Origin of the sequence: Salinimicrobium xinjiangense DSM 19287, from assembly GCF_000423585.1 — a bacterium.
In the GTDB taxonomy this organism is placed as follows: Bacteria; Bacteroidota; Bacteroidia; order Flavobacteriales; family Flavobacteriaceae; genus Salinimicrobium; species Salinimicrobium xinjiangense.
In genome coordinates, this window is the sequence record NZ_KE384056.1 from 161,187 (window position 1) to 212,039 (window position 50,853).

The 50,853-nt window shown below is 42.1% G+C and carries 43 protein-coding genes; 25 read left to right on the forward strand and 18 right to left on the reverse strand.

The window, feature by feature from the left end:
• Positions 1–25: 25 nt before the first annotated feature.
• The 10 genes from ftsY to G564_RS0116275 all read left to right on the forward strand — a co-directional run bounded on the left by ftsY (position 26) and on the right by G564_RS0116275 (position 11,215).
• On the forward strand, positions 26–982 hold the full coding sequence (gene ftsY / locus G564_RS0116230) for a signal recognition particle-docking protein FtsY (RefSeq protein WP_029038581.1): 957 nt from the start codon (positions 26–28) through the stop codon (positions 980–982).
• A gap of 12 nt (positions 983–994) precedes the next feature.
• Positions 995–2,665, forward strand: a complete 1,671-nt coding sequence (locus tag G564_RS0116235; RefSeq protein ID WP_029038582.1) for an amidase family protein — start codon at positions 995–997, stop codon at positions 2,663–2,665.
• A gap of 3 nt (positions 2,666–2,668) precedes the next feature.
• Positions 2,669–2,947 (forward strand): hypothetical protein, encoded by a 279-nt coding sequence (locus G564_RS19510; RefSeq protein WP_051205556.1) that lies wholly within the window; start codon positions 2,669–2,671, stop codon positions 2,945–2,947.
• Positions 2,948–3,202: 255 nt separating this feature from the next.
• A complete protein-coding gene (locus G564_RS0116245) occupies positions 3,203–3,673 on the forward strand; it encodes a hypothetical protein (protein WP_029038583.1) in 471 nt (156 codons plus the stop codon).
• Between the two features lie 76 nt (positions 3,674–3,749).
• Positions 3,750–4,478, forward strand: a complete 729-nt coding sequence (locus G564_RS0116250; protein ID WP_029038584.1) for an ankyrin repeat domain-containing protein — start codon at positions 3,750–3,752, stop codon at positions 4,476–4,478.
• A gap of 80 nt (positions 4,479–4,558) precedes the next feature.
• Positions 4,559–4,981 (forward strand): membrane lipoprotein lipid attachment site-containing protein, encoded by a 423-nt coding sequence (locus G564_RS0116255; protein WP_156879277.1) that lies wholly within the window; start codon positions 4,559–4,561, stop codon positions 4,979–4,981.
• 153 nt (positions 4,982–5,134) lie between these two features.
• A complete protein-coding gene (locus G564_RS0116260) occupies positions 5,135–6,049 on the forward strand; it encodes a DUF6263 family protein (RefSeq protein ID WP_029038586.1) in 915 nt (304 codons plus the stop codon).
• 48 nt (positions 6,050–6,097) lie between these two features.
• Positions 6,098–6,370 (forward strand): hypothetical protein, encoded by a 273-nt coding sequence (locus tag G564_RS0116265; RefSeq protein ID WP_029038587.1) that lies wholly within the window; start codon positions 6,098–6,100, stop codon positions 6,368–6,370.
• A 93-nt stretch (positions 6,371–6,463) separates the two neighbouring features.
• On the forward strand, positions 6,464–9,712 hold the full coding sequence (locus G564_RS0116270) for a S41 family peptidase (protein WP_029038588.1): 3,249 nt from the start codon (positions 6,464–6,466) through the stop codon (positions 9,710–9,712).
• Between the two features lie 636 nt (positions 9,713–10,348).
• A complete protein-coding gene (locus tag G564_RS0116275; RefSeq protein WP_029038589.1) occupies positions 10,349–11,215 on the forward strand; it encodes an aminotransferase class IV in 867 nt (288 codons plus the stop codon).
• A 378-nt stretch (positions 11,216–11,593) separates the two neighbouring features.
• On the opposite strand, the gene G564_RS0116285 is transcribed toward G564_RS0116275, so the two are convergent.
• A complete protein-coding gene (locus G564_RS0116285; protein ID WP_029038590.1) occupies positions 11,594–12,706 on the reverse strand; it encodes a DmpA family aminopeptidase in 1,113 nt (370 codons plus the stop codon).
• A 182-nt stretch (positions 12,707–12,888) separates the two neighbouring features.
• Between G564_RS0116285 and rimO the strand changes: the two genes are divergently transcribed.
• Entirely contained in the window at positions 12,889–14,241 is a 1,353-nt protein-coding gene (gene rimO, locus G564_RS0116290; RefSeq protein ID WP_029038591.1) for a 30S ribosomal protein S12 methylthiotransferase RimO, read from the forward strand.
• A gap of 735 nt (positions 14,242–14,976) precedes the next feature.
• Here the strand turns inward: rimO and G564_RS0116300 are convergent.
• From G564_RS0116300 to G564_RS19515, 4 genes are all read right to left on the reverse strand, one after another.
• Positions 14,977–16,035 (reverse strand): class I fructose-bisphosphate aldolase, encoded by a 1,059-nt coding sequence (locus tag G564_RS0116300; RefSeq protein WP_029038593.1) that lies wholly within the window; start codon positions 16,033–16,035, stop codon positions 14,977–14,979.
• Between the two features lie 89 nt (positions 16,036–16,124).
• Positions 16,125–16,805, reverse strand: a complete 681-nt coding sequence (locus G564_RS0116305; RefSeq protein WP_037374168.1) for a TIGR02117 family protein — start codon at positions 16,803–16,805, stop codon at positions 16,125–16,127.
• Positions 16,802–18,046, reverse strand: coding sequence for a cysteine desulfurase-like protein (locus G564_RS0116310; protein ID WP_037374170.1), 1,245 nt, complete (start codon positions 18,044–18,046; stop codon positions 16,802–16,804). Before G564_RS0116310 ends, G564_RS0116305 begins: the two co-directional genes overlap by 4 nt.
• On the reverse strand, positions 18,033–18,725 hold the full coding sequence (locus G564_RS19515; RefSeq protein WP_037374173.1) for a TVP38/TMEM64 family protein: 693 nt from the start codon (positions 18,723–18,725) through the stop codon (positions 18,033–18,035). The genes G564_RS0116310 and G564_RS19515 overlap by 14 nt, the downstream gene beginning before the upstream one ends.
• 297 nt (positions 18,726–19,022) lie before the next feature.
• On the opposite strand from G564_RS19515, the gene G564_RS0116320 reads away from it, so the two are divergent.
• From G564_RS0116320 to phoU, 6 genes are read left to right on the forward strand one after another with little or no spacing between them, the layout of a single operon-like run.
• Positions 19,023–20,225, forward strand: coding sequence for a porin (locus G564_RS0116320; RefSeq protein WP_394330249.1), 1,203 nt, complete (start codon positions 19,023–19,025; stop codon positions 20,223–20,225).
• Between the two features lie 10 nt (positions 20,226–20,235).
• Positions 20,236–21,171 carry a PstS family phosphate ABC transporter substrate-binding protein gene (locus tag G564_RS0116325; protein ID WP_029038597.1) on the forward strand — a complete coding sequence of 312 codons (936 nt, stop codon included), beginning with the start codon at positions 20,236–20,238 and terminating at the stop codon, positions 21,169–21,171.
• Between the two features lie 48 nt (positions 21,172–21,219).
• Complete coding sequence (pstC, locus tag G564_RS0116330) at positions 21,220–22,098, forward strand: phosphate ABC transporter permease subunit PstC (protein WP_029038598.1); 879 nt, start codon at positions 21,220–21,222, stop codon at positions 22,096–22,098.
• A complete protein-coding gene (gene pstA / locus G564_RS0116335; protein ID WP_029038599.1) occupies positions 22,091–22,945 on the forward strand; it encodes a phosphate ABC transporter permease PstA in 855 nt (284 codons plus the stop codon). Before pstC ends, pstA begins: the two co-directional genes overlap by 8 nt.
• A gap of 1 nt (position 22,946) precedes the next feature.
• Positions 22,947–23,741, forward strand: coding sequence for a phosphate ABC transporter ATP-binding protein PstB (pstB, locus tag G564_RS0116340; RefSeq protein ID WP_051205564.1), 795 nt, complete (start codon positions 22,947–22,949; stop codon positions 23,739–23,741).
• A gap of 12 nt (positions 23,742–23,753) precedes the next feature.
• Complete coding sequence (gene phoU / locus G564_RS0116345) at positions 23,754–24,437, forward strand: phosphate signaling complex protein PhoU (RefSeq protein ID WP_029038601.1); 684 nt, start codon at positions 23,754–23,756, stop codon at positions 24,435–24,437.
• A gap of 95 nt (positions 24,438–24,532) precedes the next feature.
• On the opposite strand, the gene G564_RS0116350 is transcribed toward phoU, so the two are convergent.
• The 3 genes from G564_RS0116350 to G564_RS0116360 are packed head-to-tail and all read right to left on the reverse strand — an operon-like array spanning position 24,533 to position 30,831.
• Entirely contained in the window at positions 24,533–27,367 is a 2,835-nt protein-coding gene (locus G564_RS0116350; RefSeq protein ID WP_029038602.1) for a M16 family metallopeptidase, read from the reverse strand.
• Positions 27,368–27,384: 17 nt separating this feature from the next.
• The gene (locus G564_RS0116355) at positions 27,385–28,338 is read right to left on the reverse strand and encodes a calcium/sodium antiporter (RefSeq protein ID WP_029038603.1); all 954 of its coding nucleotides are present in this window, start codon (positions 28,336–28,338) and stop codon (positions 27,385–27,387) included.
• A 3-nt stretch (positions 28,339–28,341) separates the two neighbouring features.
• Positions 28,342–30,831: a M14 metallopeptidase family protein gene (locus tag G564_RS0116360; RefSeq protein ID WP_029038604.1), complete on the reverse strand. Its 2,490-nt coding sequence runs from the start codon at positions 30,829–30,831 to the stop codon at positions 28,342–28,344.
• 115 nt (positions 30,832–30,946) lie between these two features.
• Here G564_RS0116360 and bshC point away from each other — a divergent pair, with 115 nt between their 5' ends.
• Entirely contained in the window at positions 30,947–32,566 is a 1,620-nt protein-coding gene (gene bshC, locus G564_RS0116365) for a bacillithiol biosynthesis cysteine-adding enzyme BshC (protein WP_029038605.1), read from the forward strand.
• Positions 32,567–32,571: 5 nt separating this feature from the next.
• Entirely contained in the window at positions 32,572–33,948 is a 1,377-nt protein-coding gene (locus G564_RS0116370; RefSeq protein ID WP_029038606.1) for a pyridoxal phosphate-dependent decarboxylase family protein, read from the forward strand.
• A gap of 184 nt (positions 33,949–34,132) precedes the next feature.
• Here G564_RS0116370 and G564_RS0116375 read toward each other — a convergent pair whose 3' ends face one another.
• A complete protein-coding gene (locus tag G564_RS0116375) occupies positions 34,133–34,846 on the reverse strand; it encodes a DUF2071 domain-containing protein (RefSeq protein WP_029038607.1) in 714 nt (237 codons plus the stop codon).
• 77 nt (positions 34,847–34,923) lie between these two features.
• Positions 34,924–35,259 (reverse strand): hypothetical protein, encoded by a 336-nt coding sequence (locus G564_RS0116380; protein ID WP_029038608.1) that lies wholly within the window; start codon positions 35,257–35,259, stop codon positions 34,924–34,926.
• Between the two features lie 364 nt (positions 35,260–35,623).
• Between G564_RS0116380 and guaA the strand changes: the two genes are divergently transcribed.
• The 4 genes from guaA to G564_RS0116400 are packed head-to-tail and all read left to right on the forward strand — an operon-like array spanning position 35,624 to position 40,061.
• A complete protein-coding gene (guaA, locus tag G564_RS0116385; protein WP_029038609.1) occupies positions 35,624–37,153 on the forward strand; it encodes a glutamine-hydrolyzing GMP synthase in 1,530 nt (509 codons plus the stop codon).
• A 10-nt stretch (positions 37,154–37,163) separates the two neighbouring features.
• Positions 37,164–39,089 (forward strand): amino acid ABC transporter substrate-binding protein, encoded by a 1,926-nt coding sequence (locus G564_RS0116390; RefSeq protein WP_029038610.1) that lies wholly within the window; start codon positions 37,164–37,166, stop codon positions 39,087–39,089.
• A complete protein-coding gene (locus G564_RS0116395; protein ID WP_029038611.1) occupies positions 39,089–39,508 on the forward strand; it encodes an OsmC family protein in 420 nt (139 codons plus the stop codon). Before G564_RS0116390 ends, G564_RS0116395 begins: the two co-directional genes overlap by 1 nt.
• Positions 39,489–40,061, forward strand: coding sequence for a DUF922 domain-containing protein (locus tag G564_RS0116400; protein ID WP_029038612.1), 573 nt, complete (start codon positions 39,489–39,491; stop codon positions 40,059–40,061). The genes G564_RS0116395 and G564_RS0116400 overlap by 20 nt, the downstream gene beginning before the upstream one ends.
• Here the strand turns inward: G564_RS0116400 and G564_RS0116405 are convergent.
• The 4 genes from G564_RS0116405 to G564_RS0116420 form a co-directional block, all read right to left on the reverse strand.
• Positions 40,036–40,980 carry an NAD(P)H-dependent flavin oxidoreductase gene (locus G564_RS0116405; RefSeq protein ID WP_029038613.1) on the reverse strand — a complete coding sequence of 315 codons (945 nt, stop codon included), beginning with the start codon at positions 40,978–40,980 and terminating at the stop codon, positions 40,036–40,038. The two genes, G564_RS0116400 and G564_RS0116405, sit on opposite strands and share 26 nt — an antisense overlap.
• 62 nt (positions 40,981–41,042) lie before the next feature.
• The gene (gene mnmA, locus G564_RS0116410) at positions 41,043–42,230 is read right to left on the reverse strand and encodes a tRNA 2-thiouridine(34) synthase MnmA (protein ID WP_029038614.1); all 1,188 of its coding nucleotides are present in this window, start codon (positions 42,228–42,230) and stop codon (positions 41,043–41,045) included.
• A gap of 163 nt (positions 42,231–42,393) precedes the next feature.
• Positions 42,394–42,780: a hypothetical protein gene (locus G564_RS0116415; protein ID WP_029038615.1), complete on the reverse strand. Its 387-nt coding sequence runs from the start codon at positions 42,778–42,780 to the stop codon at positions 42,394–42,396.
• Positions 42,781–42,838: 58 nt separating this feature from the next.
• Positions 42,839–43,522, reverse strand: coding sequence for a toxin-antitoxin system YwqK family antitoxin (locus G564_RS0116420; RefSeq protein WP_029038616.1), 684 nt, complete (start codon positions 43,520–43,522; stop codon positions 42,839–42,841).
• 90 nt (positions 43,523–43,612) lie between these two features.
• On the opposite strand from G564_RS0116420, the gene G564_RS0116425 reads away from it, so the two are divergent.
• Complete coding sequence (locus tag G564_RS0116425; protein ID WP_029038617.1) at positions 43,613–44,590, forward strand: fasciclin domain-containing protein; 978 nt, start codon at positions 43,613–43,615, stop codon at positions 44,588–44,590.
• A gap of 77 nt (positions 44,591–44,667) precedes the next feature.
• On the opposite strand, the gene yidC is transcribed toward G564_RS0116425, so the two are convergent.
• From yidC to G564_RS0116440, 3 genes are all read right to left on the reverse strand, one after another.
• On the reverse strand, positions 44,668–46,509 hold the full coding sequence (gene yidC, locus G564_RS0116430) for a membrane protein insertase YidC (protein ID WP_029038618.1): 1,842 nt from the start codon (positions 46,507–46,509) through the stop codon (positions 44,668–44,670).
• A gap of 71 nt (positions 46,510–46,580) precedes the next feature.
• On the reverse strand, positions 46,581–48,218 hold the full coding sequence (locus G564_RS0116435; protein WP_029038619.1) for a CTP synthase: 1,638 nt from the start codon (positions 48,216–48,218) through the stop codon (positions 46,581–46,583).
• A 134-nt stretch (positions 48,219–48,352) separates the two neighbouring features.
• The gene (locus G564_RS0116440) at positions 48,353–48,586 is read right to left on the reverse strand and encodes a DUF3820 family protein (protein WP_029038620.1); all 234 of its coding nucleotides are present in this window, start codon (positions 48,584–48,586) and stop codon (positions 48,353–48,355) included.
• A gap of 158 nt (positions 48,587–48,744) precedes the next feature.
• Here G564_RS0116440 and G564_RS0116445 point away from each other — a divergent pair, with 158 nt between their 5' ends.
• Positions 48,745–50,283, forward strand: a complete 1,539-nt coding sequence (locus G564_RS0116445) for a GH3 family domain-containing protein (protein WP_029038621.1) — start codon at positions 48,745–48,747, stop codon at positions 50,281–50,283.
• Between the two features lie 248 nt (positions 50,284–50,531).
• Here G564_RS0116445 and G564_RS20530 read toward each other — a convergent pair.
• The coding region (locus G564_RS20530; protein WP_029038274.1) for a hypothetical protein at positions 50,532–50,853 on the reverse strand (322 nt) is incomplete at its 5' end.

Below are 50,853 nucleotides of genomic sequence, written 5' to 3' on the forward strand. Positions count from 1 at the left end.
GTTTAAATAAAGACCTAATCAAATAATGAGTTTATTTAAAAAAATGTTCTCCCGGGAGAAAAAGGAGAATCTTGATAAAGGCCTCGAAAAATCAAAAAATGATTTCTTTTCCAAACTTGGTAAAGCCGTTGCCGGAAAATCCAAAGTTGATGATGAGGTACTTGATGACCTTGAAGATATACTGGTAAGTAGTGATGTGGGTGTGGGTACCACCGTAAAGATCATTAACCGTATTGAGGAACGCGTGGCCCGGGACAGATTTTTGGGTACAGATGAACTTAACAAGATCCTGCGGGAGGAAATTGCAGCCCTGATGGCCGAAACCAATTCGGGCGAAGCTACTGATTTTTATGTACCTACAGATGTTAAGCCGTATGTGATCATGGTAGTGGGAGTCAACGGAGTGGGTAAAACCACGACAATTGGAAAGCTTGCATATCAGTTTAAGAAAGAGGGTAAAAAGGTAGTTCTCGGTGCAGCCGATACCTTTAGAGCTGCCGCCATTGACCAGTTACAGGTATGGGCAGACAGGGTTGACGTGCCTATCGTGAAACAGAAAATGGGAAGCGATCCTGCTTCCGTGGCTTTTGACTCGGTTCAGAGCGCAGTAAAGCAGAATGCAGATGTGGTGATCATCGATACCGCCGGCCGACTCCACAATAAGGTGAATCTTATGAATGAGCTTACCAAAGTGAAGAGAGTGATGCAAAAGGTAGTGGATAATGCTCCTCATGAAGTCCTTCTGGTGCTCGATGGTTCTACAGGGCAGAATGCTTTTGAGCAGGCCAAACAATTTACCGCCGCCACTGAAGTTACATCCCTTGCCGTTACAAAACTCGACGGTACAGCAAAAGGTGGTGTAGTAATAGGTATAAGCGACCAATTCCAGATCCCTGTGAAATACATAGGAGTTGGAGAAGGAGTGGAAGATCTCCAGGTTTTCAATAAATACGAATTTGTAGACTCTTTCTTTAAAAAATAAACTCCCTTCTCCATGAAAAAAATTTACCTGCTATTCGTTTTTAGTGCCATAATCTTTTCCTGCAAAGTAGATCCCAAACAGGGAGAAACCGAAGTAGCTCCCCAGGTTCGCTGGGAGGCAGAAGATGAAACGGCCGAGCTTGAAGAACAAGAGACTCATGAGGTCGAAAGAATGCGCTTTAAATTGATCAATTCAAAATATCTCGACAAGAACAACATTTGGGCTCCTTTTGAAGCAGATCTCGCAAACTTTTCTTCGGAAAAATATGAAAGGTTGAAGCCAATTGTCCTTGAAAGAACAATTCCTGAATTACAGCGGTCCATAAAGGCAGGAGAACTTACCTATGAAGATCTTACGCTCTTTTACATTTACCGTATCAGGCAGATTGAAAGCGACAACAACAAATCATTAAATGCAGTTATCGCCCTTAATCCCAATGTAGTGGAGGAGGCCAGACAGCTGGATCAAAGGGGCGCACCGGCGGTGAATGAAAATTCCATTTATGGAATGCCAATTCTGCTAAAGGATAATATTAATACGGCAAACATGAAGACCACTGCGGGAGCTTTAGCCCTGGCCGAAAATCAGCCTGTAAAAGATGCATTTATAGTGGATCGCCTGGAAAGACATAAGGCTCTTGTTCTTGGCAAGGTGAATCTAAGTGAATGGGCATATTACTTCTGTGACGGCTGTCCGTTAGGCTATAGTGCCATTGGCGGCCAAACTTTGAACCCCTACGGAAGAAAACAGTTCGAAACCGGTGGTTCCAGTGCCGGTAGCGGAGTTGCCGTTGCTGCCAATTATGCCGTAGCTGCGATAGGTACTGAAACAGCGGGGTCGATACTTTCTCCTGCCTCCAAGAATTCAGTAGTAGGTTTAAAACCCACCATCGGATTATTAAGCCGCACCGGGATTGTTCCTATTTCCAGTACCCTTGACACACCCGGACCCATGACTAAATCGGTAATTGATAATGCAATTTTACTGAATGCTTTAACCGGAAAAGACGTGGAAGATTTCGCTTCTGTAGAAGGAGGAAAGGATTACGTAAAAGGTCTTTCTTCTGGAGCACTTAAAGGAAAAAGAATTGGAGTAATGAAATCTCTCCTTACAGATTCCTTATACAATTCCGCCGTAGAGCAAATGAGAAATGAAGGCGCGGTAATCATTGAATTTGAGGCACCCCGGGTGCCACTTGATAATTTTCTGACCCTTTTAAATGCGGATATGAAGAAGGATATGCAGGAATATCTTTCTAAACAGGCGGGTGAGGAAGTTACCTTCAAGAACGTCGAAGCTATAGTGAAGTACAATGAGAAGGATACTCTGTTGAGAGCTCCTTACGGACAGCAGCTATTTCATAATGTAGTAGCCGATACCACGAGTGCAGAAGAGCTGGAGCGGATCTCTGCTGAACTTGAGAAAAACGGAAGAAGGTTCTTTGACGAACCCATGCAGCAGCATAATCTGGATGCAGTAGCTTCCATGAATAATTACCATGCAGCCTATGCCGCTGTGGCTAAATATCCAGCGCTTGCGGTTCCTGCGGGTCTTGAGAAAACAGGTGAGCCAAAAAGTATCACCTTTATAGTCAAACCTTTTGAAGAAGAAAAACTGTTGCAGATAGGCTATGGCTTCGAACAGCAGACGAATCTAAGGCAGGCACCAAAAAATTACAGGTAATTTATGTCACACAGAAACCTGGTGATCATTACCAAGATCATTCTTTTTTACAGTCTGTTCTATATAGTAATGAAGGCGATTGTGATCTTTGGTGAAGCCTGGCTTATTCCAAATTTACTATTGATGATCCCTTACTTTATTCTGGCCGGCATTGGCTGGATGCATTTAAAGCGGGATGATTACTCCTGGTGGTACGTGGGGATAGGGTCGGCAGTGATCATCCTCACCAGAATCTATGAGAGTCAGTTTTCACTATGGGTGCAGCAGCAGGTGGTTTCCTGAGAATTCATTTTGTGCAAAATATAAAGGCGGTTGGAATTTTTTCCAGCCGCTTTTTTGTTACACAACAATCACCTCCCAAAAATGGCATTTTAGAAGCGCATTTACAACAGCTAATTTTCTGAAGTTTCACCACTTATTTACGGATTTCCGTAATCTTCTTTAACAAAATTTTAATAGATTTACTTTAAGGATAATATTCTTCTCTGTTCTTCCAGAAGAAGAGAAAATAAATGTATTTAACCAAAACTAAACCCAATGAAAAAATCTTTTGTAATCATTGCTCTGGCCTTCGTACAATATTTGTCATTTAGTCAAAACTTCAACCAATTAGCTAATTATGAATTTAAAACCATAGAAAGCTATGAAACAGAAAAGAACAATGTATTAATGGCGGCAAATTTTCTCTTTGAAAATCCTGCGGATCAGGCAGAGCTAAATAGATTAACCTCCATTCAATACATACTGAAATGGATGCAGGGAACACCTGAATATACTTTTGATATTGGGGAGCAGGCTATGGAACTAACAAAAGGGAATCCCGATTTGCTGGGATTATATTTGGCAGCAATGTCAAAAGTTGTTCTGGAAAATCGAGATACGGCATTGAATAAAGAAGAAATCTATACCAGGGCAGAAGAAATATTAGTTGATTATTGTGCTGTTTCCAGTAATAACATGAAGCCGTCAAAAAAAATAAAGAAATTGATCAAAAGCAGGAAGATTTAAATTTATCTGGTTCATTTCAAATGAAATTCCCCGCTAATATATCAAATGCCTCAGTCCAATTTATAACCACCCAAAAATGAAAAATAATTTACTCCTGCTTATTATCCTGATGACCACTTTTTCAGGTTTTTCCCAGAAACTGTACAAAGCAGTAGAAAAGGAAAACCTCTCAAAAGTTGAAAAACTTCTGGCTAAAGGAGAAGATCCAAATGAATTCAGTGAAAATGGTCTTTTCCCTTTATGGAGAGCAACAGCCGATAACAGTTATGAAATAGCAGCATTACTCATTAAAAATGGAGCAGATGTCAATCTCGAAAATAAAGTTCCTCCTGGAAATTCCACTCCCATTATTCTCCCATGTCAGGAAGGGTATACCGAAATTGTCAGGCTTTTGGTGGAGAGTGGAGCAGATGTGAATTATGAAGGCTTCAGAGGATTTACTCCAATAAGAATAGCAGCAAGAAACGGCCATATCGAAATAGTAAAGTATTTGGCCGAAAAAGGTGCTGATATTGACAAAAAAGCCATGGACGGAGCAACCCCTTTAGAACATGCGGCATCTGTAGGTCATTATGAAATTGTAAAGTTTTTGATTGAACAGGGTGCCGATGTTAATAATGTTGATGAAGAAGGTGACTTCCCGGTTGGAGAAGCAGCGAGATATGGGCATACTGCTATAGTAAAGTTGTTGATCGAAAATGGAGCAAATCTAACGCTAAAAAACAAAGAAAATAAGTCCGCGTATGATCTGGCCCTGGAAACAGGTCAAACAGAAGCAGCCGATTTAATTAAGGTTCATTTGTAAAATATGTTGGAAGCATTTTTTAATAGCAGTGAGTGAATCAAAGCGAATTTCAGGAAACCCTGTTTACTAAACCGTTCGAAATGAAAAAGATCCTGTTTTTTCTTCTATTGATGCTTTCTGGTTGCGCAATGAAGAAAACCTTTGACAAGACCGATATTCATACCTATTATCCAATAGGTTCAGAAAATTCTACTTTCAATTATACTGATTCCAATGCTTTTGTGAACCACAAGGACATTTCACGTACAAAGCAAATCAATGGAAAAAGCTATAGTACCCGAATTATAGAATATTCCTGGGGTAAAAAAGTAGAAACTTTTTATAGAATTGAAAACGGTAGTGTTCTTTACTATGATACAAAATCAGAAACCGAAAATTTAATTATGCCAAAAAATCCGACGGTCGGTTATACATGGGTAAATTCGGACCAATCGTGGGAATATGAAATAGTTGAGCTTAACGGTGAATTGGAAACACCGGAAAGAAATATTCAGGTTTGTTAGTTATGAAAGCTCGTCAATTAAAAAACAGAGATGAGACAAAGTTGACCGAATACCTTAATTATTACCAGCGAAACGTGGGTAAAGTTGCAAGTTTCGGGAATGGTGAATTAATGACTTATAGAGCATATTAGAAAGCAGTCAAAAATTTAAATATTGAGAAAAATTTTGCTTTTAGTTTTCCTGGCACTAATCGGTGCAAAACTATCCAATGCACAGGAATTAAAATTAAATCTGTTAATCAATGAGTCGTACTATCACAACAACACGACACATGTAAAGATGACTCAGGATATTCAGGGAGAATTATCTGTGACAGATGCTATCTACGGCGGGAAAATGCGTTTTAAGGTAAAAGAAAAAACAGATTCATTATATCGCCTTGAAATATACTTTCAGACTGTGCACTTTTCAGCAAGTATGGGTGATACTACATTTTCGGCAGATACTGAAAAAACAGATTCCCTGAGTGTCTTCGACCTGATCATGAAAGAAATGACCAAATCACCCTTTGAGGCATCTATTTCCGAATATGGTATAGTTAAAGATGTTGAAATGGAAAATCTTTTTGACAACTTGCTAGGTCTGGATTTGGATATTCCCAAACTTGATCAGGCTCATGCTGTATATACTTTGAAACAGACCTTTGGAGAAAAAGCTATGAAAGGTTCACTTGAAATGTTTACAGCAATATATCCAAAAGGGCCGGTCACAGTCGGTGATGTCTGGAATAATACAATCAGGCTTGAAACCATCTCCGGCGTAACCTTAAACAACCAGTTTGAGCTTCTGGAGAGGGATCAAAACCAAACAATAATTAAAATAAATTCTGAAACTGTATCTGATAAAAATGAGTCATTTACAGAAATGAATGGAGAGTTTTTCAGGATTAGTTCAAACGGAAATATGGTAGCAACCTATATTCTGGATTCTGAAACCGGCTGGATCATAGAATCTGAAATTGTCCAGGAAATAACAGGATTAAATGAAAAAAAATGGAGAGAGGATTCAGCTATTATAATTAAGATCCCTTTTACATATGAGGGCTTAATTAAACTGGAATCTGATTAAACAGCTCAAAAGTTTAGCTACTTAAGAACCTAAAAAAATTAAAGATATATGGGCGGCGAAGGAAGTATGTCTCAGGCGAACCAGAGCCTTAAATACAACAGGGGACAACTGGGCAAGAGAAAATTCAGAGATATAAAAGACCTGATAAGATCTCAATCGGGTAAGACTAAAATCGAATTTGATAAGATTGATCCTCAGGAGTTAAAAAGAATTAAAGAAGAGATCAGGCTTAAAGCTAAGAAAGAAAAAAGGAAGTTAATATTGGCTTTCATCCTATCGGTTATTCTCACAGCCGCATTTTTCACCTTAATTTTACTTTAAAATCAGAATAAACAGACTTCTTCCTTAGCTACTCTTCACCTGTTTTTTCTTCTCCCAATTACTTATATTTAAACCTTCCAAAATTCAGATTTCATGAAAAGATTTTTCCTGGCAATTTTTATTGCCATTTTTTCAACTTCAGTGACTGCGCAGGAGGCGGCGCACTGGCTGCGTTTTCCAAGTATTTCCCCTGACGGGAATACCATTATTTTCAGCTACATGGGTAACCTGTATCGGGTGGCTCAAAATGGCGGTACAGCCGTGCCCATTACTACCGGAGATGCCTATGATGGCTGGCCGGTATGGAGCAACGATGGGAAAACCATTGCCTTTGCCAGCGACCGTTACGGGAATTTTGACGTCTTCACCATGCCCGCCACGGGTGGTGCACCGGTAAGACTGACATTTAACAGCACAGATGACCTGCCATACGATTTCACTGCAGAGGATGCAAAAGTGCTCTTTGGCAGTGGTCGTAATGCACCGGCAGAAAGTGTAAGATTTCCGAGCCCGGGACTATTTAAAAACCTTTATACCATTCCTGTAAAAGGAGGAAGACCACTACTACTTACCGCAGCCGGGGCCGATGATGCGAACTTCAGCAAAGACGGTTCTCAACTGGTTTTTGAAGACCGCAAAGGCTATGAAGACGACCTGAGAAAGCACCATACTTCTTCGGTCACCAGGGACATCTGGTTGTTCGATATTAATAATAACACCTATAAACAACTCAGCAGTTTTGAAGGTGAAAACAGGGAGCCTGTTTTTAGTGCAGATGCTTCCGCAGTATTTTATCTAAACGAAAAGAGCGGCACACAAAACCTTTATAAAATGTCACTTTCGGGAGGTAATGAAGAGCAGCTAACACAATTCGAGGATTTTCCGGTTAGGCATTTGACAATCTCAGATGATAATAAACTCGCGTTTTCCTGGAAGGGAGACATCTACACCTTGAGTCCGGGCGCAAAGGCTCAGAAGGTGGAGGTAAAGGTGATGAGTGATTCGGGTTATGAGCCTGTGAAGAATATGGATATCAATTCTGTTACAGAATTTGCGGTGTCTCCAAATAATAAAGAGATCGCCTTCGTGAACCGCGGAGAAGTGTTCGTAACCGGTGTGGATGATTCCCGTACTAAAAGGGTCACTAATACTCCGGAGCAGGAAAGGATGATCAGCTGGTCTGAAGACGGAAAGACCTTGTTGTTTTCCGGTGAAAGAGAGGGCAGCTGGAATGTGTATAAAGTTACTCTGTCACGTCCCGAAGAGCAATATTTCTATGCCTCTACAGTGCTTAAATCTGAACCTGTAATTGCTACGGAAGCAGAAGAATTTCAGCCGAAATATTCGCCCGATGGGAAGAAAATCGCTTTTATAGAAGAAAGGAACATCCTGAAAGTGCTTGACCTTGATTCCGGGAAGAAATCCACTGTTCATCCTGAAGGCAGAAACTACTCCTACAGTGATGGGGACTGGTCGTACAGTTGGAGCCCAGACAGCCGCTGGTTGCTTATTGATGATCAAAAAGGCTACTTTTTCAACAACAATGTGGCTTTAATTAAAGCAGACGGATCTGGTGAGATCTTCCATCCAATAAACAGCGGGTTTGGTGAGTCCAACGCTAAATGGGCAATGGACGGAAAAATGATGACCTACGAGAGCAGCAAGGAAGGAAGAAAATCTCTGGCACTTCAAGGCAGCAGGGAAGTGGATATCTACGGGGTTTTCTTTGATCAGGAAGCTTACGATAAGTTCAAACTGAGCAAGGAAGAATTTGAGCTACTAACTACCAAAGAGAAAAAGGAGAAAGAAGAGGAGGAGAAGAAAGCAAAGGAAGAGGAAGAAAAAAAACCCAAAAAGAAAAAAGAGAAGCCTGAAGATAAAAAGCCGCTCGTACTGAATCTCGACAATCTGGAGTACCGTAGAGAGAAGTTGACCATCAACAGTGCCAGTATCAGCGATTATGTGCTCAACAAGGACGCCAGCAAAGTCTATTATCTGGCATCTTTTGAAAAGGGCTATGACCTTTGGGTGACAGAGCCGCGTACGAGAGACACAAAGATCCTTGCGAAATTGGGTGGCTCTCCTAGTGGTATTGAGATCAGTGAAGATGACAAGACTATATTTTTGAGCAACAACGGAAAGCTTGTTAAGGTTGATGCAGAAAGTGGTGAAGTGAAGAATATTACCATTGCCGGAGATATGCTGGTGGATGCCGAAGCCGAAAGAAAATATATGTTCGACCATATATGGCGGCAGGTCAAGAAGAAATTCTATGACCCTGAATTGCACGGTGTGGATTGGGAGATGTATAAGGAAGAGTATTCGAAGTTCCTGCCTTACATCAATAACAACTATGACTATCAGCAGCTGCTGAGTGAGATGTTGGGCGAACTCAATGCCTCTCATACCGGTGGCAGATACCGTCCCGAGAATAACGGACTCAAATCTGCTGCTCTTGGTTTGCTTTTCGACGAAAAGTACTCCGGCGAGGGAATAAAGATTTCTGAAGTACTTGCGGGAGGACCCTTAGATAAGGCCACTTCCAAAGTAAAGGCAGGCGATGTAATTGTGAAGATCAATGGAGAGGAAATTGCTGCCAATGACAACTGGAACAAATACCTCCTGGGTCTCAATGACAAGAATACACTACTTACAATTAAGAGAGGAAATAGCACTTTCGATGAGAAAGTGCAGCCGTTTTCTACCGGAGAGGAGAGCCAGTTAATGTACAGAAGATGGGTTAATATGATGGAGGAGATGGTAGACTCTTTGAGTAACGGGCAACTGGGTTACCTTCACATCCGCGGAATGAACGACAGCAGCTTCAGGGATGTGTATGAAAATGCCCTCGGAAGAAATATTGACAAAAAAGCCCTGGTAGTAGATACCAGATTCAACGGCGGCGGATGGTTGCATGATGATCTCAACACCTTCCTTAGCGGAAAAGAATATCTGAAGTTCGCCCCACAGGGCAATGTGGTGAAAGGCGGAGAGCCGATGGCCAGGTGGACCAAACCGAGTATTGTGGTGATGGGAGAAGGGAATTACAGTGATGCTTTTATTTTTCCTTATGTCTACAAACAAAATGACCTGGGGAAACTTGTCGGAATGCCCGTTCCCGGCACCGGAACCGCAGTTTGGTGGGAAAGACAAATTGATCCTACCATCGTCTTCGGAATTCCCATGGTAGCCACAATTGGCGCTGAAGGAAGACCTACAGAAAACCTGCAGCTGGAACCGGATATCATGGTACCATTGCCTTACAATGATTTTCTTAATGGAAAGGATCCACAGATTGAAACCGCAGTGCGGGAGTTGGAAAAGGAATTAGCACAGGAATAGTTTTCAAATAATTTCTAAACTGGAAAATAGCCTTTCGTTAATTCGAAGGGCTTTTTTTAAAGTCTAAGGTCTGAGGTCTAAGGTTTAAAATTGAAGGTTTCCGGGTTCCAGGTTCCAGGTTTCCAGCTTCAATTTTGAATAATCTCTTTGCGCTAAAGCTTTGCGGCCTTTGCGAGAAACCTTTTTAATTGTATAATGTATATTGAATATTGTATAATTTATTAGTAAAAAAGGGGTTGGTGAGTTCTTTTGAAATAATAGAAGTTGCAGCAAATTGAGTAGTCCTTTCTTTGTGCTCTTAATTTTTAACTTTTTTTGCTTTGTGTGAAACCTTTTTTAATTGTATAATGTATATTGAATATGGTATAAGTTATCAGTAAAAAAGGGGATTGGAGAGTTCTTTTGAAATTTTAGGTTGCAGCAATGGAGTAACCATTTCTTCGTGCTCTTAAGTTTTTGCTTTGTTTGCTTCATGTGAAACCTTGAGTACTCCGATCGAAAAACACCAAATTTTTAGTGAGACAAAATTCTTTTCACAGCTTACAAAAAACGGCCGCATATATCAAGAACAAATCCGGGAATATTAGAATTTATTTAAATGCCCTTCCGTAAATTCGGAAAGTGTTTTTAAACCAGATGAAGAACAAAAAAAACTACCCCTCCGAAGTCTACCTAAACGGCAATTGGATGCCTCCTCAGGAAGCAACAGTTTCTGTATTCGACCGAGCCTTCATGTTTGGCGACGGGATCTATGAGGTAACACCTTTTTACCGCGGAAAACCTTTCAGATTGCAGGATCATTTGGATCGGCTGAAGTACTGCCTGGGAGAAATAAAAATTCCTTTCGATTTTAGCATTTTAGAGACCTTAATGTTCGAAGTCCTTTCCCGCGCCGGACTGTCAGATTCTGATGCTGCGGTCTATATCCAGGTTTCACGTGGTGCCGCGCCGCGGACTCATTATTTTCCTGATGACCCCAAACCTACATTTCTCATGTATGCTTTTCCTGCCCAGCTGGAGAAATTTCAGGAGAAACGTTGGAAGGTTTTGGTTTCTGAAGATTTCCGGTGGCAGAGGTGTGACATAAAATCTACTGCCTTGCTGGCGAACACGATGTCCAATGAAGAAGCTATCGCCGGTGGATTTGATGAAAACCTGCTCGTGCGCGACGGATATTTCACTGAGGGTTCTCATTCCACAGCTTTTTTCGTCAGCGACGGAACAGTTTACACTCATCCTGAAGGTCCGCACATCCTGTCCGGCATTACCCGAAAGCTTGTGCTGGAGATGTGCCGGGATCTGGGAGTTGCATATAAAGAAGAAGCTTTTCTGTTAAATAATATATCTGAAGTTCAGGAGATCTTCCTCACCGGTACCACCACTCAAATCACTGTGGTGGAATCCTTACATACCGAAGGTAAAGAGATCTATACCTCCCAAAACGGGGAAATTACAGCAAGGCTTCAGGAGGAGTTTGCTCGCTTAACGCGAGCATCTCAATGATCAATTAACAATAACCAATGATCAGAAATTATTTCAATATTCTACCTTTAAATCTCATTTTTCCACGTTGGTCAATAATTCCAGAACGGAGGAGAGTGCCCGGCACGGATTGAAAATCCGCGCCAACTCAGTTTAATTCTGCGGAAATCTGCGAAATCTGCGGGAAACTGGTTTGTAACCAGCAACCGGTATTCCTTTGCTTCGAAAAAGCTTCAATAAACCTGGAAGGCGTAACTCGTAACCCGCAACATGTAACTTCTGCACCCCTCGACTCCGCTCGGGGAGACATTGGTGAACAGGCAACATTTTACTTTGAACTTTGAACATTAAACCTTGAATCTATTGGCAACTCGTAACCCGCAACGCGCAACAAAAAAATTAACCCTTCATCATCTCCAAAACCTTCTCCACCGGCAACTGCTCAATCGTCCTTCCATCCTGCCCTGTCATGGTCTCTGCCATAAAAAGAGAATTTATGATTGCTTCTTCTGTGGCTTCAATTGCAGCCATGAACAGCGGACTTATCCGGTCATTAGGTACGATTTCCTGCTTGAGGTTATTTGTTTTTATTCGGTAGGGAATTCGCAGGTTTTCGGCAGTGGAGAAGGCGATGATGTAGTCGCCACTGCCATTAGAAGCTATGCCTCCGGTTTTAGCGATTCCCAAAAATGCCCTTTTTGCCAGCCTTTCCAGGTTGCGGCTGTCCAGCGGAGCATCGGTCGCCACCACGATCATGCAGGAGCCGTCGACATTATTCAACAGCTCATCGTTAAAGCTAAATTTCCCCAGCGCTTCCCCAACCTGCACGCCGTCGATTTGTAGCACTCCGCCAAAATTGGATTGGACCAGCACGCCAACGGTATATCCACCGAGGGATTCCGGAAGTTTTCGTGATGAGGTGCCAATTCCGCCTTTGTAACCAAAAGCAATAGTTCCGGTGCCGGCACCAATATTTCCTTCTTCAATATTATTTTCCGAAGCACTTTCAATGGCCAGAAGCACATCCTGTTCAGTAACATGTCTTCCGCGGATGTCATTCAAATATCCGTCGTTGGTTTCTCCTACCACGGCATTTACAGACCGAACAGCTTCGTTCTTCTTTTGATTCAGGACATAGCTTATCACCGCATTCATGGCAGTGGGAACACTAAGCGTATTGGTGAGGATGATTGGCGTCTCGAGATTTCCCAGTTCCTTTATCTGAGTGCTTCCGGCAAGCTTTCCGAAGCCATTGCCCACATAAACCGCCGCCGGAACTTTTTGCTGAAAAATGTTTCCGCCATGCGGAAGAATAGCAGTCACTCCCGTTCTTACAGAGTCTCCTTTGATCAAAGTGGTGTGGCCGACTTTCACTCCGGAAACATCTGTGATAGCATTTAGTTTTCCCGGTGCCATGACACCGATTTCTATTCCCAGGTCGCGTGGCCGTTGTTGCGCTGCAGCAGAAAGACCAAAAATAAAAAGAAGACTAAACAGGAAAGTATTTTTCATGTGGTGGTGGTTAAGAGGTTCAATTTAAATGTTTTCTGGCAAATAATAATTTTTAAAGCCCAATCTGCTGAATGTCAGATTTGTCATTTTAGATTGTATCTTTGCAGCCCTTTTTAAACCTGAAATTTGAAAACCTCAAAGGTTTTCAAAACCTGTGAGGTTTATAGGGACAAAATTAAAGTATGAGAACAAAGTCATTAAAAAAGAACAGGATCAATGTGGTCACCCTTGGCTGCAGCAAGAACGTATACGACAGTGAGATCCTCATGGGTCAGCTTAAGGCGAATAATAAGGATGTTGTGCATGAGCAGGAGGGGAATATTGTAGTGATCAACACCTGTGGCTTTATTGATAACGCGAAAGAGCAGTCTGTTAATACCATTTTAGAATATGTAGAGCTGAAGGAGCAGGGGGAAGTGGACAAGGTGTTCGTGACGGGATGCCTTAGCGAGCGCTACAAACCGGACCTAGTCAAAGAGATCCCGAATGTCGATCAATACTTCGGAACCACCGAACTTCCCGAATTACTCGCAGCCCTTGAAGCCGATTATAAGCATGAACTTATTGGAGAACGTCTTACCACTACTCCGAAGAATTATGCTTATTTAAAAATAGCCGAAGGTTGCGACCGCCCGTGTTCTTTTTGTGCAATTCCTCTTATGCGAGGAAAGCACAGATCAACTCCTATAGAAAATCTGGTGGAGGAAGCGCGAAAACTTGCTGCACAGGGAGTGAAGGAACTGATCCTAATCGCGCAGGATCTAACTTACTACGGACTTGACCTCTATAAAAAGCGTAATCTGGCTGAACTTCTTGAGAACCTGGCGAAGGTTGAAGGAATCGAGTGGATTCGATTACATTATGCATTTCCGACCGGATTTCCGATGGATGTGCTTGATTTGATGAAGCGGGAGCCGAAGATCTGTAACTATCTGGATATTCCGTTGCAGCATATTTCTGATGAGCTGCTGAAGTCCATGCGCCGCGGAACCACTCATGAAAAAACAACGAATCTACTGAAGGAATTCCGCAAGAGAGTTCCGGAAATGGCAATAAGAACCACTCTTATTGTGGGATATCCGGGAGAAACTGAAGCTCATTTTGAAGAATTGAAGCAGTGGATAAAAGATATGCGCTTTGAGCGTCTTGGCTGTTTTACCTATTCGCATGAGGAAAATACACATGCTTACAACCTTGAGGACGACGTGCCGCAGGAAGTAAAGCAGGAGCGAGCCAATGAGATCATGGAGATTCAGTCGCAGATCTCATGGGAATTGAATCAGCAGAAGATCGGAAAGATCTATAGAGTGGTCATTGACCGCAAAGAAGGAGAAAACTACGTGGGAAGAACAGAACACGATTCGCCCGACGTGGACAATGAAGTGCTTATCGATGCGACTAAAATTTATTTGAAGACAGGAGATTTTTACGAAGTAAAGATCACAGATGCCGCCGATTTTGATCTTTTTGGAGAGCCTGTGAATGCGAATGTGGAGAAACCCAAGCGGAAGGAACTATTTAAAGCAAAAAGTTAGTGATTGGTGATCAGTGATCAGTGTTCAGTGATTGGTGATTGGTGATTGGTGATTGGTGATCGGTGATCAGAAAAAATAAACCTGCAGGATCTTTTTTAGAACTCGCAGGTTTTCTTCTTTTTAGCCACGGATGCACGGATAATTTTCTTATTACAGCGAAAAACCTGCAAGCCAACCCTTTCAGGGTTTCAAACCCTGAAAGGGTTCTTGCGCAACAACCTTGTCAGCGGCTTTAAGCCCTGACAGCGTTTTCGAAACCCGGACTAACCTGCAGGGTCTTTTTTTGACCTTGTAGGTTTTGTTTTTTTAGCTACGGATGCACGGATATTTTTCTTGACTTATACTTGCTTATCTCTCGCTAAGGTCGCAGAGCTTTTGCCAAGGCCGCGAAAAAATTCCTGTTCATTGATAATTGTTCATTGAAAAAAGCCACGGATGCTCGGATATTTTTTTAATCAGAGCGGAAATTCGGTTTGATGCGATACAACCTGTCAGCGGCTTGTAGCCCTTACAGTGGTTTTTAATACCCGAACTAACCTTCAAGTCCTTTTTTTGACCTTGAAGTTTCTTCTTTTTAGCCACGGATGCACGGATATTTCTTTGTGGTCAAAATAGCAGTCCAACCCTTTCAGGGTTTCAAACCCTGAAAGGGTTCTTCCTTCAAAAAAATCTAACAGGTCTTCAAGACCTTTTAGGTTTGGAAACTTCTGAATACTCAATACCAACTTCTCAATACTATGCAACCGTAATCTCATCTGTCAAATAAACCTCCTGCACACTTTGCAAAATTTCGATTCCGTCTTTTAATGGTCTCTGGAAGGCCTTACGCCCCATGATGAGTCCGCTGCCGCCGGCACGTTTGTTGATAACAGCAGTTTTTACTGCGGATTTAAAATCTGAGTCACCCTCAGAGCCACCACCTGAATTGATCAGGCCGATTTTCCCCATGTAGCAGTTGGCTACCTGTAGCCGGCAAAGGTCAATGGGATGATCTGTTGCCAGGCTTTCGTACATCTCTTTGGAGTGTTTGGCGAAGTTGATATCCTGAAATCCGAAATTAGTAGTGGGTAATTTTTGTTTGATCACATCGGCTTTTATGGTTACACCGATATGATTTGCCTGGCCGGTTAGATCGGCGGCTGAATGGTAGTCTTTTCCATCTTTTTTAAACTCGGGGTTTCGGGTGTAGCACCAAAGGATAGTTGCCATTCCCAGCTGATGCGCTTCTTCAAAGGCTGCGGCTACTTCCTGAATTTGTCTTGTGCTTTCTTCACTTCCGAAGTAAATAGTAGCGCCAATTGCCGTCGCCCCCATATCCCATGCCTCCTTTACACTTCCGAAGGGGATCTGGTCATATTTATTTGGGTAAGTCATTAATTCATTATGATTGATCTTGACCACAAATGGTATTTTATGTGCGTACTTCCTCGCATGAAGCGCAAGACCTCCAAAAGTAGAAGCGACGCCGTTACATCCGGCTTCCATTGCCAGTTTGATGATGTTTTCGGGATCAAAATAATCCTGATTCTTGTAAAAAGAGGCGGCGGCGGAGTGTTCAATGCCCTGGTCTACAGGAAGAATATTCAGATATCCGGTTCCACCGAGAGCCCCGTGATTATACAATTGCGCAAGACTCTTAAGCACCTGCGGACTACGGTCACTTTCAGCAAAATTTTCCACTGTATCGGGTCCCGGAACAGTCAATCTCTCTTTTGGTATTTTTTTACTGGTGTGATCGAGCAAATTAGAAGCATCATCTCCCAGAATTTCTGTGATCTTGTCAAGGTAACTCATAACTATAGTTGATTTTAGCGGCTATGAGTCTGAAGTTAAGGTTTTTAGAGGTAAAGCTGTAGTTGAAGCTTCTTAAAATATCTATAAAATCAGCGGTATTGAAAAAATATCCCTTCATCAAAAGGAGTCCAGAGACAGGCCTTTAAATCTGCATTTTTGAGACCGTTGTTTACCCAGGTATTGCAGGTATAAAAAGAATGCAGGGATCGTTTGGCGTGGAAAAAAGCGTCATTCTGGTTGTAATGAAGGTCTTCTACAGGAAGGACATTGCCCCCGGAATCTTTTTCAAAGCTTTCAGATACATATTTTATCAGGTCTCGGTACTGTTCTTCGGTAATCTCAACAGCAATAACTGGCTGTGTAAATCTTGGAGGTCCCTCAAATTCCACGTGCATAGCCGAGGGAGTTGGCAAAAAGACCGCCTTCATTGCCGTGGGGAAAGTGAGGTCGCTCCATTGGGGAGTATTCTGATAGAATTCAAGATCTCCCCAGCCAAAAGAAATGTATTGATAATTCTCCCTTTTTGAAAGGGTATGTTGCGGAGAAAGTAACTCCTCCCAATCCATAATCTCATTTTGGATGGGAAAAATGAAGTCTGTATGTACTCCGTTTGTCCGAAGATAGATCGTGACTTCTCCATCTTCAGGCTGTTCGGTGTTTACCGGAATTACCGATCCTACTACTGCCGCTACAAAGTATAACAGCATAAGTAATAAAAAAGCGAGGAGACCTTTTGCGAAAAATTTTATGACCTGTTCAAGGATCTTCATGTTTTTCTTTGCAGTAGCTCCCTTAATGCCTTTTTAAATATTTCTATTTCATCCATGGTGTTGTAGGGAGCAAATCCAATCCTTATCCAGCCTCCGGTTTCCATCACGGGGAAGATTTCGGCCATGGTTGAGGCATAAAAATGCCCGTCGGCTATGCAAAGATTGAATTTTTCAGCAAAGAACTTTGTGGCTTGCCGGGAATGGATTCCGTCGATTCGGAAGGCAAAAGTCGGGGTTTTTGGCACTTCTTCAGCAGCGCGATAAAGCCTGACTTCGGGAACAGATTTCAGGAATTGCTGCAGGGAGGCCACAAGTTCCAGTTCGTGAGTTTCAATGGCCTCCATTCCTGATCTTAAACGCTCCCGTCGATTGGCACCAGATCCAAGGCTTTCTATAAAGCTAATACTTCCGCAGAGTCCGGCAATAGCTTCGTGATTCTGGGTTCCGGTTTCCAGCTTATACGGAATTTCATTGGGTGCCGGTTGTAGCTTCGGAATTTCTAACTGCTCAAAAAGGGCTTTTTTGATTGCTGCTATTCCAAGGTGCGGACCAAAGAATTTGTAGGCTGAACAGAAAAGGACATCACTTCCAAGTTCCTGCTTATTTATAAGGAAATGAGGGACTGCGTGTACAGCATCTGCTATAGTGATCGCATTTACTTTTTTTGCTGCTTTAAAAATACGCTTCGCGTCATTGACAGTTCCGGTGAGATTTGAGGAAAGTCCAACGGCTACAACTTTGGTTTTTGGGTTAATAAGGGAATCCAGGTTTGTAAGATCAAGTACAAGTTTTTCCTTATCGACAGGAATCCACCTGAGGCTTGCACCAGTTTCCGAAGCTAAATGGATCCATGGATCTACATTTGCGCGGTGATCGAGTTGGGTTACAAGGATCTCATCTCCCTCTTTCAGCAAAGGCCGCAGACTGTGAGAGACCTGAAAAGCGAGACTGGTCATGTTCTGGCCAAAAGCAATTTCTTCGGCAGGACAATTCAGTAGATCGCCAACGGCTTTCTTTGCTTCAGCTAAAAGATCATCGGTTTTAATACTTGTTGAGAAAGTACCATGGAGATTGGCCATTCCGGTTTCTATATATTCGAGAATCCTGTCAATGCAGCCCTGAACCATCTGGGTTCCGCCGGGCCCATCAAAATAAATTGGAAAAACCTGCTCATGATTCTTGAAATTCAGGGCCGGAAATTGAGCTCTTACATCATCAATTGGGAAATTATTGCTTTGCATTTTTCTTCTTTCTTTTATGATAGTCAATATAAATATAAATAGCGTAAAGAACGGCTCCTGCACCTCCTACCCAGTAGAGTCCGTCTTCCAGTTTGTCAATATCTGTCGAAAAATATCCCACGGCCAGAGTTAGCGGGATCATTCCGGCATAAGTGGCCAGCATGAATTTTTTATAATTCATTCTGAAAATTCCCGCAATGAAGCTAATGGCATCGGTGGAGAAAAAAGGAGAAACCCGAAAAAGTACTACAGTTCCAAAACTATAGTGTTCGATCCAAAATTTAACTTTCTCGTACTTTTTTTCGCTCACGAAAACTGTCTTAAATTTTTTACCTATAAAATATCCTATTGTTGAGGCAAGACCAATTCCAATAAGATTGATCAAAATTCCCAGCCAGAAACCATATGCTAAAACTCCTACAATGATGGGTAACCAGGAGGGGAAGATGATCAGGAACATTTGCAGGATAATAAATACTATTAGAGCAAGAGGTCCCCACACACCGAATTGTTCAACGTAATCTTTTATTCTCTCCCTGTCTTCGCTCAAAAGAACATCCCAGACTTCTTTCACAGACTCCCGAAATGGAGAATGTGTAAAATACAGTATCACCAGGAAAAGAATGATGCTTCCGCTCAGAATAAATGACAGATATTTCTGAAAAAAGCTTTTACTCACAGCACAGCTTGAATGAAACTACAAATTAGAAATTTTTAATGGAATTGATATCAGATATAATACCCTTTCTGAAAGGCCGAAAAATGCTAAAATTAAACTTTCCTTTAATTTTCGGTAACATTGGAGCAGTAGAAATATCACATCTTTGATCCCAATCATATACTCTTAGTTTTTGTCGATTTAGATGTATGAGGTAAGGTTGCTCCTTGTGGGGCAACCTTTTTACTTATTGGTAATCTGCTCATAACCTTAAGTTAACATTGGAGACGCAACTTTGTCACCGACAAAAACTAAGAAATGATGAAGATTACCACGGGCCTCATGCTTGCCTTAGGAATGTTAACCACAATGCATGTGCACGGACAGGACATAACAGAAAATAAATTCGGAAAAGGTCTGGTCAATGTAGTGGCTAAAGACAGCTCCTACAGCGCAAATTTTGCGATTAGAATGCAATCCCTGTTTACGTCCAACTGGGACATTTCTGAAGATGATGGCTTTAAGACCGGAGAAACCAATTTTTTGGTAAGACGAGCCCGACTGAAATTTCAGGGATTTGCCTACACTCCAAAACTTACCTATAAAGTTGAACTGGGTCTATCCAACCGCGATCTCTCGGGAGCTTCTGTTTATACGGGTAATACTAACCGACTCATATTGGACGCGGTTGTAAAATGGAACTTTTACGAGAATTTTGAGCTTTGGGCGGGTCAGACAAAACTTCCCGGAAACAGGGAACGTATTATCTCTTCTGCGAGTCTGGAAACCGTAGACCGTTCCCTTGTTAACAGCCGGTTTAATATTGACAGGGATATGGGAGTCCAGTTGCACCATGAAACAAATCTTGGCGGCAGCTTTCTAATGAGAGAGGCTGTTTCGATAGCCCAGGGAGAAGGTCGAAATGTGACGGCCGGGAACATTGGTGGTTTACAATACACCGGAAGGCTGGAATTTTTGCCCTTTGGAGATTTCGATGATTATTCCGGCGCCGATTTTGCCCGCGAAGCAACTCCAAAACTGGCAATTGGTTTCTCCTATGATTACAATGACAATGCAGTTAGAACCAGATCAAATTCCGGGGCATACATGCTCACCGACACCGGATTTTTCGAGACAGATGTCACTACTTCCTTCGTAGATGCAATGTTCAAGTACCGGGGATTTTCTGCAATGGCCGAATATGCTCATCGCAGCGCAGATAATGCTTTTGCGACCAATGCAGATGGTTCTCTTACCGGAGATGCAGTAAATATTGGAAAAGGATTTAATATTCAGGCGGGATATCTGTTTAAAAACAATCTGCAGTTGTTAGGCAGATATACCACCATTGATCTGGATGACAAAGTCACACAACTCGTGGAAGATCAATATACTGTTGGTCTTTCGAAATATATTGTGAAGCATAAATTAAAAGTGCAGACAGACATAAACTACACAGATCTCAACAGAGGATTTAATGACAACTTAAACTATAGATTACAATTTGAACTTCATTTATAACAAACAGATCATGAAAAAAATCATTTTATTAACTGCAATAACAATTTCTCTGGTTTCCTGCGGAAATCAAAAAAAAGAAAGTAGTTCAGCTATCAGCATTGATGGTTCCAGTACTGTATATCCTGTAACAGAAGCTATTGCTGAAGAATACCGATCTGAAGCTCCAGATGTGGATGTAACCATTGGAGTCTCCGGCACCGGGGGTGGTTTTCAGAAATTCGGAAGAGGAGAGGTAGCGATCACTAATGCTTCCAGGCCGATTAAGGAGGATGAGAGAGCCATAGCTGAATCAAACGGAATATCATTTGTGGAACTTGAAGTAGCTTATGACGGACTTGCTGTAGTTGTACATCCCGAAAATGACTGGGTAACTTGTTTTACTGTTGAGCAGTTAAAGAAGATTTGGGAGCCATCGGCCCAGGGAAATATTAAACGCTGGAATCAGATAGAACCTTCATGGCCAGATGCAGAAATACGGCTTTATGGTCCGGGGGTAGCTTCAGGTACATTCGATTATTTCACCGAGGTTATCGTTGGTAAAAGCGGAAGCAGCAGGGGGGATTACACGGCCAGTGAAGATGACAACGTCCTTGTGCAGGGAGTTTCCGGTGACAAATACGGACTTGGATTTTTTGGCCTGGCATATTTTGAGGAAAACTCTGATAAGCTTAAAATGGTTGCTGTAGACGGAGGGGAAGGTTGTGTTGAACCTTCAGGAGAGACTGTTAGTAACGGAAGTTATGCGCCACTTTCCCGTCCGCTTTACATTTATGTGAACAGCTCTTCTCTTGAGAATCCTGCAGTTATTGATTTCGTGAATTTTTATCTTACTGAGGCTTCAGAACTTTTAGATGATGTGGGATACATTCCATTGACTGATGAGGAATATAAGAGAGAGCAGGAGAAATTTGCTGCCTTTGTAAAAGGAAATACAACTCAACAATAAAAAAGATCTTCCGGAGTAGTTATGCTCCGGAAATTTTCCTTTTTTCAAATGCGAAAACTTAAAGAAACAGTAATAGAAAAAGGGCTTCAGGCCAGTGCTTTAGTTACTATTGCTGTTACTGTGGGGATCATACTGGTGCTGTCTATAGAAGCGATCCTCTTCTTTAAAGAGGTTTCTATAATAGATTTCTTTACAGATACCCAATGGACACCGTTATACACCGATAAGCATTTCGGGATCATAACCCTGCTATCGGGTACTTTATTGACCTCTTTCATAGCTATCATTTTTGCAGTACCTGTAGGATTATCAATCAGTATTTATATAAGCGAGTATGCTCCGCGAAGTTTCAGAAAAACGATAAAGCCTGCTTTGGAATTGCTTGCTGCAGTACCAACTGTAGTGTACGGATTCTTTGCCCTTACCGTAGTAACTCCTTTTTTGCAGACGTTCATCCCGGGGCTTGCGGGATTCAATTCCTTGTCGGCCGGTCTGGTTATGGGGATCATGATCATTCCCTTTGTATCTTCTTTAAGTGAAGATGCATTGCATGCGGTGCCAAATTCCCTGAGGGAAGCGGCCTACGGAATGGGATCCACAAAGTTGCAGAATGCATTCAGGGTACTGGTGCCGGCAGCCTCCTCAGGAATTATCGTTTCGATCATCCTGGCTATTTCCCGTGCGATTGGAGAAACCATGATCGTGGCTATAGCTGCCGGGCAGCAACCACGCTTAACCTTAGATCCTACAGTTCCTGTAGAAACCATTACCGCATATATCGTACAGGTGAGTCTGGGTGATGTACAGCATGGTTCTCTGGAATACCGAACAATTTTTGCCGCGGGAATTACGCTATTCATCTTTACTTTCCTGTTAAATACAATTAGCTACAGGATAAGAAAAAAATTCAGGGAGAAATATGAATAATATAAAGAAAAACCGGATCAAAGATAAGGCTTTTAAAGTGTGGGGGATTGCCTGCACCTTTTTAGGGCTCATCCTCCTCTGCATCTTTATAGGCTCCATACTTATTGACGGACTACAAAGGATAGACTGGGGTTTTATTACCAATCTACCTTCGAGAAAAGCGGAAAGAGCAGGAATTTATACTGCACTAATGGGTAGTGTATGGATCTTGATATTTACTACAATTATTGCATTGCCCCTGGGGATTGCCGCTGCTATTTATCTGGAGGAATATGCCAAAGAGAGCAAACTTTCTTCCCTGCTGGAAGTCAATATTTCAAATCTTGCGGGGGTGCCTTCCATAATTTATGGGCTATTAGGGCTGGAAGTTTTTGTTAGGGTCATGGAAATGGGGGCAAGTATTTTGGCCGGCAGCTTCACCCTTGCGCTTTTGATCCTGCCCATAGTGATCGTCTCTACGCGTGAAGCTATTAAAGCAGTGCCTAAATCCATAAGAGATGCGTCTTTTGCATTGGGAGCTTCAAAATGGCAAACCGTTTCACAACAGTTGCTACCTGCATCTTTTGGTGGAATTCTCACGGGAGTGATTCTGGCGCTTTCCCGGGCAGTTGGAGAGACTGCCCCTTTAATTGTTATTGGAGCCCTGGCGTATGTGCCCTTTGCACCTTCCTCGCCAATGGATGAATTTTCTGTACTCCCCATTCAAATATTTAACTGGATCTCACGTCCCCAGCACGGGTTCGAGATCAATGCCGCAGCAGCCATAATTGTTCTATTGTTGATTACATTTATAATGAATGGAATTGCAGTTTACTTTAGGAACAGGTGGCAGAGTAAATTCAAATAAGATGAAAAAAGATAAAGACACTATTGATAAAACTTTGAAGAGGAAACATAAGCTGCAGGCAAAGGAAGTGAAGGTTTTCTATGACGATTTCATGGCGATAAAAGGTATTGACATGAATATAAGAGCAAATAAAATTACGGCTTTTATAGGACCTTCGGGCTGTGGAAAATCTACTTTCCTCCGGCTATTCAACCGCATGAATGATTATGTCGATGGCTTTAGGCTGGAAGGAGAGATCCTTATTGACGGGGAGAATATTTATAAGAAAAAGGTGAATGTAGAGCAGCTTAGGAAGCAGGTGGGAATGGTTTTCCAAAAACCCAACCCTTTTCCTAAATCCATTTATGAAAATGTTGCGTATGGTCTTAAAATACAGGGAATAAAAGATAAGAATTTCCTGAGGCAAAAAGTCGAGGACTCCCTAAAGCAGGTAGGCCTGTGGAACGAGGTGAAGGAGGATATCAATAAATCTGCTTTAGCATTGTCAGGAGGGCAGCAACAGCGTTTGTGCATCGCCCGTACTCTGGCAGTAGAACCTTCCATCATTCTCATGGATGAACCAACCTCTGCCCTGGATCCCATTTCAACTGCCAAGATCGAGGAGCTTATTTACGAGCTTAAAGAAAAATATACCATAGTCATTGTTACCCATAACATGCAGCAGGCAGGAAGAATAAGTGATTATACCGCCTTCTTTTATATGGGCGAACTCATTGAATACGACAAGTCAAAAAAGTTATTTACCAATCCCGAAAAAAAGCAAACCGAGAATTATATCACCGGTAGATTCGGATAAACCACAGGTACTATGATAAGTTTAGATCAACATAGAGAAGCATTAAACCAGGCAGGACTTGAGATGCTGGAGCTTTGTACAAAACAATTCGAAAGTGCACAGGAAGCATTTTTTAATCACGACAGTGACCTTGCCGAAGAAGTTATGCACAAGGAAAACAGGGTTAATGCCCTCGACCTTAAAATAGACCGTGATTGTGAACGTTTCATAGCATTGCACAATCCTGTGGCCAGCGACCTTCGTTTTGTGCTGGCTTTAAGGAAGATCAATTTTGACCTGGAGCGGGTAGGGGATCACGCCTACGGGATCTCAAACTACATTGTAAAGATCGATACCCAGATCGAGCCCAGGCTTCTGGAAAGAATGCGCGTGGAAGAAATGTTTGCAACCGCTTTATCAATGCTTGACGATATAACCCATGCATATAATGAAGTGGATACAAAGGTGGCACGCAAGGTCTTTAAAAAGGATAAGATCCTCAATGAGATCAACATGAAGTCTTTTGCCATTATTTCTGAAGAAGTGAAGGCAGATCCACAGGTGATCGATCAGGTAATGTTGTTGTTTTCAGTGATAAAAAAGGTGGAAAGAATAGGGGATCTCATCACCAATATTGCTGAAGAGATTATCTTTTTTAGAGAAGCTGAAGTGCTTAAGCACCGAAAGAAAAAGGGAGGAAAGAAGAAAGACTCCTAGAAATTCAAGATTTAATGTCTGAATACTTTGCAAGGAATCAATAAAAATGCCCGGATTTTCCGGGCATCTGAGTTTATAAAGGTGTCTCAAAAATGCTATTTTTCAGTAGCATTTAGGAGTACAGGTTTACCAAAGCCAAGTTTCTCAAGCCGATCCAGCTGCGTGGCAGCATCTCCCACTATTAAATAATACATCCTGTTCGGATCGACGTACTTTTGGGCAAGAGTTTTTACTTCGGGCACTGTGATATTTCTCACTGTTTCTTCCTGTTTCAAAACGTAATCCTTTGGTCTGTTGTAATTACTTATTTCCCTAAGCATTTGCAGCTTAGAGCCCATGGTTTCGAATTTTCTTGCGTTACTCTTGATCATGAAGCCTTTGGTTACTTCCAGGTCCTGTTCGTTGTAGTTTTCAGGATATTCCGAAAGGATCTTTTTAATGAGATCAACAGCTTCATAGGTGATATTTGATCTTACACCACTAGAGATCAGGAATGGTCCTGTGATTGTACTGCCATCAAAACCAGATCTGATTCCGTAGGTATATCCTTTTCCTTCTCTTAGTTCCTGGGTGAGCTGGGAAGCAAAACTTCCGCCCCCAAGTCTGTAATTCATTACAGTAGCCGGGAAAAAATCTTCATCTGTTTCAGCAAGGGCAGGATAACCAATATGTAGAACCGACTGTTTAGCACCGGGTACATCATAAAAATAAACCTGAGACTCCTGAGGAGCTGTTACTTCGGGAAGGACCTTGAAAATGACATTTTTGACCTTCCATTTTTCCGTTACTTTTTTTACTTCGCTTACTGCCTCATTTTGTTCAATATCTCCTACCACCAGGAAAGATGCCAGTTGGGGGGAAAGGTTATTAGCATAATAGTTCTTTAGATCCTCCAGCTTGATAGCTTCAACAGACATTTCTGTTCCCTGGTTATTGTGCGACAGGATATGATTCTCCCCGTACATCAGTTTCCGGAATTCATTGGAAGCAATATTATTAGGAGAAGCTTTCTCCTGCTGTATGCGGTTAATTACCTGTTGTTTTGCGAGTGCAAATTCCTCTTCATCCCATCGTGGTTCCAAAAGGATTTCCTGCACAAGTGACATTGTCTCCTTATAGTTTTTAGCTAAAGTGCTTCCGCTTATGATCAGTTTTTCATCTGTAGCATTTACACGAATGTTTGCGCCCAAAAGTTCAATAGCTTCTTCAAGCTCCTGCGAAGTCCGGTTTTTTGTTCCTTTGGTCATAAGGTTGGCCAGTAAATTGGACACTCCGATTTTCGAAGGATCTTCCAGTAAGATACCGCCTTTAATTTCCAACATGAACTGTACAAGCGGAACTTCAGAATTTGTGATTCCGTATACTTTAAGACCGGATGTCAAGGTTTCTTCCCAGATTGCGGGAACTTTTACCTGTGGTGCATCTGCGTATGGCGGTTCAATTGTTCTGTCAAAAGCTGAAGGTGTTCTCTGGTAGGTAACCTCTTCCTCCAGATCAAATTCCTGTTCGGCTCCCATTACGATCTCCTCCTCTTCAACTTCAGCTTCTATGGATCCTTCCAAAGCTAACCCGGTCTGAGCCTTCGGAACAAAACCGGTAGCAATAAAAGGCTTGTTCTGAATGTATTTTTTATAAACTCTCATCACATCCTGCGGAGTTACAGCAAGAATATAATTGATCTCCTGATTGATCATGTCGGGATCACCGGCAAAGATTTCATATTGTGCGAGCTGAAAGCCTTTTCCTAGAACGCTTGAAAGGCTGTTGTAAAATGAGGTCTCCTGTCCGGCTTTGATTCGCTTCAGGTCTTTTTCTGATATTCCTTCTTTTTCAAATTTACTGAAGGTCTCCTGTACCGCCGTATATACATCATCCAGATCTGTGCCGTCATAGGCGCGTATCTGCATCATGACTTGTCCTGCCAGTTCTGAGTTATAGTTATACATCCGCACATTAGGAGTGAGCTTTTTGGAAGCCACGAGTTCCTTGTAGAACGGAGCGTTTTTTCCATCTGCGAGATAATTTGCCAGAACTTCCAGGGCATAAGAATCTTCGTGATACGAAGGTACTCCCGGCCATACCAGGGTTAATTCCGGCAGTCTTGCAAAATTATCTTCGTAATAGAGTTTCTTAGTTTGCTGAAGGTTGGCCGGACGTTTTTTCAGCTCCTGAACCTCCGGACCTCTCTTAATTTCTCCAAAATACTTTTCAACCCAGTCTTTTGCCTGGGCAGTATCGAAGTCTCCTGCCACGGTAAGAACTACATTATTTGGTACATACCAGCGATTAAAGAATCCCTTTACATCCTCAAGAGTAGCATTCTGCAGGTCCTCCAGAGAACCTATTACCTGCCAGCTATAAGGATGACCTTTCGGGTAAAGATTTCTGTCGATCACGTACTGTGTGTGCCCATAAGGCCTGTTATCGACACTCTGTCTCTTCTCATTTTTAACTACCTGCTTTTCTTTGGCAAGTACGGCTTCGGTAACGGTATTGATAAAGTAGCCTAACTTATCGGCTTCTGCCCAGATCATTTTTTCAAGGGCATCATTGGGTACGGTCTGGAAATAATTGGTGCGGTCGCGGCTGGTGGAACCGTTGGCCCCACTTCCTCCAATCCTGGCGCTTAGTTTATCCAGTCCGCCTTTCCCAAGATTTTCTGATTCCAGGAAGAGCAGGTGTTCAAAAAGGTGTGCAAAGCCGGTTCGTCCTTCTTTCTCTCTTGCAGAACCTACGTGACTGGTAAGGGCTACAGCAACAACAGGATCTGAACGGTCTACATGAAAAATCACTTTTAATCCGTTGTCAAGGGTGAAGGTTTCATAGTCGACATTGAAACCGGATGCTTCAGCAGGTTGCTGCGCGATGGCATTTCCGGCAAGAACACTCACCAGAAAAGCAAAGATGTAAACTTTTAAATTTGATTTCATTCAGGATATTTTCAACATTAGATGATTAAATAAGTGACATAGGCGACATAGCCAATAACAAATACCGCGCCTTCCCAACGTTCTACTTTTCGGCCGCGACCGGTGAAGACGAAAATGAAGAGCAGTAATCCTGTAAGGATGTTGATAATTATATCAAAAAAGGAATCGGGATTGACTCCCAGGGGTACGATGCTACCCGAAATACCCAGGATGAGGAAAATATTGAAGATATTGGATCCTACGACATTTCCAATCGCGATATCAACATTTTTCTTTCTCACAGCAATGATCGATGTAGCCAGTTCGGGAAGGGAGGTTCCAATAGAAACCACCGTAAGCCCGATAACCCTTTCTGAAAGTCCTATGACTTCGGCTATGCTAACGGCGCTGGTGACTATTAATCTACCACCAACTACCAGCCCGGCCAGTCCCAGTATTATAAAAAGCACGGCTTTCCCGGTGCTGTAATCTTTTGTAGTGATCTCTTCATCTGCACCTCCGCTTTTGGCCACCATAAGATTATACACAAGGAAGACCAGGAAAAACAACAGGAGAATGATCCCGTCACTTCTGGAAATAAAATTGGATGCCGTCCCGTCCAGCATAGTATCTGAGGCCACAACTAAAACACAGATCGCAGCAAGCAAACTCAAAGGGATCTCGATCCATGTGGTATTGCTTTTGACGGTGAGAGGGTATATAAGAGCAGAGATCCCCAGGATACCCAGTACGTTAAAGATGTTGCTACCCAACACATTTCCAAGCACCATATCTGTGCTTCCGGTAGTTGCGGCAAATACGTTTACCACCAACTCGGGAGCCGATGTTCCAAAAGCAACAATGGTTAGTCCAATAACGATGCTGGGAACACCATAACGTGCAGCCAGACTAGAGGCGGCATCAACCAGGGCGTTAGCACCATAAATCAGGGCGATAAAACCTCCCAGTAAAAGAAGAATATTTATTAGCATATGTTATTTAGTATAATCAGAGATCACGCTGTTGTCGACAAAAAAGACAGAGTTTACAAAAAGCAACTTTCCATTCTCCCAGAAGGCTCTGAACAGAGGATTATCAACAAGATATATAAAACTTCCACGACCCATAGGCTCTACACCAAAAGTGAGGGAATTCTTTAATTTTTCCTTTGCCTTCGCACCAACAAAACCTGCAACTATATTAGGAGAATTTTGCAGGTATCCTACATTATAACCATCACCTAACAAGCTGTAACTATCATTGGTTAGTTTGAGGCTGAGGTATTTATCATCATAGCCAAAAGCCAGGGGATGAGTTTTATCCATTTGGGTTTCAATGATGCTTCCGGTAATAAGATCTTTGATCTCTTCTCTTTCACTTTGAGCATAGGGAATAAGATTCGGTTTGGAGACGGTATCCTTTTCCTCCTGTTTATTGATTTTTAGATTGAAGCCGTCTTTTCCGGCAAAAGCTTTAATTGCCCCGGCAACTGCAATTACCTTACCACCTCCTTTTACCCAGGCAGTAAGCTTTGACAGACCTTCTTCATCAAAAAGACTATTATAATTCCCTGAAGGCAGCACAAGCACATCTAGTTTTGACAGATCCAGTTTATTAAAATAACCTTTGTCAACAGAAGTAACGGGATAGTTGAGTTCCTGCTCAAAGAAATACCATAGCTCACCGTAATTGAGGGAAGAAATGCCTTCTCCTCTTAAAAGGACAATTTTCGGGGTATTGATCACCTTTACCTGGGAGGAACCAAAATCAGGTCCTGCAGTGGAAAATCCTGTTGTAGCAGGAGTGAGTTCCCTGTCATACTCGTTTGCCAGACTTGCCAGCTGCTCATCAAATTTGTCAGGTTTTTGGTTGTCACTTCTCGTAATGATAAGGCTGCCCGGGTTGAATTCTTTACCGGAGGTTTTGAGGGACGTTTCAGTAAATCTCACTCTTATCCCGGCTTCGAGCAGTGCAGCCAAAAATCTCGCATCTTTCATGCTGTCCCACCTTGAAATATATGCCACAGCCTTAGAAGAAGGTTCATTTTTAACCTCAACTGCAGGAGAAGCAGGCCGTGTGGATACTTTGGCACCGGTAGATAAAGCTTCCAGTCCATAGGCGTAAGGAAGACTCCATGCAGTTATGTCATAGGTAAGAGAATCGGCAAGTTTAGTTTGCGGCTCCATTAAAACCTTCACCATTTTTCCTTTTGGTTGTGCTGTACTTACCACAAGAGTATTTTGTGAGGCCTCTATGGTGCTGTTCTTCTTACTGAGCGGATCATAGCCTTTAATTCTTCCCGGCTGTGCCATGGTATAGGTGATCTCGTGCCGATCCAAAAGTTCTTTCAACAGGTCAAGTTTATCCTTATGACCGGTTAGCACATAATTTTGTGTCTGCTTTTCCCGGCTGTAGAATTTAGCGAATTCTGCATTTAGCCTATCTACGTTTTGAGCAGCAATTTCTACTGTAGATAAGCCGGTAGTATGATGATGTAGTATCCGGTCCACAAGTGTGAGTTCATAACCATGATCTGTTTGTATGGCAAGTCCTGTGTGTCCTGCTTTTTCGTAAGTCATACCTATCGCTCCCATATAGGTTGGATAGGTGTCTCCATAACTGGGGTACAGAAGGTCAAATCTTTCTTTGGTAAAATATAACCATCCCTGCTCATCAAAATAGCGGGCATGATTTTTTCCTATTTCTGTTTGGAATTCTCTTTGAAAAGGAGTGATCACCTCGTGAAGAGGTTCTGCTGCAGGGGCGAAGTAATATGGACTGTTACGGCCCTGTTCATGGAAATCCACATGAATATGAGGCAGCCATTCATTGTAAATTTTTAGGCGCTGACGGGTTTCTGTCTGTGTAGCCCAGGCCCAGTCCCTGTTGAGGTCGAAAAGATAATGATTTGGTCTTCCTCCCGGCCATGGCTCATTGTGTTCAACAGCCATAGGTGAAGTATCATGAGGAGTAGCTTTTACCTGCTTATACCAGTTTACGTATCTTTCCCTTCCATCGGGATTTACCAGGGGATCCATGATCACCACCAGGTCTTTCAACCATTCCTGTTTTTGTGTAACAAGTTCATAAATGGTCTGCATGGCAGCCTCTGTGCTGGAAGTTTCATTTCCGTGCACATTATAACTAAGCCAAACAACAGCCTTTTTTGGAGATGAAGCAGGTGAACCTTCAGCAATTCCTGCATTTTGAAGATGAGCTGTCCTGATCTGTTCCAGGTTTCTCAGGTTCTCTTCAGTAGAAATTATAGCATAAGTGAGGGGGCGTCCTTCATAGGTTTCTCCGTACGTGTGGAATTCCACTAAGGCAGAATTTTCGGCCACATGTTGAAAATAAGCTATCACCTTATGATGAGGGGTAAAACTACTGCCAGGTTGGTAACCAAGGAATTCTTCCGGAGATTGTTGTGCAGCAGTAAATTGAAAACTGACTAAAAGTACAGTTAGAAAAATCTGAACTTTTCTCATATGTAAATATGGATAAATTATTAGCCGGTAAATATAAAACTTTATCTGTGGGAATATTCATTGCCAGATTTTAACTCCAAGACTCTTAATTGTATATTTGCCAAAATTCAATTCCATGCAGAAACATTCTCTATCCTACCGGGAGACAAATTACTTTACTGCTGTAATTACCGATTATCTGGACCAAAAAGAGAATGTCAAGCAGTTCTACGGATTGTTTCCCACGCTGGAGAATTTTGGAAAACAAATTAAATCCAAATCAGAAAATTACAATAACAACAAGGGCAGTGAAAAACGGAAGGCTCTGGTGAACGTGCTGAAGGAGCAATATAAATCCCTTGAAACCTCTACAGCTACGGCAAAGAATATTGATCTTTTAGATAAAGACACCACATTCACTGTTACCACCGGGCACCAGCTCAACCTTTTTACCGGTCCACTTTATTTCCTGTACAAGATCGTCACGGCTATCAATCTTGCTGCTGAACTGAAAAAAGAATATCCCGAAAATGAGTTTGTTCCGGTGTACTGGATGGCTACAGAAGATCATGATTTTGAGGAGATCAGTTTCTTTCATCTCCACGGAAAAAAATTCCAGTGGAATCCACCCCAATCGAAAAAAACAGGCGGACCCGTAGGTGAATTACCTACGGCCGGCCTTGAAGATGTTTTTGAACTTTTTTCTGCCGAAATAGGAAACAGTAAAAATGCGCAACAGCTGAAGCAGTGGTTTCGCAAGGCATATTTAGAACACGACAATCTTTCTAATGCCACCCGGTATCTCGCAAACGAACTTTTTGGGAAACAGGGGCTGGTAATTCTGGATGCACACGAGCCGGAACTTAAAAAGCACTACATTCCATATATCAAAGCGGAGCTTTTTAAACCGGAATACTGTGACGAGGTCATTAGTAAAAGTGAAGCTTTAGAAAGAGAAGGATACAAAGTACAGGTAAATCCCAGAGAGATCAACCTGTTCTACATCAATGAAGGGATACGGGAGCGAATTATAGAAAAGAACGGGAAATTTTTTGTACATAATAATGAGATCTCCTGGACACGTGAAGAAATGGAGGATCTAATAGATTCTTATCCTGAAAGGTTTAGTCCAAATGTATTGCTGCGTCCACTCTACGAAGAAGTGATCCTGCCAAATTTGTGTTATATAGGAGGCGGTGGAGAAATTGCTTACTGGTTTCAGCTAAAGCAGCTTTTTGAACAAGCAGGCGTGACCTTTCCCATCCTTTTGCTTAGAAATTCGGTCCTACTTCAAACAGAGAAACAGGAACAGAAAAGACAGAAACTGAATATTTCTTTACCGGAACTTTTTCTGAAACCACATGAATTGATCAACAGGAAGGTGCGGAAGATCTCTAACATTGACATCGACTTTTCTCCTCAAAAAGAGCATCTGGTGCAACAATTTGAGGAGATGTATGAACTTGCAGAACAAACAGATAAATCATTTCTCAATGCCGTAAAAGCCCAGGAGGTAAAACAATTGAAAGGACTTGACCACCTGGAAAAACGCCTGCTCAAGGCACAAAAGAGAAAACTGGAAGATGAGGTTTCAAGGATTTCGAGTCTACAGCAGGAGCTTTTCCCCGGAAAAGGATTGCAGGAACGGCACCATAATTTCTCTGAATTCTACCTGGAATATGGGGATAGGCTCATCCCAATGCTCCTCAAAAACCTCAGGCCTCTTGATTTAAAATTTGATATACTTTCGTTATGACGAAAATGCATAAAATAGACATCGACCTGGTTAATATGACCCTCGATGTAATGAAATATACAGTAGATCGCATCTCCAACGTAACTCCTGAACTTGGCACTCCCAAAAAGGAAGAGGAATTGTTCGAACTGATAGGGGAGACTGTCACCCCGAAAGGTATTGGCGGTGAAGTTGCCTTCAAAATGTTCAGGGATATCCTGGTAAAGGCTACAGTACCTATTGATCACCCGCGTCATCTTGCGTTTGTGCCGGCTGCACCTACCAGGGCATCTATAATGTTTGACCTGGTAACTTCGGCCTCCAGTATACACGGAGCCTACTGGATGGAAGGTGCCGGGGGAATTTTCTGTGAGAACCAGGCGATGAAGTGGCTGGTTTCTCTTACGGGATTGCCCAAAGATGCGTTTGGAGTATTTACCAGTGGCGGGACAGCTGCAAATCTTTCCGGTTTAGTGACGGCACGAGAAGCCTGGAGAAAGAAGAATATTAAAAATATTGGTGTCCGGGCTTTGCTGCTAACTTCAAACGGGGCACACTCTTCTATACAGGCAATGGCAAAAGTTATGGATGCCGATGTGGTCATGATTGACTGCCCAGATGAAAATCTGCAGGGTCATGCCCTGCAATCGGCCATTGATGAGCTTGAAGAGAAGGATAGGAAAAGACTTTTTGCCGTAGTGGCAACCGGCGGGACTACCAATGCCGGAATCATTGATGAGCTGGATTCAATTGCAGATGTGTGCGAAAAAGAAGATGTCTGGCTTCACGTTGACGCTGCCTACGGCGGCGGTGCTCTTGCAGCCCCTTCTGTACGCCATTTATTCAATGGCATTGAGAGAGCAGACAGCATTACGATCGACCCTCATAAATGGCTTTTTTCACCCTATGATTGCGGTGCTATTATATATAAGGATATGGAACTTGCAGCCGAGGCTCATTCTCAAAAAGGATCTTACCTGGAGATCTTTAAAGACGAGGGAGCCCAGGGATTTAATCCGGCCGATTACCAGATCCAGTTGACCAGACGAATCCGTGGAATGCCTTTATGGTTCTCCCTTGCCATGCATGGAACAGAGAAATATACCAATGCCATAGAAAAGGGAATTCAACTGGCGAAGATTGCTGCTCAGAAAATTGAAGAAGATGAAAATCTGGAGCTGGTGAGACCCGCCAGTCTGTCGGTAGTGCTTTTTCGAAGGAAAGGCTGGACTCCGGAGGATTACAGAGACTGGACCTACCGTAACCACAAATCCGGAATTGCCCTTGTTACTCCTACCAAATGGATGGGGAAGGATGGGTATGAAACAATTTCGCGTTTCTGTTTTATTAATCCCGAAACGACGGAAGAAGATATCGACATCATTCTGGAAACGATGAAGTAGTTCAAGATTCAGGGTTGAAAATTAAAGATTGATCTGTGGGAAAATAGGATTCGAAGATTTGGCGATTTGAGGATTTGGAAAATGCTTTAGAGGTTGTTGAAATTCCAATCTCAATTCTCAATTCTAAATACTCAATACTCATACTCAATACTCAATACTCATACTCAATACTCAATACTCAATACTAAGAACTAACCAACTGATTTCCGCCAATCTCAACAGTGGAACCCTCTGTTAGGATCACCGAGTGAGGGGTTTGAGCGTTCAGGATATTTAATGTGGGATCAAATTGCCGTGAAAAATCAATATCTACAGAGTATTCCTCCACGGTGTACAGATGCCAGGCTACATGTTTTATTTTATATTCATAGGTCTCTTCATCGGCCTTTATATAACCATAGGGACGGTCAAGAACAAAAGCCGCTTCTGTATCCTTATCGTAAGGAGCAGCAAGCCGATTACTTTTTACCCAAAATTTTTGTTCATTTGAGTCAGACTCCCAGGAATACTTAACCTCTACAGACTCTGCAGTTTCATTGACAGATGAGGTTGCCGGAAGAGATATATAATTAGTTTTAAAAATAGTATTGGCAAGAGGCGCCGCTCCGGGTTGGTCAAAGATACGTTTGATTACAGCCATCCCTTTCCTCCATTGAGCTCCGTCAAACCGCTTTACATAAATTTGAAGATCAATTTCATCAAAGTCCTTGAGAAGGTGGATTTTAACATCTGCAACCTTTAATTTTTTTACCTGAAATCCAACAAGGCTTATCATACATTCCCCGTTATAAAAATCAAATTTGGTATACTTTGGTAAATACTTTTCCACAACTTCTGTCGGGACCAGGTAATTGAAAAGCGCAACTTTTCTGAACTCGGTAGAAATAGAAAGTCTCATGTTTATTTTATAGAGGTTCTTTCAAATTTATTAAAGTCTCGTAAAGTCAGCCGAAGCTTTGGGAAAAGTTTAAAGTATTAAAAATCATTCAGAAAGGAGAAATTGGTGAATAAGGCGGCTAGAAATAACAGGAAAAACAGCACCGAGATCAGCAAAAGAATTCTCCCATTCTTTCGGTTTTTTTCAAGGGAAAAATTTAGAATTTCCTTTTCGATTTTACTGTACTTCAGGAATTCTTTAATCCCCATATCAGCTGCGAGAATTCCGTTATCTGTTAGCAGGATCTTATTTTTGTACACCTCGATAAGCTTTAAATCTTCAAGAATTTTTATTATTTCCGGGTCGTCTTCGGGAGAAAAATTTTGGCCTTTTCTAAGACGACCTAAGATCAGGTTGACATCTTTAAACTTCATCTAATTGATCAGGGGTGATTTTTTTTCGGGAATGAAAATAAGAAAAATTATCAAAGTGATACCATTTATCGATAAAATTTGATATTTGTCGTTATTTTGTAGTTCTTTACCTTTTGAACTTCCTACATAAAATGAAAGTTTTTATTCTGGCTTCTTTAGTGTTTATTATAGCAATAGCTACAATTTTGCTTATACATACTTATTTAAGTAATAAAGCTCATAAAAGATTTCTTCAACGGCATAAGGATAAAAATGGTATTACTTCCTGTAGGTCTAAATAAAAGAAAATTCCTACAAAGTATGCTTTTAGTTTAAAAAGAGAAATGAGAGCCGTAAAAATAGGTTCAAATTCCTATTTTTGCACATGCACAATAACGTCCTTATTTTAGATTTTGGTTCACAGTATACTCAGTTAATAGCCCGCAGGGTTAGAGAACTAAACATTTACTGCGAAATCCATCCTTTCAATAAGATCCCACAGGATCTTTCCTCATTTAAAGCAGTCATTCTTTCGGGAAGTCCGTTTTCTGTAAGAGGGGAACAGGCCCCTCATCCAGATCTTTCGGGAATAAGAAAAAAAGTTCCTCTTCTCGCAGTTTGTTACGGAGCTCAATATCTGGCTCATTTCAACGGCGGAAAAGTGGAAGCTTCAGAGATAAGAGAATATGGCCGCGCCAATCTTTCGGTTATAAAAGATGGAGAACCCCTCTTTAGAAATATCCCTGAGAATTCCCAGGTTTGGATGAGCCATAGTGATACTATTAAGGAATTGCCGACTAACGGAATCTGTCTTGCAAGTACTTCCGATGTATTAAATGCAGCTTACCGTATTGAAGGGGAGGAAACCTATGCAATCCAGTTTCATCCCGAAGTTTATCATTCTACAGACGGAAAACAACTACTGGAGAATTTCCTTATCAATATAGCGGGGGTGGAACAGGAGTGGACTCCTGAAGCTTTTGTAGATATGACCATTAATGATCTACAGCAACAAATTGGAGATGATAAGGTGGTATTAGGCTTAAGCGGAGGAGTAGACTCCACTGTAGCAGCGGTATTGTTGCACAAGGCAATTGGCAAAAATCTCTATTGCATCTTTGTGAACAACGGTTTGCTTCGGAAAAATGAATTTGAAAGTGTGCTGGATCAATACAAGCACATGGGACTTAATGTAAGGGGAGTAGATGCTTCGGCACGTTTTTTGGAATCCCTCGCCGGGATCTCAGATCCCGAAGGAAAGAGAAAAGCGATAGGGAAAACTTTTATTGACGTATTTGATGATGAAGCACACCGCATCCAGGATGTGACTTACCTGGCACAGGGAACTATTTATCCCGATGTTATTGAGTCTATTTCTGTAAACGGACCTTCGGCAACCATTAAATCCCATCACAATGTGGGAGGTTTGCCCGATTATATGAAACTTAAAGTGGTAGAACCATTGAGAATGCTCTTTAAGGATGAAGTTAGAAGAGTAGGGGCTGAACTTGGAATAGATAAGGAACTTCTTGGAAGACATCCTTTTCCTGGTCCCGGGCTTGCAATCAGGATCCTGGGAGACATAACAGCCGAGAAGGTTCGTGTACTTCAGGAAGTGGATGCCATCTTCATCAACGGATTAAAGGAATGGATGTTATATGATAAAGTCTGGCAGGCCGGCGCTATACTTCTTCCAGTGAACTCTGTAGGAGTAATGGGTGATGAGAGAACCTATGAAAAGGTTGTGGCCTTAAGGGCTGTAGAATCTACCGATGGTATGACGGCAGACTGGGTAAATTTACCGTATGATTTTCTTCAAAAAACTTCTAATACAATAATTAACAGGGTAAAAGGCGTTAACAGGGTAGTATATGATATAAGCTCCAAACCCCCGGCCACAATTGAGTGGGAATAAAAATTAACCTATGAGACAAATAGCAGTTCTTTTCCTTTTTTTCCAGATGTTTGCTGTGCAGGCATTTGCGCAGCAGTATAAATATCACATTGTTAAAAAGGGGGAAACTACTTCAGAAATCGCGAGGCAATACAATATTTCTGAAGAAACCATCTTCAAATATAATCCCGATGCACGTCGCGGAATAAAACCCGATTCCAAGCTGGTAGTGCCTATTAACAGCGGCCAACCGCAGGCGGCACAGCAATCCCGGGGAGAGCAGCATACGCAATTCGAAATGCACCGCGTAAAACGGCAGGAGACACTCTTCAGTCTTTCCCAACAGTACAACGTAAGCATTGAGGATATCAAACGATATAATAAGCATCTTTATTCTGAAGAGCTTAAAAAAGGAGAGAGAATAAGAATACCTAAAACCACTAGTGCCCCACGACCTGAAATTACTTCTACTCCTTCCAATCCTCTTGATCTTTCGGCAAAAGAACACGTGGTTCTTCCGAGGGAAGGCTGGTTTGGGATCTCAAGAAAGTACAATGTGACTATAGAAGATCTTAAACGCTTAAATCCGGACATCCAGGAATTACAACCCGGGATGGTTATAAAGATCCGTAATGGAGATGTAAAAAAAGTGGTGGATGTAGAAGGTATGCTTTTTAAATATTACCAGGTGCAACCACAGGAAACCTTATTTAGCCTTACCCGTAGGTTTGGAGTTAGCAGGGACTCTCTCGTAACTCTTAATCCGGCTCTGGCCGACGGTCTTAAGTCCGGGATGGTATTGAAGATTCCAAATGTTGATGTTTCTTTACCTATAGGAACCTATGAAGAGGCAGAGGTGGTAAACCTGGAGCGAAGAATTACAAATTTCGATACCAAGAATATTGTAGTAATGTTGCCTTTCAATAAGAACAAAATTGTGGCAACAGATTCCTCTTCCAATGTTGCCCAAAGAATAAGGAGAGATAAGGTGATGCAGCTTTCGCTGGATTTTTACAGCGGAGTACTTATGGCAGTTGATTCTGCCCAGGCACTTGGAATATCTTCAAAAATCACCTTTTTGGATACCCAGGGCAGTTCTGCGCAGGTCAATGTACTTCTTAATTCCACTAACTTTAATAATGTTGATGCCGTTATAGGCCCCCTGTTGCAATCTACAGTAGAAACCGCAGCAAGAGGTTTGGAGCGTCGCAATATTCCGGTGATCTCTCCGCTAACGAAAAAGGAAACCGGGCCTCTTGAAAACTTCCTGCAAACCGTACCTACAGATGAAATGTTGACAGACTCAATGATCTCCTTTATTTCAGATAATGCTCCAGGTAAGAACCTTGTGATCATTGCAGATGCAGGTGCGGCCGAAAAAAGGAGAAAACTTACTTCAGCTTTTCCTTCAGCAAAACTGATCACTCCCCGGGAAGGCGGAAATGTGAGTCAGGCAGAAGTAGCAGCTGCCCTGGATAAAACTCGACCTAATTGGGTGATCCTTGAATCCGATAAGATAGGCTTGCTAAGTAATGTTATTTCGTATCTCAATTCCATTGCAGATCCTTACAGGATCACCTTATTAACTACAGACAGGAATAATTCCTACGACAGTGACAACATTTCTAATCGTCACCTGGGAAAACTCAATTTCCATTATCCTTCTGTAGACCGTGCTTTTAATCCTGAAAAGAACCGGAAATTCATTAAGAAGTATGAGGAGAAATATGGAGTTGTGCCAAACCGTTTTGCTGTAAGAGGCTTTGATGTTACCTATGATGTATTGTTGAGATTGGCTTCAGCTAAGGACCTTTATACTTCCATTAATGAAGAAGGCACGACAGAATATGTAGAGAATAAATTTGATTTTGATCACAGATCCTCAGGCGGATACATCAACAAAGCCATATATATTCTCTCCTACGATCGAAATCTTAACTTAAACGTGGTTCGCTAATGACATCAAAAGTGACCTATCTCGGAGACCTGCGAACGTCCTGTGAGCATTTACAAAGTAAAAGTATTTTCATTACCGATGCACCAGGGGACAATCAGGGAAAAGGAGAAGCTTTTTCTCCTACAGATACTGTTGCTACAGCGCTTGCCAGCTGTATGTTCACCATCATGGGGATAAAAGCGCGGGATCTTGGTCTTGACATGGAAGGGGCTTATGCTGAGGTTACTAAAATAATGGCTGCCGATCCAAGAAGGATTTCGGGCATAGAAGTTGTAATTACTTTTCCGGCTTCCTACGAAGATAAAAACAGGAAGATCCTGGAACGTGCGGCAAAGACATGTCCCGTACTCTTCAGTTTACATCCCGACATTGTCCTGGATATCAGCTTCCATTATAAGCATGAAAAAGACGTTTCTTAACACCTTTTTACTTTTACTTCTCACTTTTACTATGCAGGCGCAATTGCCTGAAAATAGATTAGACTGGAGGGCAGAGCCGCTTTCCTGGGATGATTTTGTTGGTCCGCCAGATTTGTCCAGTCCATTTCATGCCAACACGAGTTCGGGAATTTCCTATTACTGGTCCATGAAGAGTTCTTCTGAAGGAGCCGAATTCCTATATGAAGTAGGTTCCTACTTTTTACCGGATCAATCATGGGTTAGGCCGGGTAAGAAAAGTGAGGATCTTTTGGCGCACGAACAGCTTCATTTCGATATCACCGAGCTACATGCCCGAAAGTTAAGAAAGGCCATGGAAGAATTCGACTTTGAAAAGACGAAGAATGTGAAACCAGCGCTGCAGGCAATCTATAAAAGCACAGAAGCAGAACGCGCAAACATGCAGAAGAGGTTCGATGCAGAGACCAGACATAGCATGAACAAAGCGGCACAGCTCAAGTGGCAAAAATATGTGCAGGAAGAGCTGTTAAAACTGAAAGAGTTTTCTTCTAAAGAGCAGCGACTTCGATCTTAGCCTCTTCAAATTCCCTGATCATATCACGCAGGATCTCTGCTGCCGGTTTTATGTCGTGAATAAGACCTGAGATCTGGCCAATTTCGAGTTCTCCTTCCTCAAGGTCTCCTTCAAACATTCCTTTTTTAGCCCTGGCCCTGCCTAATAGTTGTATTAGTTCTTCCTTTGTGGGATTCCGGGAATATAACTCGGTTACCTGCTCAAAAAAGCGATTTTTAAGTAGTCTTACAGGAGCGAGTTCTTTTAATGTGAGCACAGTATCTCCTTCCTTTGCTTTCACCACCATTTCCTTGAAGTTAGGGTGGGAGGAGGCTTCATGACTAGCAACAAAACGGCTTCCTACCTGCACGGCATCTGCTCCCAACACCATGGCGGCAAGCATTCCCCGCCCGGTAGCAATACCCCCCGCAGCTATTAATGGAATTTTTATCTGTTCCTTTACCATAGGAATAAGCGTAAAGGTTGTGGTTTCGTCTCTTCCATTGTGACCTCCTGCCTCAAAACCTTCAGCAACCACAGCATCCACTCCGGCGGCTTCAGCCTTAAGAGCGAATTTGACGCTGCTTACCACATGCACAACCTTAATTCCTTTGTCCTGCAGATGAGATGTCCAGGTTTTTGGATTACCGGCAGAGGTAAAGACAATCTGAACCCCTTCTTCAGTAATGATCTCCATTATCTCCTCCAGGTTGGGATAAAGCATGGGAACATTAACCGCAAAAGGGAAGGAGGTTGCTTTTTTGCATTTTTGGATATGCTCACGCAGTACCTCCGGATACATAGAACCGGCTCCGATTATTCCGAGTCCGCCTTCGTTACTTACGGCACTGGCAAGTCTCCAGCCGCTGGCCCAGATCATTCCTGCCTGGATAATTGGATATTTTATATTAATGAGTTGGGTAATTCTGTTGTTGGTCATAACCGGAGATTATAACCCTTTCAGGGTTTAGAACCCTGAAAGGGTTAAAGTTCTTTGCGAATTTAAGAAATAACTCCCGAACCTATCAGTTCATCTTCCAGATACCAGGCTACGAATTGCCCTTCTGTGATGGAAGCCTGCGGCTTTTCAAAAACTATATAAAGTCCGTTCCCGGTTTGATGTAAAGTTGCATGCTGAAGCTCCTGTCTGTACCGGATGCGGGCTTTGACCTGCATTTCTTCATCGGGATCCAGTTTGAGATCTTGCCGTACCCAGTGGGTTTCTTCCGGAGAAACGAAAAGTGCTCTGCGGTAAATTCCGGGATGATCCTTTCCCTGCCCCGTATAGATCACATTTTCTTCCACATCGGTCTCGATCACAAACAAAGGCTCGCGGGTACCGCCTACAGCCAGTCCTTTTCTCTGTCCTTTGGTGAAATAATGTGCTCCCGGATGTTTTCCTACTTTTTTTCCTTCAGTAGGGGTATAGGTATATTTTCCGGACAGAAAACTGAGTTCTTCCTCTTTATTCCGGAATTGTGGTACTTTTCGATTAAATTTTTCTTCGGAAGCAGAGATCTCAACGATATCTCCTTCTTTTGGTTGTAATTTTTGCTGAAGGAATTCGGGAAGCCTTACTTTTCCGATAAAACAAAGACCCTGGGAATCCTTTTTTTCAGCAGTCACAAGATCCTGTTCTGCAGCAATCTTTCGTACCTCACTTTTCTGAAGATCTCCTATAGGGAATAATGTTTTTGCCAGTTGTTCCTGAGACAGCTGACAAAGAAAATACGACTGATCCTTATTTTTGTCCTTTCCCGAAAGCAACTGATAAACTGTTTGACCGTCAATTTCTGTTTCTCTCTTTCTACAGTAGTGTCCGGTGGCCACGTAATCGGCTCCGAGGGAAAGGGCAATCTTCATGAAAACATCAAATTTTATTTCCCGGTTACAGAGCACATCAGGATTCGGCGTGCGGCCTTTTTCATATTCATTGAACATATAGTCGACAATGCGCTCCTTGTATTCTGCACTAAGATCTACGGTTTGGAAAGGAATACCAAGCTTTTCGGCCACCAACATAGCGTCATTGGAATCATCCAGCCAGGGACATTCCTTTGAAATTGTAACACCTTCATCATGCCAGTTCTTCATGAACAGGCCAATGACCTCATATCCCTGTTCCTTTAAAAGATAGGCCGTAACACTGGAATCCACACCTCCCGATAAACCGACAACTACTCTCTTCATAACATTTTCTCCTTGACCTTTAGGTCTCCAAATAAGCCGCAAAATTACATAATTTTTAGCACTTTTTTAGAGGAGAGGGTGAACAGTACCAGAGCCTCTCAAATAAAAAAAAGGTGGCACAGATGGCCACCTTTGAATTATGTTTTCCTGTAATTTTCCCGTGCTATATCTGCTTGTTAAAAGTAAGAACAACAGAGTTGGTAGTAAAGGTGAAGCTATTGGCGCCGGTAAAATTGACTGTGCCGCTTACTGCCTGGAAGTTTGGAATATAAATCGTGTAAGTGTTACCGGAATTTTTCTCCCATTGGCCTTCGCTGGTTTCCAGATCGCAATTATTATCTCCGGCATAAAGGTTCCATACGGCGGTGCCTGTAGCTGTAAAGGAAATTGTGGAAGCTTGAGGGCAGTCAAGATCAATCAAGGGTGGATTAACACTTACCAATACCCAGCTGCCAACAATAGTATTTTCTGCGGTGTTGTCATCGTCGTCGCTACACGAGGTGAAGGTAAACATTACTGCCAGTAGCAATAAAATTAAATGCTTTTTCATAATTTTTAATTTAGTGGTTTAAAGTAAAGATATTAAAATTTAAAAGCGGCGGGAAAACCTAATATTCTTTTTCCTGTTTAAGCTTTCCGTTTTCATAGTACCGCCATGTACCATGGTGTTTATTATTTTTATAAGAACCTTCACTCATGAGTTCTCCTTTGCCATTGTAAAATTTTGCGGGTCCATGCAGCTCTCCGTGCTCATACATCAGGTCTTCCAGTACAACACCTTTAACAGAGTATAACTTTCTGCTTCCATGCAATTCTCCGTTAACAAAACCGGCTTCTTCGGCCAAAACCCCATTTTCATAATAGACCTTTTTGGGGCCATGAAGGGTGCCGTCTTTATAGCTTTCGGTCATCATGATCTTGTCAAGGTTTTTATGATAGTAAGACCAGGATCCGACCCTTTTTTTATCGACAATTTGCCCTTCGCTAATTGTCTTCCCACTCTGTGACAGATATTTGGCTGAGACTGTATCCGATTCAGGATCAAATACCATTACGGCAGTAGGTTGTTGTAATCCTTCTTGGTAAAATCTAAACACTCCTTTTTCTTTGCCGTGAAAAAATTCACCTTCAAATTTGATGTATTCGTTATTTTGGTCGTAATGCTCTATCCATTTTCCATGCCGGTTTCCTTGATCGTCATGGGTATTTAAAACGCTTTGGCTGTAAACATAGGTTGTCAGGAAGAGCCCGAAAAAAAATATGAGCACAGAATGTTTGAAATAATAATCCATAAAATAATGTTTAATAAAAATTAACTAAACTTAAACAGTATAAGACACACAATTGTTTAACTTTCATCCTGTAACTTTAAACAATGTAAAATGAAATCTTATTCAAAACTTTTTAAATTCACCGCATTCCTTTTCCTATTTACAGGATTGGTAGCATGCAGTGACGATGATGATAGTACAGCTCCACCTGTGGTTGAAACCAATACTATAGCCGACTTTGTTGCTAACAATCAAAATTATTCTTCCCTTGCAGCAGCTTTGGAAGTAACCGGTCTTACTTCAACGCTCGATGGCACGCAAAATTATACAGTTTTTGCACCCGACAATGATGCATTTGCAGCTTTTTTATCGGACAACGGTTTTTCCGGTTTGAACGATGTACCTACTGCGCTACTTACTCAGGTATTGCTGAACCATGTGCAGATGGGAGAAATAATGGCGGCAGATCTTTCTACAGGCTATATTGAAAGCATGGCTGTTGGAGGTGCTTCCGAAGAGAACCTTAGTATGTATATCAATACAGACAATGGGGTTATGATCAACGGAGTGGCAAGTGTGACCACGGCAGATGTTGAAGTGGATAATGGAGTGATACATGCTGTAGATGCCGTTATTGGTCTTCCCAATATAGTCACCTTCGCCCTGGCTGATCCTACTTTCAGCACGCTTGTTCAGGCACTTACCCGTGAGGAGGATTTTCCTTTTGTTGGGGTGCTTATGCAAACAGATTCACCTGCACCTTTCACTGTTTTTGCGCCGACCAATCAGGCCTTTGCTGACTTGATTGAGGACCTGGATGGTGTGTCCTCTCTTGATGACATTCCTACAGATGTTCTTGCATCTACCCTTAGTTATCACGTGGTTGCCGGAGCTAACGTTCGATCTTCAGATTTAACTGATGATATGGTTGTCGCTACTCTTGCAGAGCAGTCATTTACTATTAATTTAGGAGATGGTGCAGTTATTACAGACGCTAATCAAAGAACGGCAAATATTATAGCTGTAGATGTCCAGGCTAATAATGGGGTCATTCATGTAATCGACACGGTTGTGTTACCCGCTATGTAACATTCATTTTGATAGGTTGGTTAATGCCAGAAGGGCCCGGAAATTCCGGGCTCTTCATTTTTACAGGCGGTAAAGAATTATTTCTTTCCTTTTTGTTTTTGCTGCTGTTCTGCCTGCTCCATCATCTCCTGCATTTTTTTGGCAAATTTTCCTTGCTTCTTCGGCTTCTTTTTATTCTCCTGAATTCTTGCATGAATCTTCTCTTCATCAAGAATAAAGTGCTTAATAACCAGCATTATTCCAATCGTAATCAGGTTTGATGTTAGATAATACAGTGATAATCCACTTGCATAGTTGTTAAAGAAGATCAACATGAAGAGTGGAGACAGATACATGATAAACTTCATGTTGGGCATTCCCGGTTGCTGCATATTTTGCATACTTTGCCCTGTGGTCATCATCATGTAAATAAAGATGGCAATAGATGCGAGAATGGGGAATAAGCTCACATGGTCTCCATAAAAAGGGATGTAAAATGGCAGTTCGGCTATTGTATCATAGCTGGAAAGATCATCGGCCCATAAAAATCCTTTTTGCCTTAGCTGGAAAGCACTTGGGAAAAACATAAACAGGGCATAAAATACCGGAAGCTGCATTAGGGCCGGGAGACATCCACTCATTGGACTGGCTCCCGCCTTGCTGTAAAGCTTCATGGTTTCCTGCTGCTTTTTCATTGGGTTGTCCTTGTACTTCTCATTGAGCTCGTTGATCTCGGGACGAAGTACCTTCATTTTTGCCTGTGACAGGTATTGCTTGTACTGTACGGGTGAAAGCACCAATTTGATAGCAATGGTCATTACGATGATCGCCAGTCCATATCCCATGTAACCGGTAATAAAGGAAAAGAATGGGATAAACAGATATTTATTGATCCAGCCGAAAATCCCCCAGCCAAGAGGAAGGATTTCGTCCAGGTTGCGATCATAATCATTCAAAATCTTATAATCACTGGGACCGTAATACCAGTTCATATTATAGTTCAGCTCTCCGCCCTTTAATTCAAGAGGAAAGGAGGAGGCGAAAGCTTTAGTGTAGACGGTATCTATTTCTTCGTCTTCAACAAGATCTTCAGATTTGAACTTCCCACTGGCAAAAGGTGTGTCTGTAAGTAGTATAGAAGAAAAGAAGTGCTGTTTGTAGGCAACATAAGTAATATCTTCTTCTTCATCGGTTCCGTTAGTGACATAATCATCGCTGCCTCCGCCATATTCATAAACCAGTTCTGTATATCTGTTTTCGTAAGAAATACTTTTTGCCCTTCGATATCCTTTCAGACTCCAGTCGAGATTAACAGGTGCCGAAGAATTAAAAACATCGTTAAGGCCCTGGGAACGAATACTGAAATCAAGCATGTATTCTCCGGGTTTCAAGACATATCTGTACTCCAGAAACTCCGATGGAGAAACCTTAAGTTTCATTGACACTACTGTATTCTCTCCGCTTTGGGTTACGCTAGGTTCGAAATAGAGATCTCTTGTGTTGAGGACCCTACCGTCTGTAGTTCCAAAGCTGAGATTAAAATCGGCGTTGCCGTCTTTGATCAGAGAGACAGGAATAGAATCATAAGTCTTATAATCCTTCATTGTTGCCTCCGTGATATACCCCCCTTTATTTGAAAAGGTAAGAGCCAGCACGTCGTTTTCAACTGAAGTTTCGGCATCTGTGGCCGATGGTAAAGTGGCAGAGTAGCCAAATGCTCCGAGTCTGCTGGCGGCTTTTGCCACAGCAGCCGAATCTGAAGCCTGCATGGCCTGTGGCGGAGCAACCTCCTGTTGTGCATCCGGAACAGCAACCTGTTCTGTAGTGGTCTGCTCAACTTCTTCGGGAGCAGATGGATTCATGTACAGCATCCATAACAGGATCCCTCCAATTAAAAGGAACCCTATCAGGGAATTGATATCTAATTTCTTTTCTTCCATTCTGATTTTAAATAAAAATAACGGAGTCTTCCGCAGTCATTTGCTTTAGTCAATTTCGTGACCAAAATTTGCTATCGTGCCAAGCTGGCACCTTTTTTTTTCTGTGAATATTCTTTTGCAGCTTTTATGAAAGCTTTAAACAGCGGGTGAGGATTTGCCACCGTACTTTTGTATTCCGGGTGATATTGAACTCCTACAAACCAGGGATGCTCAGGAATCTCTACGATCTCTACCAGCCCGGTCTTTGGATTGATCCCTGTACTACGCAGGCCTTGAGATTCCAGCTGTGAAGCGTACTGGTTGTTATATTCGTACCTGTGTCTGTGTCTTTCAAAGATCTGGTTGGTACCATACACTTCTTTGGCAATGGAATTGTCCTCAATTTTACATTCCCATGAACCAAGTCGCATGGTGCCTCCAAGATGCGTAATTTCCTTTTGCTCTTCCATAAGATCTATAACCGGATGCGGAGTGGTAAGATCCATTTCTGTAGAATTCGCATTCTTAAGCTGCAGCACATTACGGGCGAATTCTATAACTGCCATCTGCATCCCCAGACAAATACCCAGGAATGGCAGGTCATTTTCTCTCGCAAAACGTACAGCATCTATTTTTCCTTCAATTCCCCGTTCCCCAAATCCCGGAGCGACAAGAATTCCGTCCAGATGGGCAACCTTGTTCTTTATCGTACTGTCTGTTATAAATTCTGAATGAATACTCTCAATATTTACCTTCACCTCATTAGCAGCGCCGGCATGTATGAAAGCTTCAAGAATTGACTTATAAGAATCCTGTAGTTCCACATATTTTCCTACCAGGCCAATTTTCACCTCATGTTTGGGATTCTTATGTCTTTTAAGAAATTCATTCCACTGCGTAAGATCTGGAGCAGTATCGTTGGGCAGGTTCAGCTTTTTAAGCGTAACTGTATCTAAACCTTCCTCCAGCATCATATTAGGAACATCGTAAATGGTCGAAGCATCGATAGATTGAATTACTGCTTCAAGTTTTACGTTACAAAACAGCGCCAGTTTTCTCCTTATATCATCAGAAAGTTCATGTTCTGTACGACACACAAGAACGTCTGCCCTTAAACCGCTTTCCATGAGCGTTTTTACACTGTGCTGGGTTGGCTTGGTCTTAAGTTCTCCGGCAGCAGCAAGGTAAGGAACAAGGGTAAGATGAATGATAAGTGCATTATCATCTCCCAGCTCCCACTTAAGCTGTCTTACCGATTCAATATATGGCAGAGATTCAATATCCCCTACAGTTCCTCCAATTTCAGTAATGACAATATCATAATCGTGATTTTTTCCCAGAAGCTGAATTCTTTCCTTGATCTCATTGGTAATATGGGGTATAACCTGAACGGTTTTTCCGAGAAACTCTCCACGGCGTTCTTTCTCTATTACGCTTTGGTATATGCGGCCGGTAGTGACATTATTAGCCTGGGATGTATTAACATTCAGAAATCTCTCGTAGTGACCCAGGTCCAGGTCGGTTTCTGCGCCGTCTTCGGTCACATAACACTCTCCGTGTTCATATGGGTTAAGTGTACCGGGATCTACGTTGATGTATGGATCAAGTTTCTGAATAGTGGTTTTGTACCCGCGAGCTTGCAGTAATTTTGCCAGGGATGCAGCAATGATCCCTTTTCCCAGCGAAGACGAAACGCCACCGGTGACAAAAATATACTTTGTTTCAGCCATTTTAGAGAGGTATTTGGTGCGTTTTTATTCAGGGCGCTAAATTACAAAGAAGAAAAGAAAAAGAAACCATTTGCTTGAGAATATGTTAGCAAAACTTTAAGGGTTTTCTACTCCCTGAAAATCTCTTTTAAATCCTATTTTGGATATTTCCTTCTAATGGTACGCAGGATATCTTCCATGCCATTAATCTTTAGATCCAGGACCTGCTCGAGAAGCGCCCCCGTTTTTCCCTTCGGAAATCCCTGCTGTCTAAACCAGACCAGATAAAACTCGGGTAGTTCTGACAGATACCTGCCCTTATATTTTCCAAAATGCATTTTGGCGTGGGCGAGTTCAATTAAAGCTTTATGGTCTGGCTGAAGTTGCATGCTGCTAAGGTCTCAAAAATGCTAAAAATTTCTTCTCTTTTTTTCTGAAAAATTCCGGTTGTCTCTTACCTCTCAAAAAGGTTAAAATCCTGATAATTTTTAGTCAGGCTTTCGGTCGCTTTTTGAGGTTTTAAGTAACTTCAGCTCAAACTTCTTTTATGGCCGTAATAGGATCTATTATCAAAGGACTAATCCACGCAAAAGACGCAGTCACTGCCGAACCCGATGCGGTTGACGCTCAGGAAAAAGTACTGCGGGAACTTCTTGAGAAAGCAAAAGATACTGCCTTTGGAAAACACTATGGTTTTGTCGAAATCCTCAAATCGGAGAACATCCGCCGGGAATTTGCTGAAAAAATTCCTTTTTTCGATTATAACAAGATCAATGAAGAATGGTGGAGCAAAATGCATGAAGGAAAAGAAAACGTCACCTGGCCGGGAAAGCCTCCTTATTTTGCATTGAGTTCGGGCACTACCGGGAAATCCAGTAAAAGAATTCCGGTGACAGATGATATGGTTGAGACAATTCGCCAAACCGGTATCAAGCAGGTGGCATCCCTGGCAAATTACGAGCTGCCTTCAGACTTTTTCACCAAAGAGATCATGATGTTGGGAAGTTCTACAGACCTTAATAAAGTAAGGGATCATGAAGAAGGAGAAATAAGTGGGATAAGCGCAAGTAATATTCCTTTCTGGTTCAGAAATTTCTATAAACCCGGGGTGGAGATCTCCCAGATAGAAGACTGGGATGAAAGGGTTCTGGAAATCGCAAAAGAGGCAAAGAATTGGGATATTGGCGCCATGTCCGGCATCCCGTCCTGGACCGAATTGATGATCAAAAAGATACTCGAGTACCACGGCGCCAAAACAATTCATGAGATCTGGCCAAACTTATTGGTATATACTACCGGAGGTGTGGCTTTTGAGCCTTATGAAAAAGCTTTTGAAAAATTGGTTTCCAAGCCTCTTATTATTATTGACACCTATCTTGCTTCGGAAGGATTTATGGCTTTCCAGTCACGGCCCGAAACCAATTCAATGAAATTGGTAGTTGACAATGGGATATACTTCGAATTTGTTCCTTTCAAGCCCGAATATATTGAAGAAGATGGTTCCATTAAAGAAAATGCTCCTGTTGTGAAACTGGAGGAGGTAGAACCGGAAAAGGATTACGTGCTGCTTATAAGTACGGTTTCCGGAGCATGGCGGTACCTGATTGGAGATACTATAAAATTTACCGATGTTCAGCGCAGGGAGATACGCATTACGGGAAGAACAAAATTCTTCCTTAATGTCGTGGGATCCCAGCTTTCAGTAAATAAAATGAACGACGCGGTAAAGGAACTGGAGCAAAAATTCAATATTACTATTCCGGAATTTACAGTTGCGGCAGTAAAGAACTGGGATGAGGAATATATCCACAAGTGGTATCTGGGAGTGGAAGCAGGGGATGCAAACGAAAAGGAACTTGCGGCTGCGCTTGATGAGGCTCTGAAGTCTGCCAATAAAAACTATGGCGTCGCCAGAAGCAAAGCTTTAAAAGGAGTGGAAGTGGTCAAAGTTTCTCCCAAGGTTTTTACCGAATGGAGCGCCGCAAATAAAAAGAAAGGCGGACAGGTTAAAATGGAAAAGGTGATGAACGAAGAAAAGTTCGCCGAGTGGGAAAAGTTTGTCAATTCAATAAACAATAAACAATAAACAATTACCAGGAAGCAATCTTACACGTCCAACTCTCAATTAAGAATTAAAAAGCACCAAATTACAAGCATTTACCCGCCGAAGCCTTAGCGAAGGAGGGCCAAATACAAAGTAGAGACAGCAAGGCATTGCTCACGTCTGTCTAAGTGAATTCGAGAAATACGATAACCTTAAATATTAAATATTACATAATCAATATTCAATATTCAATATTCATTATTGAGTCACCTCTAAAAAGCCTATTTTTATTAAGCTCTGAGAAGTTTATATTTGTCTTCAAATTCGGGGTTTTTTGTTTGCTCCATGATAAACGAGAAAATCAAACAATCTTTGATGTTTAAAAGGTGAAAAAGCACAGAAAATGCGGAGTTTTGGCCTTTACCCGGACTCCATGGACACATTTTCTCCATATTTTTGGCTATCCTCACTAGATTTATCCACATTCCGCGGGCAAAGGCCCACATCCGGTTTTTAATAAGACCACGGTATTTAGTCTTTTTATTTCTGATGTTTACCACAAACTGAAAAATAGTGGCTTCTACATTGTTTCTTCGCTGCTTTTCTTCCACA

Bases quoted from the DNA above. Each gene is read 5' to 3' on its own strand.
- G564_RS0116245 (WP_029038583.1), top strand. From the start codon at position 3,203: ATGAAAAAATCTTTTGTAATCATTGCTCTGGCCTTCGTACAATATTTG.
- mnmA (WP_029038614.1), bottom strand. From the start codon at position 42,230: ATGAAGAGAGTAGTTGTCGGTTTATCGGGAGGTGTGGATTCCAGTGTT.
- G564_RS0116445 (WP_029038621.1), top strand. From the start codon at position 48,745: ATGGCCGTAATAGGATCTATTATCAAAGGACTAATCCACGCAAAAGAC.
- G564_RS0116440 (WP_029038620.1), bottom strand. From the start codon at position 48,586: ATGCAACTTCAGCCAGACCATAAAGCTTTAATTGAACTCGCCCACGCC.
- G564_RS0116375 (WP_029038607.1), bottom strand. From the start codon at position 34,846: ATGAGACTTTCTATTTCTACCGAGTTCAGAAAAGTTGCGCTTTTCAAT.
- G564_RS0116255 (WP_156879277.1), top strand. From the start codon at position 4,559: ATGAAAAAGATCCTGTTTTTTCTTCTATTGATGCTTTCTGGTTGCGCA.
- pstB (WP_051205564.1), top strand. From the start codon at position 22,947: ATGAAAAAAGATAAAGACACTATTGATAAAACTTTGAAGAGGAAACAT.
- guaA (WP_029038609.1), top strand. From the start codon at position 35,624: ATGCACAATAACGTCCTTATTTTAGATTTTGGTTCACAGTATACTCAG.
- G564_RS0116400 (WP_029038612.1), top strand. From the start codon at position 39,489: ATGAAAAAGACGTTTCTTAACACCTTTTTACTTTTACTTCTCACTTTT.
- G564_RS0116415 (WP_029038615.1), bottom strand. From the start codon at position 42,780: ATGAAAAAGCATTTAATTTTATTGCTACTGGCAGTAATGTTTACCTTC.
- G564_RS0116265 (WP_029038587.1), top strand. From the start codon at position 6,098: ATGGGCGGCGAAGGAAGTATGTCTCAGGCGAACCAGAGCCTTAAATAC.
- G564_RS19510 (WP_051205556.1), top strand. From the start codon at position 2,669: ATGTCACACAGAAACCTGGTGATCATTACCAAGATCATTCTTTTTTAC.
- G564_RS0116305 (WP_037374168.1), bottom strand. From the start codon at position 16,805: ATGAAGATCCTTGAACAGGTCATAAAATTTTTCGCAAAAGGTCTCCTC.
- G564_RS0116235 (WP_029038582.1), top strand. From the start codon at position 995: ATGAAAAAAATTTACCTGCTATTCGTTTTTAGTGCCATAATCTTTTCC.
- G564_RS0116425 (WP_029038617.1), top strand. From the start codon at position 43,613: ATGAAATCTTATTCAAAACTTTTTAAATTCACCGCATTCCTTTTCCTA.
- rimO (WP_029038591.1), top strand. From the start codon at position 12,889: ATGAGAACAAAGTCATTAAAAAAGAACAGGATCAATGTGGTCACCCTT.
- yidC (WP_029038618.1), bottom strand. From the start codon at position 46,509: ATGGAAGAAAAGAAATTAGATATCAATTCCCTGATAGGGTTCCTTTTA.
- G564_RS0116390 (WP_029038610.1), top strand. From the start codon at position 37,164: ATGAGACAAATAGCAGTTCTTTTCCTTTTTTTCCAGATGTTTGCTGTG.
- G564_RS0116395 (WP_029038611.1), top strand. From the start codon at position 39,089: ATGACATCAAAAGTGACCTATCTCGGAGACCTGCGAACGTCCTGTGAG.
- G564_RS0116405 (WP_029038613.1), bottom strand. From the start codon at position 40,980: ATGACCAACAACAGAATTACCCAACTCATTAATATAAAATATCCAATT.
- phoU (WP_029038601.1), top strand. From the start codon at position 23,754: ATGATAAGTTTAGATCAACATAGAGAAGCATTAAACCAGGCAGGACTT.
- G564_RS0116285 (WP_029038590.1), bottom strand. From the start codon at position 12,706: ATGAAAAATACTTTCCTGTTTAGTCTTCTTTTTATTTTTGGTCTTTCT.
- G564_RS0116300 (WP_029038593.1), bottom strand. From the start codon at position 16,035: ATGAGTTACCTTGACAAGATCACAGAAATTCTGGGAGATGATGCTTCT.
- bshC (WP_029038605.1), top strand. From the start codon at position 30,947: ATGCAGAAACATTCTCTATCCTACCGGGAGACAAATTACTTTACTGCT.
- G564_RS0116320 (WP_394330249.1), top strand. From the start codon at position 19,023: ATGATGAAGATTACCACGGGCCTCATGCTTGCCTTAGGAATGTTAACC.
- G564_RS0116380 (WP_029038608.1), bottom strand. From the start codon at position 35,259: ATGAAGTTTAAAGATGTCAACCTGATCTTAGGTCGTCTTAGAAAAGGC.
- G564_RS0116420 (WP_029038616.1), bottom strand. From the start codon at position 43,522: ATGGATTATTATTTCAAACATTCTGTGCTCATATTTTTTTTCGGGCTC.
- G564_RS0116325 (WP_029038597.1), top strand. From the start codon at position 20,236: ATGAAAAAAATCATTTTATTAACTGCAATAACAATTTCTCTGGTTTCC.
- G564_RS0116250 (WP_029038584.1), top strand. From the start codon at position 3,750: ATGAAAAATAATTTACTCCTGCTTATTATCCTGATGACCACTTTTTCA.
- G564_RS0116270 (WP_029038588.1), top strand. From the start codon at position 6,464: ATGAAAAGATTTTTCCTGGCAATTTTTATTGCCATTTTTTCAACTTCA.
- G564_RS0116355 (WP_029038603.1), bottom strand. From the start codon at position 28,338: ATGCTAATAAATATTCTTCTTTTACTGGGAGGTTTTATCGCCCTGATT.
- ftsY (WP_029038581.1), top strand. From the start codon at position 26: ATGAGTTTATTTAAAAAAATGTTCTCCCGGGAGAAAAAGGAGAATCTT.
- G564_RS0116350 (WP_029038602.1), bottom strand. From the start codon at position 27,367: ATGAAATCAAATTTAAAAGTTTACATCTTTGCTTTTCTGGTGAGTGTT.
- G564_RS0116360 (WP_029038604.1), bottom strand. From the start codon at position 30,831: ATGAGAAAAGTTCAGATTTTTCTAACTGTACTTTTAGTCAGTTTTCAA.
- G564_RS0116310 (WP_037374170.1), bottom strand. From the start codon at position 18,046: ATGCAAAGCAATAATTTCCCAATTGATGATGTAAGAGCTCAATTTCCG.
- pstC (WP_029038598.1), top strand. From the start codon at position 21,220: ATGCGAAAACTTAAAGAAACAGTAATAGAAAAAGGGCTTCAGGCCAGT.
- G564_RS0116275 (WP_029038589.1), top strand. From the start codon at position 10,349: ATGAAGAACAAAAAAAACTACCCCTCCGAAGTCTACCTAAACGGCAAT.
- G564_RS0116370 (WP_029038606.1), top strand. From the start codon at position 32,572: ATGCATAAAATAGACATCGACCTGGTTAATATGACCCTCGATGTAATG.
- pstA (WP_029038599.1), top strand. From the start codon at position 22,091: ATGAATAATATAAAGAAAAACCGGATCAAAGATAAGGCTTTTAAAGTG.
- G564_RS0116435 (WP_029038619.1), bottom strand. From the start codon at position 48,218: ATGGCTGAAACAAAGTATATTTTTGTCACCGGTGGCGTTTCGTCTTCG.